48 protein-coding genes, 1 tRNA gene and 1 pseudogene (1 of these 50 cut by a window edge) are annotated in these 56,620 nt (G+C 69.7%); 25 read left to right on the top strand and 25 right to left on the bottom strand.

Features of this window, described 5'->3' with window-relative positions; translation table 11 throughout:
• On the top strand, positions 1-417 hold the 3' portion of the coding sequence (locus ABD932_RS34295) for a LacI family DNA-binding transcriptional regulator (protein WP_345018947.1). Its footprint begins 639 nt before the window's first position; 417 of the gene's 1,056 nt are visible here — the last part of the coding sequence; the start codon falls outside the window, past its left edge; it ends in the stop codon at positions 415-417.
• Between the two features lie 58 nt (positions 418-475).
• On the opposite strand, the pseudogene ABD932_RS34290 reads toward ABD932_RS34295, so the two are convergent.
• A pseudogene (locus ABD932_RS34290) lies at positions 476-1,205 on the bottom strand (alpha/beta fold hydrolase); the annotation flags it as partial.
• Positions 1,206-1,333: 128 nt separating this feature from the next.
• Between ABD932_RS34290 and ABD932_RS34285 the strand changes: the two are divergent.
• Entirely contained in the window at positions 1,334-2,368 is a 1,035-nt protein-coding gene (locus ABD932_RS34285; protein WP_345018944.1) for a sulfotransferase family protein, read from the top strand.
• Positions 2,369-2,553: 185 nt separating this feature from the next.
• Here ABD932_RS34285 and ABD932_RS34280 read toward each other — a convergent pair whose 3' ends face one another.
• Together ABD932_RS34280 and ABD932_RS34275 are read right to left on the bottom strand one after the other, a co-directional pair.
• A complete protein-coding gene (locus ABD932_RS34280) occupies positions 2,554-3,120 on the bottom strand; it encodes a GPR1/FUN34/YaaH family transporter (protein ID WP_126392420.1) in 567 nt (188 codons plus the stop codon).
• Between the two features lie 162 nt (positions 3,121-3,282).
• Positions 3,283-3,810, bottom strand: coding sequence for a universal stress protein (locus ABD932_RS34275; RefSeq protein ID WP_093908257.1), 528 nt, complete (start codon positions 3,808-3,810; stop codon positions 3,283-3,285).
• A gap of 340 nt (positions 3,811-4,150) precedes the next feature.
• Here ABD932_RS34275 and ABD932_RS34270 point away from each other — a divergent pair, with 340 nt between their 5' ends.
• The 4 genes from ABD932_RS34270 to ABD932_RS34255 all read left to right on the top strand — a co-directional run bounded on the left by ABD932_RS34270 (position 4,151) and on the right by ABD932_RS34255 (position 7,055).
• Complete coding sequence (locus ABD932_RS34270) at positions 4,151-4,486, top strand: hypothetical protein (protein WP_126392419.1); 336 nt, start codon at positions 4,151-4,153, stop codon at positions 4,484-4,486.
• Positions 4,487-4,863: 377 nt separating this feature from the next.
• Positions 4,864-6,108, top strand: coding sequence for a helix-turn-helix domain-containing protein (locus tag ABD932_RS34265; protein ID WP_345018937.1), 1,245 nt, complete (start codon positions 4,864-4,866; stop codon positions 6,106-6,108).
• Between the two features lie 155 nt (positions 6,109-6,263).
• The gene (gene orn / locus ABD932_RS34260) at positions 6,264-6,866 is read left to right on the top strand and encodes an oligoribonuclease (RefSeq protein ID WP_345018934.1); all 603 of its coding nucleotides are present in this window, start codon (positions 6,264-6,266) and stop codon (positions 6,864-6,866) included.
• A gap of 116 nt (positions 6,867-6,982) precedes the next feature.
• Positions 6,983-7,055: transfer RNA gene (locus tag ABD932_RS34255), tRNA-His, on the top strand.
• A gap of 241 nt (positions 7,056-7,296) precedes the next feature.
• Here the strand turns inward: ABD932_RS34255 and glmS are convergent.
• Entirely contained in the window at positions 7,297-9,114 is a 1,818-nt protein-coding gene (glmS, locus tag ABD932_RS34250) for a glutamine--fructose-6-phosphate transaminase (isomerizing) (protein ID WP_345018931.1), read from the bottom strand.
• A 13-nt stretch (positions 9,115-9,127) separates the two neighbouring features.
• A complete protein-coding gene (locus ABD932_RS34245; RefSeq protein WP_126392415.1) occupies positions 9,128-9,385 on the bottom strand; it encodes a hypothetical protein in 258 nt (85 codons plus the stop codon).
• A 175-nt stretch (positions 9,386-9,560) separates the two neighbouring features.
• Between ABD932_RS34245 and ABD932_RS34240 the strand changes: the two genes are divergently transcribed.
• Complete coding sequence (locus ABD932_RS34240; RefSeq protein WP_345018927.1) at positions 9,561-11,126, top strand: purple acid phosphatase family protein; 1,566 nt, start codon at positions 9,561-9,563, stop codon at positions 11,124-11,126.
• 31 nt (positions 11,127-11,157) lie between these two features.
• Here the strand turns inward: ABD932_RS34240 and ABD932_RS34235 are convergent, their stop codons facing one another.
• The gene (locus ABD932_RS34235; protein WP_345018925.1) at positions 11,158-12,042 is read right to left on the bottom strand and encodes a DUF4429 domain-containing protein; all 885 of its coding nucleotides are present in this window, start codon (positions 12,040-12,042) and stop codon (positions 11,158-11,160) included.
• A gap of 149 nt (positions 12,043-12,191) precedes the next feature.
• Here ABD932_RS34235 and ABD932_RS34230 point away from each other — a divergent pair, with 149 nt between their 5' ends.
• The gene (locus ABD932_RS34230; protein ID WP_345018922.1) at positions 12,192-13,712 is read left to right on the top strand and encodes a beta-N-acetylhexosaminidase; all 1,521 of its coding nucleotides are present in this window, start codon (positions 12,192-12,194) and stop codon (positions 13,710-13,712) included.
• Positions 13,713-13,855: 143 nt separating this feature from the next.
• On the opposite strand, the gene ABD932_RS34225 is transcribed toward ABD932_RS34230, so the two are convergent.
• The 10 genes from ABD932_RS34225 to ABD932_RS34180 form a co-directional block, all read right to left on the bottom strand.
• Positions 13,856-15,628, bottom strand: coding sequence for an IucA/IucC family protein (locus ABD932_RS34225; protein WP_345018920.1), 1,773 nt, complete (start codon positions 15,626-15,628; stop codon positions 13,856-13,858).
• Entirely contained in the window at positions 15,625-16,170 is a 546-nt protein-coding gene (locus tag ABD932_RS34220) for a GNAT family N-acetyltransferase (RefSeq protein ID WP_345018916.1), read from the bottom strand. The genes ABD932_RS34225 and ABD932_RS34220 overlap by 4 nt, the downstream gene beginning before the upstream one ends.
• Entirely contained in the window at positions 16,167-17,450 is a 1,284-nt protein-coding gene (locus tag ABD932_RS34215) for a lysine N(6)-hydroxylase/L-ornithine N(5)-oxygenase family protein (RefSeq protein ID WP_345018915.1), read from the bottom strand. The genes ABD932_RS34220 and ABD932_RS34215 overlap by 4 nt, the downstream gene beginning before the upstream one ends.
• Positions 17,434-18,876 carry a lysine decarboxylase DesA gene (gene desA, locus ABD932_RS34210; protein WP_345018913.1) on the bottom strand — a complete coding sequence of 481 codons (1,443 nt, stop codon included), beginning with the start codon at positions 18,874-18,876 and terminating at the stop codon, positions 17,434-17,436. Before desA ends, ABD932_RS34215 begins: the two co-directional genes overlap by 17 nt.
• 167 nt (positions 18,877-19,043) lie before the next feature.
• Positions 19,044-19,853 carry a siderophore-interacting protein gene (locus ABD932_RS34205; RefSeq protein WP_345018911.1) on the bottom strand — a complete coding sequence of 270 codons (810 nt, stop codon included), beginning with the start codon at positions 19,851-19,853 and terminating at the stop codon, positions 19,044-19,046.
• Between the two features lie 124 nt (positions 19,854-19,977).
• The gene (locus ABD932_RS34200) at positions 19,978-21,024 is read right to left on the bottom strand and encodes an ABC transporter substrate-binding protein (RefSeq protein ID WP_345018908.1); all 1,047 of its coding nucleotides are present in this window, start codon (positions 21,022-21,024) and stop codon (positions 19,978-19,980) included.
• A 199-nt stretch (positions 21,025-21,223) separates the two neighbouring features.
• On the bottom strand, positions 21,224-22,384 hold the full coding sequence (locus tag ABD932_RS34195) for an acyl-CoA dehydrogenase family protein (RefSeq protein ID WP_345018906.1): 1,161 nt from the start codon (positions 22,382-22,384) through the stop codon (positions 21,224-21,226).
• Positions 22,385-22,390: 6 nt separating this feature from the next.
• A complete protein-coding gene (locus ABD932_RS34190; protein ID WP_345018903.1) occupies positions 22,391-23,323 on the bottom strand; it encodes a hydroxymethylglutaryl-CoA lyase in 933 nt (310 codons plus the stop codon).
• Positions 23,320-25,272 carry an acetyl/propionyl/methylcrotonyl-CoA carboxylase subunit alpha gene (locus ABD932_RS34185; protein ID WP_345018901.1) on the bottom strand — a complete coding sequence of 651 codons (1,953 nt, stop codon included), beginning with the start codon at positions 25,270-25,272 and terminating at the stop codon, positions 23,320-23,322. Before ABD932_RS34185 ends, ABD932_RS34190 begins: the two co-directional genes overlap by 4 nt.
• 14 nt (positions 25,273-25,286) lie before the next feature.
• The gene (locus tag ABD932_RS34180) at positions 25,287-26,903 is read right to left on the bottom strand and encodes a carboxyl transferase domain-containing protein (protein ID WP_345018898.1); all 1,617 of its coding nucleotides are present in this window, start codon (positions 26,901-26,903) and stop codon (positions 25,287-25,289) included.
• Positions 26,904-26,999: 96 nt separating this feature from the next.
• Between ABD932_RS34180 and ABD932_RS34175 the strand changes: the two genes are divergently transcribed.
• The 3 genes from ABD932_RS34175 (at position 27,000) to ABD932_RS34165 (ending at position 30,001) form a co-directional block, all read left to right on the top strand.
• Entirely contained in the window at positions 27,000-27,605 is a 606-nt protein-coding gene (locus ABD932_RS34175) for an SACE_7040 family transcriptional regulator (RefSeq protein WP_345018895.1), read from the top strand.
• Positions 27,606-27,941: 336 nt separating this feature from the next.
• Complete coding sequence (locus ABD932_RS34170; protein ID WP_345018893.1) at positions 27,942-29,099, top strand: acyl-CoA dehydrogenase family protein; 1,158 nt, start codon at positions 27,942-27,944, stop codon at positions 29,097-29,099.
• A 35-nt stretch (positions 29,100-29,134) separates the two neighbouring features.
• Positions 29,135-30,001 carry an acyl-CoA thioesterase gene (locus ABD932_RS34165; RefSeq protein WP_345018889.1) on the top strand — a complete coding sequence of 289 codons (867 nt, stop codon included), beginning with the start codon at positions 29,135-29,137 and terminating at the stop codon, positions 29,999-30,001.
• Positions 30,002-30,005: 4 nt separating this feature from the next.
• On the opposite strand, the gene ABD932_RS34160 is transcribed toward ABD932_RS34165, so the two are convergent.
• The 3 genes from ABD932_RS34160 to ABD932_RS34150 all read right to left on the bottom strand — a co-directional run bounded on the left by ABD932_RS34160 (position 30,006) and on the right by ABD932_RS34150 (position 33,363).
• Positions 30,006-30,674: a DedA family protein gene (locus tag ABD932_RS34160; RefSeq protein ID WP_425587560.1), complete on the bottom strand. Its 669-nt coding sequence runs from the start codon at positions 30,672-30,674 to the stop codon at positions 30,006-30,008.
• 90 nt (positions 30,675-30,764) lie between these two features.
• Positions 30,765-31,553: a phosphatase gene (locus ABD932_RS34155; protein WP_345018884.1), complete on the bottom strand. Its 789-nt coding sequence runs from the start codon at positions 31,551-31,553 to the stop codon at positions 30,765-30,767.
• Between the two features lie 199 nt (positions 31,554-31,752).
• Positions 31,753-33,363 carry a PucR family transcriptional regulator ligand-binding domain-containing protein gene (locus ABD932_RS34150; RefSeq protein ID WP_345018881.1) on the bottom strand — a complete coding sequence of 537 codons (1,611 nt, stop codon included), beginning with the start codon at positions 33,361-33,363 and terminating at the stop codon, positions 31,753-31,755.
• Positions 33,364-33,556: 193 nt separating this feature from the next.
• Here ABD932_RS34150 and ABD932_RS34145 point away from each other — a divergent pair, with 193 nt between their 5' ends.
• The 3 genes from ABD932_RS34145 to ABD932_RS34135 are packed head-to-tail and all read left to right on the top strand — an operon-like array spanning position 33,557 to position 37,794.
• Positions 33,557-35,071: a sodium:solute symporter family protein gene (locus ABD932_RS34145; RefSeq protein ID WP_345018879.1), complete on the top strand. Its 1,515-nt coding sequence runs from the start codon at positions 33,557-33,559 to the stop codon at positions 35,069-35,071.
• 57 nt (positions 35,072-35,128) lie between these two features.
• Positions 35,129-36,109, top strand: a complete 981-nt coding sequence (speB, locus tag ABD932_RS34140) for an agmatinase (RefSeq protein ID WP_345018877.1) — start codon at positions 35,129-35,131, stop codon at positions 36,107-36,109.
• Positions 36,106-37,794: a thiamine pyrophosphate-binding protein gene (locus ABD932_RS34135; RefSeq protein ID WP_345018875.1), complete on the top strand. Its 1,689-nt coding sequence runs from the start codon at positions 36,106-36,108 to the stop codon at positions 37,792-37,794. The genes speB and ABD932_RS34135 overlap by 4 nt, the downstream gene beginning before the upstream one ends.
• Positions 37,795-37,798: 4 nt before the next feature.
• Here ABD932_RS34135 and ABD932_RS34130 read toward each other — a convergent pair whose 3' ends face one another.
• The 3 genes from ABD932_RS34130 to ABD932_RS34120 all read right to left on the bottom strand — a co-directional run bounded on the left by ABD932_RS34130 (position 37,799) and on the right by ABD932_RS34120 (position 41,552).
• Positions 37,799-38,032 carry a hypothetical protein gene (locus ABD932_RS34130; protein WP_345018871.1) on the bottom strand — a complete coding sequence of 78 codons (234 nt, stop codon included), beginning with the start codon at positions 38,030-38,032 and terminating at the stop codon, positions 37,799-37,801.
• A 157-nt stretch (positions 38,033-38,189) separates the two neighbouring features.
• Positions 38,190-38,999 carry an endonuclease I family protein gene (locus ABD932_RS34125; RefSeq protein WP_126392392.1) on the bottom strand — a complete coding sequence of 270 codons (810 nt, stop codon included), beginning with the start codon at positions 38,997-38,999 and terminating at the stop codon, positions 38,190-38,192.
• 228 nt (positions 39,000-39,227) lie between these two features.
• The gene (locus tag ABD932_RS34120; protein WP_345018869.1) at positions 39,228-41,552 is read right to left on the bottom strand and encodes an ArnT family glycosyltransferase; all 2,325 of its coding nucleotides are present in this window, start codon (positions 41,550-41,552) and stop codon (positions 39,228-39,230) included.
• A gap of 177 nt (positions 41,553-41,729) precedes the next feature.
• Here ABD932_RS34120 and ABD932_RS34115 point away from each other — a divergent pair, with 177 nt between their 5' ends.
• The 6 genes from ABD932_RS34115 to ABD932_RS34090 are packed head-to-tail and all read left to right on the top strand — an operon-like array spanning position 41,730 to position 44,913.
• Positions 41,730-42,746, top strand: coding sequence for a hypothetical protein (locus tag ABD932_RS34115; RefSeq protein WP_345018867.1), 1,017 nt, complete (start codon positions 41,730-41,732; stop codon positions 42,744-42,746).
• A complete protein-coding gene (locus ABD932_RS34110; protein ID WP_345018865.1) occupies positions 42,712-43,245 on the top strand; it encodes an Imm50 family immunity protein in 534 nt (177 codons plus the stop codon). The genes ABD932_RS34115 and ABD932_RS34110 overlap by 35 nt, the downstream gene beginning before the upstream one ends.
• Positions 43,157-43,642, top strand: a complete 486-nt coding sequence (locus ABD932_RS34105) for an Imm50 family immunity protein (RefSeq protein ID WP_345018863.1) — start codon at positions 43,157-43,159, stop codon at positions 43,640-43,642. The genes ABD932_RS34110 and ABD932_RS34105 overlap by 89 nt, the downstream gene beginning before the upstream one ends.
• Positions 43,643-43,653: 11 nt before the next feature.
• Positions 43,654-44,130, top strand: a complete 477-nt coding sequence (locus ABD932_RS34100; RefSeq protein ID WP_345018861.1) for an SUKH-3 domain-containing protein — start codon at positions 43,654-43,656, stop codon at positions 44,128-44,130.
• Positions 44,131-44,472, top strand: coding sequence for a hypothetical protein (locus ABD932_RS34095; RefSeq protein WP_345018859.1), 342 nt, complete (start codon positions 44,131-44,133; stop codon positions 44,470-44,472).
• Between the two features lie 6 nt (positions 44,473-44,478).
• The gene (locus ABD932_RS34090; RefSeq protein ID WP_345018857.1) at positions 44,479-44,913 is read left to right on the top strand and encodes an SMI1/KNR4 family protein; all 435 of its coding nucleotides are present in this window, start codon (positions 44,479-44,481) and stop codon (positions 44,911-44,913) included.
• 325 nt (positions 44,914-45,238) lie between these two features.
• Here ABD932_RS34090 and ABD932_RS34085 read toward each other — a convergent pair whose 3' ends face one another.
• On the bottom strand, positions 45,239-45,664 hold the full coding sequence (locus ABD932_RS34085) for a nucleotidyltransferase domain-containing protein (protein ID WP_345018855.1): 426 nt from the start codon (positions 45,662-45,664) through the stop codon (positions 45,239-45,241).
• A gap of 60 nt (positions 45,665-45,724) precedes the next feature.
• On the opposite strand from ABD932_RS34085, the gene ABD932_RS34080 reads away from it, so the two are divergent.
• From ABD932_RS34080 to ABD932_RS34060, 5 genes are all read left to right on the top strand, one after another.
• Entirely contained in the window at positions 45,725-46,627 is a 903-nt protein-coding gene (locus ABD932_RS34080) for a serine hydrolase (protein ID WP_345018853.1), read from the top strand.
• A 53-nt stretch (positions 46,628-46,680) separates the two neighbouring features.
• On the top strand, positions 46,681-47,718 hold the full coding sequence (locus ABD932_RS34075) for an esterase-like activity of phytase family protein (protein WP_345018851.1): 1,038 nt from the start codon (positions 46,681-46,683) through the stop codon (positions 47,716-47,718).
• 88 nt (positions 47,719-47,806) lie between these two features.
• The gene (locus ABD932_RS34070) at positions 47,807-51,541 is read left to right on the top strand and encodes an ABC transporter ATP-binding protein (protein ID WP_345018849.1); all 3,735 of its coding nucleotides are present in this window, start codon (positions 47,807-47,809) and stop codon (positions 51,539-51,541) included.
• 117 nt (positions 51,542-51,658) lie between these two features.
• Positions 51,659-52,051 carry a cupredoxin domain-containing protein gene (locus ABD932_RS34065; protein ID WP_250085815.1) on the top strand — a complete coding sequence of 131 codons (393 nt, stop codon included), beginning with the start codon at positions 51,659-51,661 and terminating at the stop codon, positions 52,049-52,051.
• Positions 52,052-52,136: 85 nt separating this feature from the next.
• Complete coding sequence (locus tag ABD932_RS34060; RefSeq protein WP_345018845.1) at positions 52,137-53,567, top strand: S28 family serine protease; 1,431 nt, start codon at positions 52,137-52,139, stop codon at positions 53,565-53,567.
• Positions 53,568-53,589: 22 nt separating this feature from the next.
• Here ABD932_RS34060 and ABD932_RS34055 read toward each other — a convergent pair whose 3' ends face one another.
• Both ABD932_RS34055 and ABD932_RS34050 read right to left on the bottom strand, forming a co-directional pair.
• Complete coding sequence (locus ABD932_RS34055; RefSeq protein WP_345018843.1) at positions 53,590-54,258, bottom strand: hypothetical protein; 669 nt, start codon at positions 54,256-54,258, stop codon at positions 53,590-53,592.
• Between the two features lie 162 nt (positions 54,259-54,420).
• Complete coding sequence (locus ABD932_RS34050; protein ID WP_345018841.1) at positions 54,421-56,310, bottom strand: glycoside hydrolase family 3 protein; 1,890 nt, start codon at positions 56,308-56,310, stop codon at positions 54,421-54,423.
• Positions 56,311-56,620: the final 310 nt, after the last annotated feature.

Below are 56,620 nucleotides of genomic sequence, written 5' to 3'. Positions count from 1 at the left end.
TACCGCGACGCCCTGCGTGACGCCGGGCACGGGGTGGACGAGCGGCTGATCGAGCCCGGCGACTTCACCGAGGAGGGCGGCGCCCGCGCGATGCAGGCCCTCCTCTCGCGCTGCCCCGACCTGGACGCGGTCTTCGCGGCGTCGGACGTGACGGCGGCGGGCGCCCGCCAGGTGCTGCGCGAGGCGGGCCGCCGTATCCCCGACGACGTGGCGCTCGTCGGCTACGACGACTCCGCCATCGCCCGCCACATGGAGCCGCCCCTCACCAGCGTCCGCCAGCCCATCGAGGAGATGGGCCGCCGGATGCTGGACCTCCTCCTCACCGAGATCGCGGACCGTCGGCCGGCGGTGTCGCGGGGGCTGGAGAGACCGCAGATGGTGCTGCCGACGGAGCTGGTGATGAGGACTTCGTCCTGAGGGCAGGACTGTTGTCGGCGATGCATGCCATTCACCGACGTCACCAACAGGGCGACTGGCCGGTGCCGGGGATGCTCATGGCCACGGTGGCGGGGCGCCGGCCGAGCATCTCGTCGGCCTCCTGAGCGGGGACGAAGCCGGACTGGGCCTAGCACGACCAGCGTGGGGCACGTGATCTGCCCCCACTCGTGCCAGAAGGAACGCCGGGCGTTCTCCGCCGGCGCGCGGACCATCACGTCCCGGTCGAAGCGAGGCCACCAACCGCCCTCGCGTTCCTCCAGCCCGGCCGCCCAGCCCGCGCCGACCGGACCGCCGCCGAGGAACACGGCCGCCGCCTCGCGCGAGGGGAAGGGCGTCGGCCACGAGTCGAGCCATGCGCCGATGTCCGCGGGACCGTCGGGGTGCGGACCGCCGGGGCCGGCCTCGACGAGCACGAGCGCGCTGACCAGTGCGGGGTGCGCGGCGGCGGTGAGCATGGCCGTGTGCCCGCCCAGCGACTGGCCGACGAGGACCGGCCGCCGTAGGGCCAGCCGGTCGGCAACGGCGACGACGTCGGCGACGTGAGCGGCGCGGGAGACGTCCCGCGGGCGGCGCTCACTGGCGCCGTGCCCGCGCTGGTCGACCGCGACGACCTGGTACCGGGGACTCAAGTGCCGTGCCAGGGCGTCCCATTCACCCGCGTGCCCGGCCAGGCCGTGCAGCAGCACGAGGGGTTGCCCCGGCCCGCCCCGGTCCCGGCAGACGAGCCGGACACCGTCTCGCACGACGACGTGCTCGGACCATGTCACGCCGTTCCTCCCATGGGATGTGCCGGCCTCGATCATGCCCTGGCAGCCCGGGGACCGGGCAGAGTAGGACTGCACGCGGGGCGAACGGCCCCACGGACGGGGACCGGCGCGGAAAGCGGAGGGTGACCATGCGTTCCTTGACCTTCGTCATCGGTACGGGACGCAGTGGCTCGACAGCCCTGTCCCGCATCCTCAACGCCCACCCGGACGTACTGAGCCTCAACGAGTTCATGGCCTCTGTGGGCGACGCCGCCTTCCCCGAAGGGACGGTGACCGGTGAGGAGTTCTGGCAGGCGCTGTACCGCCCCGCCCCGCACTTCGAGCGGATGATCCGCAGCGGACTCCCGCTCCCGGAGTTTCTCTACACCCGTCGCCCCGGCAGGTACACGGCCCGGACCACCGGCATCCCCGCGCTCTCCCTGATGGTGCTGCCCCACCTCACCGACGACCCGGACGGGCTGCTCGACGAACTCGCGGCAGCGGTGGTCCGATGGCCCGAGCGCACCGCCCCCGAACACCACCGAGCGCTGTTCGGCCACCTCTGCGGACGGTTCGGACGGACCGCCGTCGTGGAGCGGTCCGGTTACTCGACCGGCTGGGCACCAGGGCTACGGGAGGCCTTCCCGGACGCGAGGTTCGTGCACATGTTCAGGGACGGACCGGACTGCGCCCTGTCCATGAGCCGCCATCCCGGGTACCGCACGATCCTGCTGCTGCGCGAGATCAAGGAGCACGCCGGCATCGACAGTTTCGCCGACCTGACCCCCGAGCACGTCCGCGCGCTCCCCGCGGACCTCTCCCCGCTGCTCGACGACCGCTTCGACCCCGCCCTCGTACGCGATCGGGACCTCCCCCTGCGGAGGTTCGGCGCCCTGTGGTCCGAACTGGTCACCGACGGCACGGAGTTCCTCACCCGACTCCCCGCCGACCAGCGCACCACACTCGCCTACGAGGATCTCCTCGACAAGCCGGCCGAAGAACTGACCCGCCTGGCCGAGTTCATCGGCGTCGATCCCCGGCCGCAGTGGCTGCACGCCGCCGCCGCGCAGCTCGACCACAGTCGACGCGGCTCCGCACGGAGGCTGCCGCCCGCCGAACTCGCCGAACTCACCGAGAGCTGCGCACCGGGCACCCGTGCCCTGCTCGCCTCGCAAAGTCGGTGACGAGGTACCAGAAAATCCCCCGACTGCCGAAGCGACAATGGAGCAACCCCCGCGGCGAGCAACCACATCCGCGAGAGCGGCGCCGGCTTAGGCGCAAAAAGGGGACGGACCCCCACGTGATGCCACCTGTCACGGGGGGTCCGTTCGGAGCGCCGGGGAGCCGCCCAACTCCCCAGCCTGCGCAGCTAGCCGGTGGCCGTCACCCCCCGGCCGGCCGCGCGTCGCGGAAGGGCGGTCGGCCAGTGGGCCAACGCGGCGGTCGCGGCGTACCAGGCCACCGCACCCGCGGCAACGGCGAACCAGCCACCCACCTTGGTGAGCCCGTCGTTGTCGGCGAATACGGCGATGGCCATGAGCAGCAGCCCGACGAAGAACAGCCCGTACGCACCCTGACCGAGCTGGTCGCCACCGGCGAGGGTGAGGGAGAGCGCCACCAGGGCGAAGAGCAGCAGGAACAGCCCTGCCGCGTTGGCGGAGACGGCCGCGTCGGCCGAGACGGCCCACGTGAACCAGAGCGCACCGAGCGCCACGAACGCGGTCCCGTTCGCGCTGTCACGGTCTCGCAGGGCCATCAGGCCGGCGACGAAGAGGGCTATACCGCCCACGTACTGGGCGATTGATACGGCGTCAGCAGCTGACACACCGTCGATCACTCCGGTGTACCCCAGCCCGAAGGCCAACAGGGTGATTCCGAGGGCGAGTCGGCCGACCACGGTGGTGATTCCGTTTCCCGCAGAGACGTCGTTGTCCACGGCGGGCTCCCTTCATGCATGTGCAGTTGTGCGGTGACCGGTATATGCCCTTCACAAAGGCACAAACACCTCTACGCGCGAGTAAATTCACGAGCGAAGTCACGCATCGCAGGAAGGGGAGCGACGTCCCGAACGGCTCATCTCACCTGGGACAACGGCGAGTTACGGAATGACAACGACGGGACGCTTGGCCCGCTTGGCGAGCCGCCCGGCGACGGAGCCGAAGATCCGCCCGACGATGCCGTGCGTGGAGCCGACGACGATCGCGTCCGCCTCGTACTCCCGCCCGACCTCTTCGAGTTCGTGGCAGATGTCGCCGCCGCGCTCGACGAGGATCCAGGGCACCTCGGCGAGGTAGTCGGCGCAGGCGAGTTCGAGGCCGAGCACCTCGGTGCGGTGGTCCGGCACGTCGACGAAGACCGGCGGCTCGCAGCCGGCCCACACCGTGGTGGGCAGCCGGTTGGCGACGTGGACGATGATCAGGCCCGACCCGGAGCGATGGGCCATACCGATGGAGTACGCGAGGGCGCGCTCACTGGATGTGGAGCCGTCGAAGCCGACCACGACGCCGTGCTTGAAGGCGGGGTCGCAGGAATGGCGTGGCTCTTCCGCCGCCAGGGGCTCGGCCGCCGTGGGGTCGGCGACGGGCCGCTTGCGGTCCGCGGGTTCGAAGAATTCGTGACCGGCCATGGCTGTCTCGGCGTATTGATCCTTTATGGGTGGGCCCGCGAGCGGAGCTCGTTGACGGATGCAGCAGGTGCGGCGGAGCTGTGTCCGGGAATGGTCTTCCCAACCCCATACCCCAAGGGTACGGCGGCACGCCTCCTTAGCCCAGATACCCGCTCACGGTCGGTGCGGGTTCCAGGGAGCATGCACGAGGGGACGCCCGTAACGCAATGGTTGCTGCGGTGTACAGGCGGTTTGCACAGGGTTCAACTTGCCCGGGATGGTCCCGGACCAGTGACCGAGCGCTCCAGCAGGCGTTGATCACCGTGATCCGCCCCCCAGGGAGCCCAGGGAGCACGCACCCATGACCGGACCCCGCACCCCCTCCGAGGACAGCGCCACCGTGGTCCGGTGGGCGGTCTTCAGCTGTGTCCTGGTCCCCGTGGTCCTCCTCTGGTACGGCACCTCCCTGGCCGGCGCCACCGGCACGGCCCTCGGCCTCGCGGCCGTGACGGCGGTCTGCCGCGTGCTGCTGCGTGAATCGGAACGCGGCGCGGCCCGCATGAAGGACGACGCGGCACGGCTGAAGGACGAGGAGCGCAGCGGCAAGTCGCCCTCGCGTCGCGGACGTCACCACAGGACCGGAACCGGGGCCCATAGAGGCGGACGTCACACTGGGGGAAATACACCGGTCGGCTGACCGGTTTCCGCGCACAGGGACGTTGCTTTTCAGCCAACTTCTGGCGTGCATGCATCCCCCGCCCAGAACACCCCCCAACCCCCGTTCCACCTGCACGGAAAGGGCCTCAGGGGGTCTGCGCACCCTACGTGGATTGGCCACTGCGACAAGGCGCACTTCCCTGCACGGCCCGCGAGTGCAACGCTTCGTGATCGAATGCTTCACGCCAAGTTGCCAAGTCGACAATGTGCCGAGTGCCGAACCGGCCACTGCGGCGCGACGCGACACAGTAGATTCGATCTTGACTGTCTACGGCGGGGGACTCGTGCAGGACCGAGGGGAAACGTGCAGGAGCGACACAACCGAGGAGCCGCGACCACCGAGGGGGGCTTAGCAGTATGAGCCACGACTCCACTGCCGCGCCGGAAGCTGCGGCCCGGAAACTGTCCGGGCGACGCCGCAAGGAGATCGTCGCGGTGCTGCTGTTCAGCGGCGGCCCCATCTTCGAGAGTTCCATACCGCTGTCGGTGTTCGGGATCGACCGCCAGGACGCCGGCGTGCCGCGCTACCGACTGCTGGTGTGCGGCGGTGAGGAAGGCCCACTGCGGACCACAGGGGGCCTGGAACTCTCCGCACCACATGGCCTGGAGGCGATCTCGCGGGCGGGCACGGTCGTCGTGCCGGCCTGGCGCTCGATCACCTCGCCGCCACCCGAGGACGCGCTCGACGCACTGCGCCGGGCGCATGAGGAAGGTGCCCGCATAGTCGGGCTGTGCACCGGCGCCTTCGTCCTCGCCGCGGCGGGCCTGCTGGACGGCCGCCCCGCGACGACGCACTGGATGTACGCACCGACGCTGGCCAAGCGCTACCCGTCGGTGCACGTGGATCCACGAGAACTCTTCGTGGACGACGGAGACGTCCTGACGTCGGCGGGCACGGCGGCCGGAATCGATCTCTGTCTCCACATCGTGCGGACGGACCACGGCAACGAGGCGGCCGGGGCACTGGCCCGCCGTCTGGTGGTGCCTCCGCGCCGGTCCGGCGGTCAGGAGCGCTACCTCGATCGATCTTTACCGGAGGAGATCGGCGCCGACCCGCTGGCCGAGGTCGTCGCCTGGGCGCTGGAGCACCTCCACGAGCAGTTCGACGTCGAGACGCTGGCGGCGAGGGCGTACATGTCCCGCCGTACCTTCGACCGCCGCTTCCGCTCGCTGACCGGCAGTGCCCCGCTGCAGTGGCTGATCACGCAGCGGGTGCTGCAGGCGCAGCGGCTGCTGGAGACGTCGGACTACTCGGTGGACGAGGTCGCGGGCCGCTGCGGCTTCCGCTCGCCGGTGGCGCTGCGCGGCCACTTCCGCCGCCAGCTCGGCTCGTCGCCGGCCGCGTACCGGGCGGCGTACCGGGCCCGGCGCCCCCAGGCCGAAAGGCCGACGGACCCGGAGCCCACGGTCGGCCCACCTCCGCCACCGGGCCCGCCGCCGTCGCCCTACGCGGAGGGCGGCCCGGTCCCGCTCCAGACCCGCCGCACACCGGCACCGCACGCGCTCGGGACGTCCGCGTCGCTGTCGGCGCCGTCGGAGAACGGCCGTGAGGCCTACGCGGCCGGCCGGGCGAGCCTGCCGGGGCAGCGCAGCGGCACGTGACCTCGTAGCGCCGGGCGGGCTGTGTCCCAGCCCGCCCGGCGTTCGAGGACGAGGCCCTTTCGGGGCCGCAGCGAGGTCCGGGGGCGGCGGCCCCCGGGCAGGTCGGCTGCAACGCCGGGCATCCCAAACGGCGACGCCAGCTTTAGGGTGGTCGCATGAACGATCGCATGGTGTGGATCGACTGCGAGATGACCGGCCTCTCGCTGTCCGACGACGCGCTCATCGAGGTTGCCGCCCTCGTCACCGACTCCGAGCTGAACATCCTCGGCGACGGTGTGGACATCGTCATCCGCCCGCCGGACTCGGCGCTGGAGACGATGCCGGAGGTGGTGCGTCAGATGCACACCGCGTCCGGACTGCTCGACGAGCTCGCCGGTGGCACGACGCTGGCGGACGCCGAGGCGCAGGTCCTGGCGTACGTACGCGAACACGTCAAGGAACCCGGCAAGGCCCCGCTGTGCGGCAACTCCGTCGGCACCGACCGCGGCTTCCTGCTGCGCGACATGCCGACGCTGGAGGACTACCTCCACTACCGCATCGTCGACGTCTCCTCGATCAAGGAGCTGGCGCGCCGCTGGTACCCGCGCGCGTACTTCAACAGCCCCGAGAAGAACGGCAACCACCGCGCACTCGCCGACATCCGCGAGTCCATCGCCGAACTCCGCTACTACCGCGAGGCCGTCTTCGTGCCCCAGCCCGGCCCGGACTCGGACACCGCGAAGTCGATCGCCGCGAAGCACGTCCTGCCTGCTCAGTAGGTGTGCGAGGGGGGCTCGCAAGGCCGCCGTAAAAGCTGTGCGCGAGCACCCCTTCGGACCCTGTACACTTTTTCTCGGCCGGTCGGAGAAACCACAGATCTCAACCGCCGGTCATGGTGGGTGTAGCTCAGCTGGTAGAGCACCTGGTTGTGGTCCAGGATGTCGCGGGTTCGAGTCCCGTCACTCACCCTCGGTGTTCAGCCGGTGGCTTCGGAAACGAAGCCACCGGCTGAAACTGTTTCTGGGGCCGTCGGGCCGGCACAGGATGTCCCCGTCAGGGCGTCGTACTCCTGATGCTGGATCAGCAGGGTGCGCTCCTGGCACCACGAACCGTGGGTGTGGGTCGATCTCACCTGCAACTGAACAGAGCCCTGTCGGAGGCCTCACAGGGCCTCCGACAGGGCTCGGCGCCGTGCCCTCTGAAGGGGCGTTACTCGACCGTCACCGACTTCGCGAGGTTGCGCGGCTTGTCGATGTCCCGGCCCAGGGCCAACGCCGTGTGGTAGGCGAGGAGTTGGAGCGGGATGCCCATGAGGATCGGGTCCAGTTCGTCCTCGTTCTTCGGGACGACGATCGTCTGGTCGGCCTTCTCCTGGTGCTGGTGGGCCACCGCGAGGATCTTGCCGCTGCGGGCCTTGATCTCCTCCAGGGCGGCGCGGTTCTTCTCCAGGAGGTCGTCGTCGGGGACGATCGCGACCGTGGGGAGGGCGGGCTCGATCAGGGCCAGCGGGCCGTGCTTGAGCTCGGAGGCGGGGTAGGCCTCGGCGTGGATGTAGGAGACCTCCTTGAGCTTGAGGGAGGCCTCGCGGGCGACCGGGTAGCCCCGGACGCGGCCGATGAAGAGCATCGAGCGGGCCTCGGCGTACTGCTGGGCCAGCTTCTCGATCTCCGCCTCCTGCTCCATGATCTCGGCGATCTGCGCGGGCAGCTTGCGCAGGCCCTCGATGATGCGCTTGCCGTCGCGGACGGAGAGGTCGCGGGTGCGGCCCAGGTGCAGGGCCAGCAGGGCGAAGGCGACCGTCGTGTTGGTGAAGCACTTCGTGGAGACCACGCAGACCTCGGGGCCCGCGTGCACGTAGATGCCGCCGTCCGCCTCGCGGGCGATCGCGGAGCCGACGACGTTCACCACGCCCAGGACCCGCGCGCCCTTGCGCTTCAGTTCCTGGACGGCCGCCAGGACGTCGTACGTCTCGCCCGACTGGGAGACCGCGATGTACAGGGTGTCGGGGTCCACCACCGCGTTGCGGTAGCGGAACTCCGAGGCCGGCTCGGCGTCCGCGGGGATGCGGGCCAGCTCCTCGATCATCTGGGCGCCGATCATGCCCGCGTGGTACGAGGTGCCGCAGCCGAGGATCTTCACGCGGCGGATCTGGCGGGCCTCGCGGGCGTCCAGGTTGAGGCCGCCGAGGTGCACGGTGGAGAAGCGGTCGTCGATGCGGCCGCGCAGCACGCGGTCCACGGCGTCGGCCTGCTCGTGGATCTCCTTGTGCATGTACGTGTCGTGGCCGCCCATGTCGTAGGACGCCGCTTCCCACTCGACCGTGGTGGGCTCCGCCGTCGTGCGGGTGCCCTCCGTCGTGTACGTGCGGAAGTCGTCGGCCTTGAGGGTGGCCATCTCGCCGTCGTCCAGCGTCACTATCTGGCGCGTGTGGGCCACCAGCGCGGCGATGTCCGAGGCGACGAACATCTCCTTCTCGCCGATGCCCAGGACGACCGGGGAGCCGTTGCGGGCGACGACGATGCGGTCCGGGAAGTCGGCGTGCAGGACCGCGATGCCGTACGTGCCCTCGATGACGCGCAGCGTCTCGCGGACCTTGTCCTCCAGCTTCTCCGCCTGCGAGCGGGAGATGAGGTGGACGAGGACCTCTGTGTCGGTCTCGGAGAGGAACTCGACGCCGTCCGCCTCCAGCTTGCGGCGCAGGTCGGAGGCGTTGTCGATGATGCCGTTGTGGACGACGGCGACCTTGCCCTCGGCGTCCAGGTGCGGGTGGGCGTTCACGTCGGAGGGGGCGCCGTGCGTGGCCCAGCGGGTGTGGGCGATGCCGGTCGTGCCCTTGAAGCGCGCCGGGACCTTGGCCTCCAGGTCGCGGACCCGGCCCTTGGCCTTGACCGTCTTCAGGCCCGCCGCCTTCGGGGAGGTGACGGCGATGCCCGCCGAGTCGTAGCCGCGGTACTCCAGGCGCTGGAGGCCCTCCAGCAGGAGCGGGGCGACGTCACGCTTCCCGATGTATCCGACAATTCCGCACATACAGATATGTCCCTCAGCCGTAGACGATGCGGCGCAGCTGCCTGAGCGTAAGCTCGGGCGGTGCCACCGCTCGGTATTTCAGGTCCGCCTCGATCCGTTCGAAGATCGTCGCGTTGACCAGGCCCTGAGCCTGCAACTCGCGGTGGCGGCGACGGACGTAGTCCTCGGTCGTCTCGTCGAAGTAGGCGAGCACGTCCTGGATCACCCGCGATGCCTCGCCCCGGCTCAGGGGCGTGGACCGCGTCAGGTGATCAACAAGTTCGTCGTGCACCCGGTAGATCCTGGAGTACGAGCCGCTCTTTCGCAAGAATCCTGCCCGGTTTCGGGCAAGAGGGTGTCAGTGGGCTTTGGGAGAGTTATGGAAAGCCCATGGGTGTTCGTTGGTCGGTTGTTCCGCGGGGGGATGTTTGCAGCGACCAACTTGTGGCGCCATGGACATTCCTCGCATGGGAGTACCCCAGCAGCTCGCCGAGCGCATGAGCATGGCCGAGCAGCACGAGTACCTCCGCGCCAAGTTCTCGCGGCGCAACATGATCAGAGGCGGCGCCGTCACGCTCGGCGCCGTCGCGGGTGGCGCGTTCGTGCCGGGCGTCACCGCACAGGCCGCCGTACCGACGCAGCGCACCGCCCCGGCCGCGGAGACCGTCGACGGGGCCCTCGTGGCCCCCTTCGGCCGCCACCTCGCCTACGGCACCGACGCGCGCACCGAGATGACCGTCTCGTGGCAGGTCCCGGTCGCCGTGAAGAAGCCGTTCGTCCGCATCGGCGCCCACCCCTGGGACCTCTCCCGCAAGATCGAGGCCGAGGTCCGCACCCTCTACACCCCGGCCGGCGTCGGGGCCAGTGCGGACCACACGCAGTACTACGTCCACGCCGAGCTGACCCACCTCAAGCCCGGCCGGACGTACTACTACGGCGTAGGCCACCAGGGCTTCGACCCCGCCGCGCCGCACCTCCTGGGCACCCTGGGCACCTTCACCACCGCCCCCGCCGACAAGGCGCCCTTCACCTTCACGGCCTTCGGCGACGAGGGCGTCGGCTACCACGGCCTCGCCAACAACAGCCTGCTGCTCGGCCAGAACCCGGCCTTCCATCTGCACGCCGGCGACATCGCCTACGCCGACCCGGCCGGCGCGGGCAAGACCGCCGACACCGGGTTCGACTCACGGGTGTGGGACCAGTTCCTCGCCCAGACCGAGTCCGTCGCCAAGTCCGTGCCGTGGATGCCCGCCTACGGCAACCACGACATGGAGGCCTGGTACTCGCCCAACGGCTACGGCGGCGAGAAGGCCCGCTGGAACCTCCCGGACAACGGCCCCGACGCCAGGAACCTCCCAGGCGTCTACTCCTTCGTCCACGGCAACACCGCGGTCATCGCGCTGGACGCCAACGACATCTCCTTCGAGATCCCGGCCAACCTAGGCATCTCGGGCGGCACCCAGACCAAGTGGCTCGAAGGACAGCTGAAGAAGTTCCGCGCGTCCGAGGACGTCGACTTCATCGTGATCTTCTTCCACCACTGCGCCTACTGCACCTCCACCTCGCACGCCTCGGAAGGCGGCGTGCGCCAGGAGTGGGTGCCGCTGTTCGAGAAGTACACCGTGGACCTGGTCATCAACGGCCACAACCACCAGTACGAGCGCACCGACGTCATCAAGGGCGACAAGGTGGCCAAGAAGCTGCCGATCGGCGAGACCGCCTACCCCGAGACCGAGGGCGTCGTCTACGTGACCGCGGGCGCGGCGGGCCGTAGCCTGTACTCGTTCACCGCGCCGGACTCCTACGAGGGGCATGTGAAGGACGTCGAGTCCGTGGCCTCCTTCGTCAATGGCAAGGACGGCAAGGTCGACGAGACCGTCGCCTGGTCCCGGGTGCGCTACCTCGACTACTCGTTCCTGCGGGTGGACGTCGAGCCCGCGGCGCGGGGGCACTACGCCCGGCTGAGGGTGTCGGGAATCGCCGAGACCGGTGACCGCATCGACCACTTCACGGTGGCGCGCCGGGCCAAATAGGCCCGCATGCGCGCTCCATCCGCCACATCGGCTACATCCGTTTGAGAACCGCCTGCTTGGCCATCGTGAACTCCTCGTCCGTCAGCACGCCCGTGCGGTGGAGTTCGCCGAGTTCGCGCAGGCGGCGCAGGAGGGCGTCGTGGTCGTCCTCGGCGGGCGCGACCCGAGGGGAAGGCAGCTCCGGTCGCGCGTCCTGTACGTCCGCGACGCCCGGCCCGGCCGGGTGCGGCAGACGGGCCTGGACCGCCGCCGCGACCAGGGCCATCAGCGGGTCCTTCTTGAAGCCCCACAGTTCGACCGCGTTGGGGTCGTACTTGGGCGGGGCCTTGGTGGGCGCGTTCCTGACGGTGAAGCGGAGGTGGCCGTTCTCCAGGCCCGCCGCCGGATGCCACTCCACCGCCGCGATGTCGGTGAGCGTGAGGGAGCGGCTGCCGCCGGCGGCCTTGGCGTCCTCCGTCTTCCAGTTCCACTCCAGACGGATGTGCTCACCGTCGAAGCTGGCGGTGCCGTCCCCGGCGGAGACCGACAGGGGCACGGAGGGGCCCGGCAGCAGGTACGTGTCGACCGGGTCGCCGGGGACCTGGTCCAGCAGCAGGGCGTTGCGGACCTCGTCCACGAAGTACTCGGCGACGCCGTAGCGGTCGGACTCGACGATCAGCTGGTACGGGTCGTTGGGCTCGGTGAGCCGGCCGCCGGTGGCGTGCAGCAGCGGGTCGGCGCCGTCACGCAGGCGCAGGCGCAGCCGCCCGGCCTTCTTGCCCTGCTCGAAGGAGACTCCCGCCAACGCCCCCAGGGGGACGAGCAGTTCACCCAGCGTCTTACGGAACAGACTGACGTTCTTGTCGCGTCCGGGGGTCAGCCGCAGGGCGTCGCCGTCGAAGACCCACGTGCCGTCCTTCTGGATGATTTCCGCCATGGGGTGGATTGTTCCACCAGTCTCACGAGAGAGTGGTCCAGACCTCTTGGAGCTCAACGGCTCATGGAAGGGACACGTTTGTGAGAGATGGCCGTGTCAGACAGCACCACAGAACGCTTCGCCTTCTCGGTTCCCTGCTGCTGGTCGCGATGGGCGTCTCCGTGACAGGGGCCGCTCCCGTGCAGGCGGCGTCGCCCACCCCGCTCGACCGCGTGGTCCCCGCGCCCGCGTCGGTCACCCCGAGCGGATCCCCCTACCGGATCACCCGCGACACGCACATACGCGTCGACGACTCCCGTGAGACCCGCCGCGTCGGAGAGTACCTCGCGACCGTCCTGCGCCCCTCCACCGGCTACCGCGTCCCCGTCACCGCCCACGGTGGCGCCGGCATCCAACTGCGCCTCGCCAAGGGCCCGTACGGCGCCGAGGGCTACCGCCTCGACAGCGGCCGCAAGGGCGTCACCATCACCGCCGCGGGGGCCGCCGGCCTGTTCCACGGGGTGCAGACCCTGCGCCAACTGCTCCCGGCGGCCGTCGAGAAGGACTCCGTCCAGCCCGGCCCCTGGCTGGTCGCGGGCGGCACCATCAAGGACACCCCGCGCTACGGCTGGCGCGGCGCGATGCTCGACGTCTCCCGGCACTTCTTCACCGTCGACCAGGTCAAGCGCTACATCGACCAGCTCGCCCTGTACAAGATCAACAAGCTGCATCTGCACCTCAGCGACGACCAGGGCTGGCGCATCGCCGTCGACTCCTGGCCGCGCCTGGCGACCTACGGCGGCTCGACGCAGGTCGGCGGCGGTCCCGGTGGTTACTACACCAAGGCCGACTACAAGGAGATCGTCCGGTACGCCTCCTCCCGCTATCTGGAGGTCGTCCCCGAGATCGACATGCCCGGCCACACCAACGCCGCCCTCGCCTCGTACGCCGAGCTGAACTGCGACGGCGTCGCGCCGCCGCTGTACACCGGCACCGAGGTCGGCTTCAGCTCGCTGTGCGTCGGCAAGGACATCACGTACGACTTCGTGGACGACGTGATCCGTGAGCTGGCCGCGCTCACGCCGGGCAAGTACCTGCACATCGGCGGCGACGAGGCGCACTCGACCAGCCACGAGGACTATGTGAAGTTCATGGACCGGGTGCAGCCCCTCGTCGCCAAGTACGGCAAGACGGTCGTCGGATGGCACCAACTGACCGGCGCTACTCCGGCGAAGGGCGCGCTCGCGCAGTACTGGGGGCTGGACGGTACGAGTGCCGAGGAGAAGGCGCAGGTCGCCAAGGCCGCGCAGAACGGGACGGGGGTTGTTCTGTCCCCGGCCGACCGGATCTACCTCGACATGAAGTACACGGCCGACACTCCGCTGGGGCTGGACTGGGCCGGGCTGGTGGAGGTGAAGCGGTCGTACGACTGGGATCCGGGCGACTATCTGCCGGGGGTGCCTTCTTCTGCGATCCGGGGCGTGGAGGCTCCGCTGTGGACGGAGACGATCAGCAAGTCGGCCGACATCGAGTACATGGCGTTCCCGAGGCTGGCGGGTGTGGCCGAGCTCGGGTGGTCGCCGGCCGCCACGCATGACTGGGATGCCTACAAGGTGCGGCTGGCTTCCCAGGGGCCGCGGTGGGAGGCGTTGGGGATCAACTTCTATCGGTCGCCGCAGGTTCCTTGGTGATTCGTCGTCTGCGGGCCGGTGGGGGCTGGTCGCGTAGTTCCCCGCGCCCCTAAAAGAAAGGGGCGTGCGCGCCCCGGACGTAGAGACGTGCACCCCCGGAGGACCGTACTCCGGGGGTGCGCGCCTGTCTCATGGGGCCGTGGCTAAAGCCCCGCGATCGGGTTCTTCAGGTTGCCGACCAGCTGCAGTGCGCCGGCCGGGTCCGCGAGGTCCACCATCTGCTTGTTGTTGCGCAGCTGGAGGCGGTTGAGGCAGGACAGCGCGAACTCGGGGGCGAACATGTCGTACTGCTTGAACTTGTCGGCGAGTTCGGGCACCGAGTGCTGGTAGTCCCGGGTGACCTCGGCGACCGTGCGCCAGAAGTCGTCCTCCTCCAGGATCCCCTCGGCCGCGAGGTTCGCGGCGAGGAAGCGGAAGAAGCAGTCGAAGACGTCCGTGAAGACGGACAGGAGCTTCTTCTCCTCCGGGACGTCCACGCGCAGCCGCTCGACCGTGGGCGGCAGCACCGCGTCCACGTCCATGACGGCGATCTCCTCGGCGATGTCCTTGTAGATCGCGCGCTGGACCACGCCGTCCTTCAGGGCCAGGATGACGTTCTCGCCGTGCGGCATGTACACCAGGTCGTAGGCGTAGAAGCTGTGCAGCAGCGGCGTGAAGTACGCCTTCAGGTAGCGGCGCAGCCACTCCGTCGGCGTCAGCCCCGACTGCTGGATCAGCGCGCCCGCGAAGGACGCGCCCTCGTGGTCGACGTGGACGAGCGAGGCCATGGTGGCCAGCGTCTCGCCGTCCTGGAGGGACGCGACCGGGCTCTCCCGCCACAGCGCCGCCAGCATCTTGCGGTACGGCGAGTAGCGGTCGGTCGCCTTCTCGTACTCCAGGTGCCGGTAGCCGACGGCGGCGCGCTCGCGGATGATCGACAGGCCGGTCGACTTCAGGATCGGGTCGTTGTCGATGAGCTGGGCCAGCCAGTCGTTGATGGCCGGGGTCGCCTCCATGTACGCCGCCGAAAGGCCGCGCATGAAGCCCATGTTGAGGACGGACAGGGCCGTCTTCACGTAGTGCTTCTCGGGGCTGGAGCTGTTGAAGAAGGTCCGGATGGACTGCTGGGCGAGGTACTCGTCGTCGCCCTCGCCCAGGCAGACCAGGTGCTTCTGGGCGACCTCGGCGGCGAAGGTGACGGTGAGCTTGTTCCACCACTGCCAGGGGTGGACCGGGATGAAGAGGTAGTCGGCGGGGTCCAGGTCCTGTTCGCGCAGGACGCCGTGGAAGCGCTCGACGGTCTCCTCGCCCAGCTCGTCCCGTACGAAGGCCTCGTACTCGATGCCCACGCCTGCCGTGAACGCGGCGCGCGAGCGGTGCGCCGCGAGCCAGACCAGCCGGACCGGGCTCCCGGTCTCGGGGGCGTACGACAGGTACTCGTGGACGCCGAAGCCGAGCCGCCCGTTGTTGGCGACGAAGCAGGGGTGGCCCTCGGTCATGCCGGTCTCGATGGCCTGGAAGCCGGCGCCGACCAGCTCGGCGACCGGGACCTGCGGCTTGGTGAGCTTGTAGCAGGTGCCGGAGAGGGTGGAGGAGATCTCCTCCAGGTAGACCGGCAGGACCTCGTCGCTCAGCCCCAGGGACTTCTGCAGCTCGATGAAGAAGTCCAGTGCGGCGAGCGGGAGTTCGGCGCCGTCCCGGTGGCGGGTGATCGAGTCCGCGTCGACCTGCCAGTGGTCGAGGGCACGGATCACGGCCTTGAAGGTGTACCGGGTCAGGCCGTCGTCGCTGCGGACGACGTATTCGCCGGCACCGGCGGCCTCCGGCGTGATGAGGCGCTCGTGCGCGAACTCGGCGAGCGCCTTGCGGATCAGGAGGCGGTTGGCCCGCGCCCAGCGGTGGGGGGACAGATGCGCTACGGCGTCGGACAGGGTCATACGGCTACTCCTCGGGCGGCCAGACTGTGCCTGTTAAAGAACTGTTCGCGGGTGCAGAAGCTCAGCAGCGCCTTTTTCTCCGGCTTCTGGATCTCGCGCTCGGGCACGAAACCCACGGCTTCGTTCAGGGCGTGGACGGCCTTGTTGGAGACGTCCGGCTCCACGACGACGCGCTGGACCGCCGGGTCCTCGAAGAGGTGCGCCATGACGGCGGTGATGACGGACCTCGTGAAACCGTGCACGGGCGTGTCGGTCGCGGGGGTGAGGAAGTGCATGCCGACATCGCCGGGCTGCGGCTCGTACAGGCCGACCAGCTCCCGGTGAGCGGGGTCGTACTTCTCCATCAGGAAGGCGGGGACGCCGTCCCGCAGACCGAGCAGGGCGTGGTGGTGCTCGTCGGCCGCGATCTCCATGTAGGCGCGCTCGACGTCCTCCAGTTTCGCGTCCTGCATCATCCAGAAGGCGGCCTTGGGGTGGGTGACCCAGGCGTGCAGGAGCTCGGCGTCCTGCAGGGGGTCGAGAGGGCGGAACGTGAACGTCATACGGAGAACTCCTGGAACGCGATCGTCTTCTCGACCGGGTAGTACTCGGTGCCGAGCAGCTCGCGGATGATGTACGCGTTCCGGTACGGGCCCATCCCGAGGTCGGGGCTGGTGATGCTGTGCGTGTGGACGCCGGCGTTCTGCAGGAAGACCCCGCGGCCGGTGACGTCGACGGCGTAGTTGCGGGCGACGTCGAAGTTGCCCTGGGAGTCGTAGACCAGGCGGTCCTTGACGGGCGTGAGGAACTCCGGCTCGGCGTACTTGTAGCCGGTGGCCAGGACCAGGCCCTGCGAGTCGAGGTGGAAGTCCTTCTGCTGCTCCTCCTGGCGGAAGGACAGCGTGTACGTGCCGTTCTCGTACGTCGCGCCGTTCAGCGAGGAGTTGGTGAGCAGACGGGTCGGGACCGGGCCGCCGAGGTTCTTCTGGTAGAGCAGGTCGAAGATCTCGTTGATCAGGTCGCCGTCGATGCCCTTGAACAGGCCCTTCTGCTCGGCGGTGAGGCGGTAGCGGGTCGCCTCCGGCAGCTCGCGGAAGTAGTCGACGTACTCCGGCGACGTCATCTCCAGCGTGAGCTTGGTGTACTCCAGCGGGAAGAAGCGCGGGGAACGGGTGACCCAGTTCAGCCGGTAGCCGTGGACGTCGATCTCGCTGAGCAGGTCGTAGTAGATCTCCGCTGCGGACTGGCCCGAGCCGACCAGGGTGATCGACTCCTTCTTCTGCAGCTCCTGCTTGTGCTGCAGATAGCGGGAGTTGTGAATGAAGTCGCCGCCCAGGCCCTGGCAGGCCTCGGGTATGTAGGGCGGGGTGCCGGTGCCCAGGACCAGGTGGCGGGCGCGGTAGGTGTCACCGGCGGCGGTGTGCACGACGTAGGCCTCGGCCCCTTCGTCGTACGTCACCTCCGTCACCGTCGTGTTGAAGCGGATGCTGCTCAGCTTGTTCGCGGCCCAGCGGCAGTAGTCGTCGTACTCGACCCGCAGCGGGTAGAAGTTCTCGCGGATGTAGAACGAGTACAGCCGCCCCTTCTCCTTCAGGTAGTTCAGGAAGGAGTACGGCGAGGTCGGGTCGGCCAGGGTGACCAGGTCCGACATGAACGGCGTCTGGAGGTGGGCGCCGTCCAGGAACATGCCCGCGTGCCACTCGAAGTCCGGCTTCGACTCCAGGAAGACGCCGTCGAGCTCGTCGATCGGCTCGGTCAGGCAGGCGAGGCCGAGGTTGAACGGGCCGAGCCCGATCCCCACGAAATCATGGGTTTTGGTCGGGTTTTCAGGACGCGCGGTCAAGGGACTCTCCCAGGTACTGCTCGGCGTGGCCGGCGATCAGGTCGAGGACGGCGGCGATGTCCTCGGCCGTCGTCTCGGGGTTGAGCAGGGTGAACTTCAGGTAGTGGCGGCCGCCCACCTTCGTGCCCGCGACCACCGCGTCGCCGGAGGCGAACAGGGCCTTGCGGGCGTACAGGTTGGCGCGGTCGATCTCGGCGGGGTCGGTGACGGCGGCCGGGATGTAGCGGAAGACGAGGGTGGAGAGCGTGGGCTCCACGACCACGTCGAAGCGCGGGTCGGCGGCGAGCAGCTGCCAGCCCTCCACGGCCAGGTCGCAGACCTCGTCGAAGAGCTGCCCGATGCCGTCGGCGCCCATCACGCGCAGGGTCACCCACAGCTTGAGGGCGTCGAAGCGGCGGGTGGTCTGCAGGGACTTGTCGACCTGGTTGGGGATGCGCTCGGTGACCATGCGCTTCGGGTTGAGGTACTCGGCGTGGTAGGTCGCGTGGCGCAGCGTCGAGGCGTCCCGGACCAGCACGGCCGAGGAACTCACCGGCTGGAAGAAGGACTTGTGGTAGTCCACGGTGACCGAGTCGGCGCGCTCGATGCCGTCGATACGGCCCCGGTACTTCACGGAGGCGAGCAGACCGCAGCCGTACGCGGCGTCGACGTGCATCCAGGTGTTGAACTGCTCGCACAGCTCGGCGATCTCGGGCAGCGGGTCGATGGAGCCGAAGTCGGTGGTGCCTGCGGTGGCGACGACGGCCATGGGGACCAGGCCGTCCTTCTTGCAGCGCTCCAGCTCGTGGGCGAGCGCGACGGTCTGCATCCGCTTGTCGTGGTCGACGGGTATGGAGACCACCGCGTCCTGGCCGAGGCCCAGCAGTTTCGCGGACTTCTTCACGCTGAAGTGGCTGACCTCGGAGGCGAAGATGCGCAGTTTGGCGAAGGAGTCGGTCTTCGCCTCCTCACGGGCCAGCAGCAGCGCCTGGAGGTTGGACTGCGTGCCGCCCGAGGTGAAGACACCGTCGGCGTTCTCGCCCAGGCCTATTCGGGCCGTCGTCCAGTCGATGAGCTTGCGCTCGATCAGGGTGCCGCCGGCCGACTGGTCCCAGGTGTCCAGGGAGGAGTTGACCGCGGAGAGGATCGCCTCGCCGAGCACGGCCGGGATGACGACCGGGCAGTTGAGGTGGGCGAGGTAGCGCGGGTGGTGGAAGTAGATCGCGTCCCGGAGGTAGACGTCCTCCAGCTCGTCGAGGACCGCGGCGGTGTCGAGCAGCGGCTTGTCGAGGTCGATCGCGTCGATGGTCGGGGCGAGGGCGTCGACGGTGACACCGGTGAACGGACGGTCGGTGGCGGCGAGTTTGGCGGCCACCCGCTCGATTCCTTCGGTCACGGAGCGGCGGTACTGCTCCGCGGTCGTGTCATTGAGCAGGTGCGAGCGCATGGGGAGGTCCTCCGGTGGGGACGGGCCGTGAAGTGCGGGGCGGCATGCGTGATGGCGTGCAACTTAGGTTAGCCTAACCTAAGTTCCTTTGAATCACGGCGGCATCAAGGGTGACTACGATCACTTGGGTCGCAGTGGCCGCCCGATCGCCTTGCATTCAGGGGCTGTTACTCCTGCGCGCGCAGCTGTTCCTCCGTCAGGCCCTGCCTCCAGTACCCCACGAAGGTGACCCGGCGACGGTCGACGCCGCGCTCCTGGACGAAGTGCCGGCGCAGCGCCTTCACGGAGCCGGCCTCGCCCGCGATCCAGACGTACGGGTGGTTGGCGGGCGGGAGTTGAGCGGCGCGGATGGCGCCGACGGCCTCCTCCTGGACCAGCCAGGTGATCTCGGCGTCGGCGTCGGTCTCCAGGTCCTGGATGTCCCCGGCGTCATGCACCTCCAGCCACACCCGGGCGCGGGTGCCGGCCGGGAGGGATTCGAGGATGGCGGAGACGGCGGGTACGGCGGTCTCGTCGCCCCAGATCACCACGAGGTCGGTGTCGTCGGCCGGCCGGAACCGGATCGCCCGGTTGTCGGCGATCGCCGGGCCGAGCAGCAGGACGCGATCGCCGGCGGCGGCACGGGAGGCCCAGTGGGAGGCGGGGCCGGCCGGGGTGTGCAGGACGAAGTCGATGTCGATCTCGTCGGGGTTCCGGCGGAGCGCCCGCAGCGTGTACGACCGCATCACGGCCCGTACGTCGTCCGGCAGTTCACGCCATCCCTGCCACCAGCCGTCACCGAGCTCAAGGGGGACCTGCGGCTCGCTCTGCCCCGGATGCGGCAGGAACAGCGACAGGGACTGGTCACGCCCGTCGGAGAAGAAGTACTCCAGATCCTCCCCGCCGAAGGTGACTCGGACCATGGACGGACCGAGCCGCCTCGTCCGTACGACCTGGAGGGAGAAGAAACGGAACGGGGCGGCTACGGCGGTAGTCATATGTGCTCCTGAGGTGACGCGCCCCAAAGGGGCACGGGGAACTGCGCGACCAGCCACGGCGGACGCGCAGTTCACCACGGTGCGGTGGACCTACGGCGCTGAACCGGCTCTCCCAGCGGAGCGCCTACGCGACCTTCTTGGCCTTCTCGATGGCCTCGGCAAGGCTGGTCAGCAGCGGCGTGCACTTGGCGTACGACAGAATCGGCTCGGGCGAACGCGCGATGACCTGCCCGGCCTTCACCGCGGGCAGCTTCTTCCAGGTCGCCTCGGTGATGTCAGCGGGCTGGATCGTCGAGGAGCGGTCGTCCATCATGATGATGTCGGCCGGGTACTTGTCGACGTTCTCCCAGCTCAGCGACTCGAACCAGCCGCCGCCCTCCTTCTTGGCGCTCTCCGGCGGCTCGACGAAGTTCACGCCGAGGGCCTTGAAGTACTCCAGGTCGATGGAGAGGTTGGTGCCGGAGACGTAGAAGATGTCCTGGCTGGCGGAACCGGCCATCACCTTGATCTCGGGGCGCGCCTTGGCGGCCTTGCGCAGCCGCTCGGCGGCCGCCTCGAAGTCCTTCTTGGACTGGGCGACCTTGTCGGCCTTCAGGTCCGCGCCGAGGGACTCGGCCAGCTCCCACACCCGCTCCAGCGGCTGGGTCAGCTGACGGTCGTAGACGGAGATCGCGGCGCTCGGGGCGAGCTTGGCGATCTTGTCCTTGGAGGCCTCGGGGACGTACCAGAGGGTGCCGGCGCTGTCGAAGGTCGTGGAGATGAGGACCTCGGGGGCGAACGCGGCGTACTTCTCGACGTTGAACTGGTCCCAGACGTTGCCGAAGACCGTCAGCTTGCTGACGTCCATGTCGCCGGCCTGCACGTCGGCCTTGCCGTCCTGCGTCTTGGTCGGGCCGAAGACGCCCTTGACCTCGATGCCGTAGTCGTACAGCGCGGCCGCGACACCGACGAAGGCGACGATCTTCGTCGGGACCTTGTCGAGCTCCACGGTGGTACCGCGGTCGTCCTTGAACGTCCAGGGGCCGGACTTGGCAGCGGTCGTGGCCTCGTCCGAACCACCGTTTTTCGCGTCGTCGTCCCCGCAGGCTGCGAGCACGGCCCCGAGGCCGAGGGCGCCGCCCGCGGCGAGGATGCCGCGGCGGGTGAGGTGGGTGGCTCTGGCGTTGGGCATGGCTACGCTGCTTTCGAACAGGGCGGATCACCCGCCGGACAATTCGAAGGTAGGTTAGCCTAACCTGATCTGATGTCCAGGGGTGGGGGCCCTTGTGATCGAAGTTGTGCGCACGCTGTGAAGCGGCCACGTACGACCGGCGAGGCCCAACGCCCTTGAAATCAAGGGTTGTTGAGCCTCGCTCCGGCGGACGCCGGGCTCAGCCCACGAGCCCCAGTTCACGCGCGATCAGCATGCGCTGCACCTCGCTCGTGCCCTCGCCGATCTCCAGGATCTTGGAGTCCCGCCACATACGGGCCACCGGGTACTCGTTCATGAAGCCGTAGCCGCCGTGGATCTGCGTCGCGTCGCGGGCGTTGTCCACCGCGATCGTCGACGAGTAGAGCTTCGCCAGCGCCGCCTCCTTCTTGAAGGGCTCCCCGGACACCAGCCGGGAGGCCGCGTCGCGCCAGGCGAGGCGGGCCGTGTGGGCCTTCATCTCCATGTCAGCGATCTTGAACTGGATGGCCTGGTTGGCGCCGATCGGCCGGCCGAACGCGTGGCGTTCCTTGGCGTACTTCACCGACTCGTCCACACAGCCCTGCGCCAGACCCGTCGCCAGCGCCGCGATGGCGATGCGGCCCTCGTCCAGGATGCGCAGGAACTGGGCGTAGCCGCGGCCCTCTTCGCCCAGGAGGTTGGCCGCCGGGACCCGGACGTCCGCGAAGGACAGCTCCCGGGTGTCGGAGGCGTTCCAGCCGACCTTGGAGTAGGGGGCCGCGACCGTGAAGCCGGGGGTGCCGGACGGGACGATGATCGACGAGATCAGCGGGCTGCCGTCGGGCTTGCGGCCGGTGACCGCCGTGACCGTGACCAGGCCCGTGACGTCCGTACCGGAGTTGGTGATGAAGCACTTGGTGCCGTTGATCACCCATTCGCCGGTCTCCGCGTCGAGACGGGCCGTCGTACGCGTCGCGCCCGCGTCCGAGCCGCCGTCCGGCTCGGTGAGGCCGAAGGCGCCCAGGATCTCGCCGGAGCACAGCCGCGGCAGCCACTGCTGCTTCTGCTCCTCGGTGCCGAAGAGATGGATCGGCATCGCGCCGAGCGAGACGCCCGCCTCGAGGGTGATGGCGACCGACGAGTCCACGCGGGCCAGTTCCTCGAGGACCACGCCGAGCGCCAGATAGTCGCCGCCCATACCGCCGTACTCCTCCGGGAACGGCAGCCCGAACAGGCCCATACGGCCCATCTCGCGGACGATCTCGTACGGGAACTCGTGGTGCTCGTAGTACTCGCCGATCTTGGGCGCTACGACGTCGTGCGCGAACTGCTCCACCGTACGGCGGAGTTCTTCGAGTTCGGGGGAGAGTCGGTGGTCCATCGCGGGTCACTGCTCCTTGTGGGACAGGGCTCGTACGGTGCGGGACGGGCTGGGTCGGCCCAGTTGTTCGGCCATCCACGCGCTCGTGGCGACGAGGCGGTCGAGATCTACTCCGGTGTCGATGCCGAGGCCCCGCAGCATCCACACGAGGTCTTCGGTGGCGAGATTGCCGGTGGCGGACTTGGCGTAGGGGCAGCCGCCCAGGCCGCCGGCGGAGGCGTCGACGGTGGTGACGCCGTGTTCGAGGGCGGCGTACGTGTTGGCCAGTGCCTGGCCGTAGGTGTCGTGGAAGTGGACGCCCAGGGCTGCCACGGGGGTGCCCTGTTCGGTGAGTTCGGTGAGCAGCGCCCGTACGTGCCCTGGCGTCGCCACCCCGATCGTGTCGCCCAGGCTCAGCTCGTCGCAGCCCATGTCCAGCAGCGCTTTGCAGACCTTCACCACCTGCGGGACCGGGACCGCGCCCTCCCACGGGTCGCCGAAGCACATCGACAGATAGCCGCGGACATGGACGTCGGAGGCCTTCGCCCGGGCCACGACCGGCTCGAACATGGCCAGCGCCTCGTCGACCGTGCGGTTGAGGTTGGCCTTGGCGAAGGACTCGGTGGCGCTGGCGAACACGGCGACGCGCCGGGCGCCGAGGGCGAGGGCGCGGTCCAGTCCGCGTTCGTTCGGCACGAGCACCGGGAGCGCCACCGGGAGGTCGCCGACGAGCGGGAACAGCTCTTCCGCGTCGGCCAACTGGGGCACCCACTTGGGGTGTACGAAGCTGGTGGCCTCGATCGTCGTCAGGCCCGCGTCGGCGAGGCGGCGCACGAACTCCGCCTTGACCTCCGTGGGGACCGTGCCCTTCTCGTTCTGCAGGCCGTCGCGTGCGCCGACCTCGTGGATCCGGACGCGGGCCGGCAGCCCGGGGGCCGGCACCGTCATGGGCAGCGTCATCGCTCCTCCTCCACGGATGCCTCCGCCGGCGCGATGACCGCCAGGACCTGGTCCATGGCGACCGTCGTGCCCGGCGTGACGTCCAGCTCGGTGACCGTGCCGGCGTGCGGGGCGGAGATGACGTGCTCCATCTTCATCGCCTCGACGACCAGCAGGCTCTGGCCCGCCGCCACTTCGTCCCCGACGGCGACCTTCACCACCGTCACCGTCCCCGGCATGGGCGCGGTCAGCGAGTCGGCGCCGGAGTGCGCGGCGCCGGTGAGGGACGCCGTGACCGGGTCGTGGTCGCGCACGTGCCAGGCGTCGCCGTCGCGGCCCAGCCAGCTGCCGTCCGGCAGGGCAGCGAGGCGGAAGGTGTGGCGGACGCCGTCAAGGGTGACGGACACCTGGTCGTCGGTGACGGTGTGGGTGCCGCGCGGGACGTATTCCACCGGGTCCTGCACCCGGAGGTGGAACCCCGCGGGCTTCGCGAGGCCCCCGAGCCGCCAGCCGCTCGGCACGGAGAAGGGGTCGATCCAGCCCTCGCCCCGAGGCCGCAACGCCGCCAGCCGTGCGGCGGCCGCCGCCTCGTACACCTCTTCCGGTACGTCGACGAGGACCAGCTCGTCCACGACGCGCTCCACCAGCCCCGTGTCCAACTCGCCCGCCACGACCGCCGGATGCGCGAGCAGCCGCCGCAGGAACCCGGCGTTCGTCTGCACGCCCAGCGTGACCGTCCCGGCGAGGGCGGACCGGAGCTTCCTGATCGCCGTCTCCCGGTCCGGCCCGTACGCGATCACCTTGGACAGCATCGGGTCGTACAGGCTCCCGACCTCCGTGCCCTCGCTGAGTCCGGAGTCGGTGCGGATGCCGTCGCCCTGGGGCTCGTGCAGCCGCAGCACCGTGCCGCCGGAGGGAAGGAACCCGCGCGCGGGGTCCTCGGCGCAGATGCGGGCCTCGATCGCATGGCCGGTCAGCCGTACGTCCTCCTGCCCGAAGGCCAGCCGCTCGCCCGCCGCCACCCGCAGCTGCCACTCCACCAGGTCGAGGCCGGTGATGAGTTCGGTGACCGGGTGCTCCACCTGGAGGCGGGTGTTCATCTCCATGAAGTAGTACGACGAGGGGTCGCCGCCCGGCACGATGAACTCCACCGTGCCCGCGCCCCGGTACCCGCAGGAGCGGGCCGCCTGCACGGCCGCCTCGCCCATCGCAGCCCGGGTCTCCTCATCGAGCAGCACACTCGGCGCTTCCTCGATGATCTTCTGGTGCCGGCGCTGGAGGGAGCACTCGCGCTCCCCGAGATGCACCACGTTGCCGTGGCCGTCGGCCAGGACCTGGATCTCGATGTGCCGGGGGCGGTCGATCCACCGCTCGACGAGGAGCGTGTCGTCGCCGAAGGAGGCGCGGGCCTCACGGCGGGCGGCGGCGATCTCCTCCGCCAGCTTCCGCGCGTCCCGCACCAGCCGCATGCCCTTGCCGCCACCGCCGGCCGACGGCTTCAGCAGGACCGGCGTGCCGATCTCGCGGGCGGCGTCGGCGAGTTGCCCGTCGCTGAGCCCGCTGCCGGACGACCCGGGGACCACCGGCACCCCGGCGGCCTTCACCGTCTCCTTGGCGCGGATCTTGTCGCCCATCAGCGCGATGGCGTCCGCGGACGGACCGATGAAGACCATCCCGGCGTCGGCACACGCGCGCGCGAAGGCGGCGTTCTCGGCGAGGAAGCCGTAGCCGGGGTGGACCGCCTGGGCGCCGGAGCGGGCGGCCGCATCGAGCAGCCGCTCCACGGACAGATAGCTCTCGGCGGCCGGCGCCGGACCGATCCGTACCGCCGTGTCGGCCTCCCGGACGTGCCGTGCGTCGGCGTCCGCGTCGGAGAAGACGGCCACCGAGCGCACGCCCATCGCGCGCAGCGTCCGAATGACGCGGACGGCGATCTCGCCCCGGTTGGCCACAAGTACCGTGTCGAACATCGTTGTTATGCCCTTCACATCCGGAAGACGCCGAACTGGGGGTCGCCCAGGGGCGCGTTCGCACAGGCGGTCAGAGCCAGCCCCAGCACCTGACGGGTCTCCAGGGGGTCGATGACCCCGTCGTCCCACAGCCGGGCCGTCGCGTAGTAAGCGTTCCCCTGGCGCTCGTACTGCGCACGGATCGGGTCCTTGAAGGCCTCTTCCTCCGCCGCGGGCCAGCTCTCGCCGCGCGCCTCCGACTGGTCCCGCTTGACCGTCGCGAGGACCGAGGCGGCCTGTTCGCCGCCCATGACGGAGATCTTGGCGCCCGGCCACATCCACAGGAAGCGGGGCGAGTACGCCCGGCCGCACATCGAGTAGTTGCCCGCGCCGTACGACCCGCCGACCACGACCGTCAGCTTCGGCACGCGCGTGCAGGCCACCGCCGTGACCATCTTGGCGCCGTGCTTGGCGATGCCGCCCGCCTCGTAGTCCTTGCCGACCATGAACCCGGAGATGTTCTGCAGGAAGACCAGCGGGATGCCGCGCTGGTCGCACAGCTCGATGAAGTGGGCGCCCTTCTGGGCGGACTCGGAGAAGAGGATGCCGTTGTTGGCGACGATGCCGACCGGGTGCCCGTGGACGCGGGCGAAGCCGGTGATCAGGGTCTGCCCGAACTCCGCCTTGAACTCGGCGAAACGGGAGCCGTCGACCACGCGCGCGATGATCTCGCGTACGTCATAAGGGGTGCGGGAGTCGACCGGCACGGCGCCGTAGAGCCCGTACGGGTCCACCTTCGGGTCGACCGAGGGCTCCACGGACCAGGGCAGGGGCCCGCGCGCGGGGAGCGTGGCGACGATGTTCCGCACGATCCGCAGCGCGTGCGCGTCGTCCTCGGCGAGGTGGTCGGTGACGCCGGAGATCCTGGAGTGCACCTCGCCGCCGCCCAGCTCCTCGGCGGTGACGACCTCGCCGGTGGCCGCCTTCACCAGCGGGGGGCCGCCGAGGAAGATCGTGCCCTGGTTCCGGACGATGACGGCCTCGTCGCTCATGGCGGGGACGTAGGCGCCGCCGGCGGTGCACGAGCCGAGCACGGCCGCGATCTGCGGGATACCGGCGCCCGACATCCGGGCCTGGTTGTAGAAGATCCGCCCGAAGTGCTCCCGGTCCGGGAACACCTCGTCCTGCATGGGCAGGAAGGCCCCGCCGGAGTCGACCAGATAGAGACACGGCAGCCGGTTCTCCAGGGCCACCTCCTGCGCGCGCAGGTGCTTCTTCACGGTCATCGGGTAGTACGTCCCGCCCTTGACCGTGGCGTCGTTCGCGACGATCACGCACTCGCGCCCGCTGACCCGTCCGATCCCGGCGATGACACCGGCGGCCGGGGCCTGGCCGTCGTACATGCCGTCGGCGGCCAGGGGTGCGAGCTCCAGGAAGGGGGAGCCGGGGTCGAGGAGGGTGTCGACGCGGTCGCGCGGCAGCAGCTTGCCGCGCGCGGTGTGCCGGGCGCGTGCCTTCTCACCGCCACCGAGCCGCACCGCCGCCAGCTTGGCGCGCAGCTCCTCCCCGAGTGCCCGATGGGCCTCCTCGTTGGCCCGCCAGGCTTCCGACGCGGGATCTGCCGCGCTGTGAAGCTCCGGTGCCTCGTGCATCCTGCGGTCCCCTCACCAGTGGTCGACCAGTTAATGAGCGTTAACGCATTTCCATCAGGTTAACGACCGCTAACCTCCCTGTCTAGAATTGCTTCCATGGCCACCAGAACCGACGCCCCCACCCGCCGCGAGCAGATCCTCAAGGAGGCCGCGCGCCTCTTCGCCGAGCGTGGTTTCCACGGCGTCGGTGTCGACGAGATAGGCGCCGCCGTGGGCATCAGCGGCCCCGGTCTCTACCGGCACTTCGCCGGCAAGGACGCGATGCTCGCCGAGCTGCTGGTCGGCATCAGCGGTCAGCTCCTGACGGGCGCGAAGCGGCGCCTCGCGGAGGCCGACGGGGTGCCGGCCGAGGCGGTCCTCGACTCCCTCATCGAGGGCCACATCGACTTCGCCCTCGACGACCGCCCCCTCATCACCCTGCACGACCGCGAGCTGGACCGCCTCCGCGACAGCGACCGCAAGCTCGTACGCCAGCTCCAGCGGCAGTACGTCGAGCTGTGGGTGGAGGTCGTGCGCAAGGTGTACCCGGAGCTCACGGAGCCGACGGCCCGCTCGGCGGTGCACTCGGTGTTCGGCCTGCTGAACTCGACGCCGCATCTGGGGCGGCCGGGGTCGCTGCCGGGGCGGGGGGTCACGGCGGAGTTGCTGCATCGGATGGCGCGGGGGGCGTTCGGCGCGGCGGAATCGCCGGCGGCGGGCTGAGGCGGGCTTTCCTCGCCCCCGCCGCCCCTACCCGTCCCGTCCTTCTGGGGCTCCGCCCCAGACCCCGCTCCTCAAACGCCGGAGGGGCTGGATTTCGCCGGACCAGGCAAAGTCAGCCCGTCCGGCGTTTGAGGACGAGGCCCTTCGGGCCGAAGCGGGGTCTGGGGGCGGCAGCCCCCAGGGACGGGACGGGTAGGGGCGGCGGGGGCGAAATCCGCCAGGGGGGTGCGGTGAGAGTGACGAGCGTTACGGGGGGAGGCCTCTGGACGGCCGTTCGTACTCGCCGGTACCTTGAATGAGCAAGCGCTTAGACATGTACCGGTGGAGGTGGGCGGCGTGCGCCGTACGGTGTTCAACGAGGATCACGAGGCGTTCCGGGAGACCATCCGCGCCTTCATCGAGGCCGAGGTCGTGCCGGTCTACGACGAGTGGTTCGCGGCCGGCCAGGCGCCGCGCGACTTCTACTACAAGCTCGCCGAGCTCGGCGTCTTCGGCATCCGCGTGGACGAGGAGTACGGCGGCGCCGGCATCGACTCGTACAAGTTCGAGGCCGTGCTGTACGAGGAGACCGCCCGCGCGGGCGTCCAGTTCGGCGGCTCCGGCGTGCACGTGCTGCTCGGCCTGCCGTACATCAAGATGCTCGCCACCGACGAGCAGAAGAAGCGGTTCCTGCCGAAGTTCGTCTCCGGTGAGGAGATGTGGGCGCTGGCGATGACCGAGCCCGGCACCGGCTCCGACCTCGCCGGCATGAAGACCACCGCCAAGCTCTCCGAGGACGGCACGCACTACGTCCTCAACGGCGCCAAGACCTTCATCACCGGTGGCGTGCACGCCGACCGCGTGATCGTCTGTGCCCGCACCGACGCGCCCAGCGCCGAGGACCGCCGCCACGGCATCTCCCTGTTCGCCGTGGACACCAAGTCCGAGGGCTACTCCGTCGGCCGCAAGCTCGACAAGCTCGGCCTGAAGACCTCCGACACCGCCGAGCTGGCGTTCGTCGACGTGAAGGTCCCGGTCGAGGACCTCCTCGGCGAGGAGAACAAGGGCTTCTACTACCTCGGCCACAACCTGGCCTCCGAGCGCTGGGGCATCGCCTTCGGCGCCTACGCCCAGGCCAAGGCCGCCGTCCGGTTCGCCAAGCAGTACGTCCAGGAGCGCACCGTCTTCGGCAAGCCGGTCGCCCACTTCCAGAACACCAAGTTCGAGCTGGCCGCCTGCCAGGCCGAGGTCGACGCCGCCGAGGCCGTCGCCGACCGCACCCTGGAGGCCCTGGACGCGGGTGAGCTGACCCCCGCCGAGGCCGCCTCCGCGAAGCTCTTCTGCACCGAGGTCGCGCACCGCGTGATCGACCGCTGCCTGCAGCTGCACGGCGGCTACGGCTTCATGAACGAGTACCCGATCGCCCGCCTGTACGCGGACAACCGGGTCAACCGCATCTACGGCGGGACCAGCGAGATCATGAAGTCGATCATCGCGAAGGACATGGGCCTGTAAGGCTCCTGAAATTTCCTGCCCATAGAAAAGGTGCCATGAACCAGGCACTACAGGGTCTCCTCGATCTGCTCGACCTGGAGCAGATCGAGGAGAACATCTTCCGCGGCCAGTCCCGCTCCGCCGTCGTCCCGCGCGTCTTCGGCGGCCAGGTCGCGGCACAGGCGCTCGTCGCCGCCGGCCGCACGGTCCCCGCGGACCGGCCCGCCCACTCCCTCCACGCGTACTTCCTGCGCATGGGGGACCCGGGCGCGCCCATCGTCTACAACGTCGACCGCATGCGCGACGGCCGCTCCTTCACCACCCGCCGGGTGGTCGCGATCCAGCACGGCAAGCCGATCTTCGCGCTGTCGGCGTCCTTCCAGACGTACGAGGAGGGCATGGACCATCAGGCCCCCATGCCGCCCGCTCCCGACCCGGCGACGCTCCCCACCAGCGGCGAGCGGCTGCGTGGTTACGACCATCTCGACCCGGACGTCGTCGAGCGGTTCCTGGAGGCCCGCCAGGCGGTCGACCTGCGCTACGTCGACGAGCCGCCCTACGGCAAGTTCGGTGAGCCCCGCGAACCGCACTCCCAGGTCTGGTTCCGCACCAACGGCAAGCTGGCCGACGACCCGCTCCTGCACGTCGTACTCGCCACGTACGTCTCCGACATGACCCTGCTGGACTCGGTCCTGCTCGCCCACGGTCGGGGCGGCTGGGCCGTCGGGGACGTGGTCGGGGCCTCGCTGGACCACGCGATGTGGTTCCACCGCCCGTTCCGCGCGGACGAGTGGCTGCTGTACGACCAGGAGTCGCCGTCGGCACACGGCGGACGGGGGCTCGGGCAGGCGCGGATCTACACGCAGGACGGGCGGCTCGCGGTGTCGGTGATCCAGGAGGGCGTCGTCCGGATACCGCGGTGACGGCTCATTCCGCCGCCGCGCCCGAGTGCCTGCGCTGTCCACGCCCCGACCGCAGCAGGCGTACCGCCAGGAATGCGACGACGGCCACGGCCACGACGACCAGGATCGCCTTGGAGTAGAGGCTCACCAGGTCGGTGACCTCGTGCCAGCGCGCGCCGAGGGCGTAGCCGCCCGCGATGAACGCGGTGTTCCAGATGAGGCTGCCCGCCGCGGTGAGGGCGAGGAACACCGGGAGCCGCATGCGTTCGACTCCGGCCGGTATCGAGATCAGGCTGCGGAAGATGGGCACGAAGCGGCCGAAGAACACGGCCTTGGTGCCGTGCCGGAGGAACCACGCCTCGGTCCGCTCCACGTCCGCGACCTTCACCAGCGGCAGCCGGGAGGCCACCGCGATCAGCCGGTCCCGGCCGAGGAGAGCGCCGAGCAGGTACAGGACCAGCGCGCCCACCAGCGAACCCGCCGTCGTCCAGGCGACGGCCGCGAAGACGTCCATCCGCCCCTGGCTCGCCGTGAAGCCCGCCAGCGGCAGGATCACCTCGCTCGGCAGCGGCGGGAACAGGTTCTCCAGCGCGATGGCCAGTCCGGCGCCGGGCCCGCCCAGCTTCTCCATCAGGTCGGCGGCCCACCCGGCGACTCCGCCGACAGGTGCGTCCGCCGCCGCGGCAGCAATGATCATGCCTTCCACTTTACGAAGTCTTGACCTAAAGACCGTATGAGGAAGGCCGCACCATCGGCTGTGGGGTTCCGCACACGCGGCCGCCCGCTATGCCAGCCCCGCCTCCGCCAGCAGATACGCCGTCATCGGGTCGTAGAAGCGGGGGCTGACCACATGGTCGTCCAACGGCACCACCACCTGCACCGTCCCCTCCGACTCCGCGAGGAACAGCGCCGGGTCGTTGCAGTCCGCGTATCCGACGGAGTCGACGCCGTGCTGTCCGGCGTACCCCGCCCAGCCGTGGTCGGCCACGACCAGGTCCGGCAGCGGACGGCCCGCGCGCTCAAGTCCCGTGAGGATGGCCTTCATCGGGTCGCCGGAGTGGGTGTGCCAGAGCGTGGCGCCGTGCTCCAGGACCGCGACGTCCGCGAACTGCATGACGTAACCCTCGTCCGTCTGCAGGCCGTCCGGGATGACGACGATCTCGCAGCCCGTGGCGCGCAGCGCGTCGGCCGTCGCGCGGTGGACGTCCAGCAGGCCGCCCGGGTGGCCGGTCGCGAACAGCACCCGCTGCTGACCGTCCGCCGCCTTGCGCAGCCGGGCCGCCATCCGCTCCAGCGCGGCCACCGTCAGCTCGGGGTCGATGGTGTCCTGCCCGTGACGGTGCTCCGCGTCGTCGCTCACGCCGACGCGCTCCGCCATCACCGCGAGCACGTCCTGCTCGTCGGTCCAGCGGTCGCCGAGCTCCAGGCCGAGCCAGTAGTGGCGGTTGCCGTTCGCCAGCTGGCGGTAGTGGGAGAGGTTGTTCTCGCGGGGCGTCGCGACATCGCCCGCGATGCGGGTTCTGACGAGGTGGTCGACGAGCTCGGCGCGGCTGGGTGTCCCGGGTATCGGCATGGCTCCCATTGTGAGGCAGACAACTGCGGGAACGGCTGCCTCCGGAGCGCGTGCGACGCGCGTCACTGTGCAGATCATCGCGGGATGTGGCGCGCCGTCGTGGGATGGGGTGCGCCGCCGTCGGCCGTGGCGCGCCATCGCTCCTCGTGCGGCGTATCGGCGCTCGCAGTGGCCGCACGTCACCGTTCGCCGTGGCACGTCACCGCTCGATGTGCCGCAGGGCGAACCACAGCTCCATCCGTACGTCCGGATCGTCCAGGTCCGTGCCGAGGAGCGCCGCGCACCGGGCGATCCGCTGGCGGACGGTGTTGCGGTGGACGGACAGGGCCACCGCCGTGCGGTCCCAACTGCCGTGCAGGGAGAGCCAGGTGCGCAGGGTCTCGGTGAGCGGGGTCGTCAGGGGCGCGAGGAGCGTGCGGGCGTGGGCCTGCGCCTCGTCGAGGGAGAGCAGGTCGGTGAGGGCGGGACGGTGGGTGCCGTGCCGGAACAGGGGCGTGCGGGTGGCCCTCGCCCGGGACAGCGCCCGGGCCGCCTGGGTGTCGGCCGCCGGCCAGTCCGGCGCGGACGCCGGGGCGCTGACGCCCAGGGTCCAGCCGGGCTGCGGGGACGGTTCGCGGTCCGCCGGGACGAGGACGCGTACGACGTCCCGCGCCAGGTCGACCAGCGGGGAGCCGAGCGCCGCGCCCAGCGCCGAGGCGGCCACCGGGTCGCAGGGCAGGCTGTCGGGGCCTGCGTGGACCACGAGCCAGTCGCCCGTGCCCAGGAGCGGGGCCACCGCCTGTGGCTCGGCGCCCAGCAGCAGCCGTACCAGCGCCGAGGAGCGGGCCGCTCCCGAGCCGCTCTGGTGCTCGCCGGTGAGGAGGGAGAGGAGCACGGCGGCGACCGAGGCGATGGTGTGATCGCCGGGATCGCGCTGCGGGGCGGCGACCCCGAGGACGAAGCCCTGCCCGGCGCCGAGGGCATAGGCGGCGAGGTGGACGCCGGAGGCGGTGTCGGCGGCGGAGGTGGGTGTCCCCGGGCCCGACGGGCGTACGACCTCGGCGAGCCCGGCGAGCGCCTCGCTCACCGTCTTCTCCAGCGTCCGTTCCGTGGCCCTGCTCGCCGTGCTTTCCGGCGCCCGTCCTGCTGTCCTGCTCGCTGCGCTTTCCGGCGCCCGTCCTGCTGTCCCGCTCCCCGCGCCTTCCGGCGCCCGCCCCGCAACCCCGCTCCCCGCCCCCTCCGGCACCCGCCCCGCAGACGCGACCTCCGCCCCCTCCGGCCCGTACAGCACCGCCCACCCCCCGACCCGCTGCGCCAGCTGTCGCAGCACCGCCCGCACCGGATCCGGGCGTGAGGCGGCTGCCGCCAGGCTCTGCTGGGCCTCCGTCACGCGGCGGAGTTCGGCGAGGCGGGCCCGGGCCATCAGTTGCCAGACCGCGCGGGCCACGCCGGAGAAGGTGGTCTGCGGAGGAACCTCCAGGAGCGGGAGCTCGTATGCCTCGCACGCCGCCACCAGGGCGCGCGGCACCGTGTCGTGGACGGGAGCGAGTCCGAAGCCGAGTGCCGCGCCGCCCGCCGCGACGATCCTCGCCACGTAGTCGTCGAAGTACGTGCCCGATCCCGCCGCCTCCGGGATGTGCACGCCCGCCGTCAGCAGCAGTTCCCCGCCCAGCAGATACGGATACGGGTCGGCCATCTCCGAGGTGTGCGCCCAGTGGATCACCGTGTCCGCGTCCGTCGGGCCGGCGATCTGGCGCAGGGCCAGGTCCTCGCGGGCCAGGAGCGCCGAGAGGGGCACCGGTGGGGTGGGGGGAACGGCGGGTTCCGGCATGGGACGTTTCCTACACTCGCGCAACCTCAGATGGATGAAACGTACACTTCGCAGTCGCTTTCCGGCCACCTACTGTCGTTCCAGACCGGCAGCCGCGGGTACGGGCGGATGTCCCCGCGAGCCGCTGCCGAACCGTCCCCACCCCCCACTTTCACGACACGCCACCGGAATGTGCGCGAAGGAGGCCCCCAATATGGCCGTCGACTACACAGTCATCGTCGTCTATCTGGCCGGCATGCTGGCCATGGGCTGGTGGGGCATGCGCCGCGCCAAGTCCAAGAGCGAGTTCCTGGTCGCCGGCCGTCGGCTCGGGCCGACCATGTACTCCGGCACCATGGCGGCGATCGTCCTCGGCGGCGCGTCCACCATCGGCGGCGTCGGGCTCGGCTACCAGTACGGGCTCTCCGGCGCCTGGATGGTGTTCACCATCGGCCTCGGGCTGCTCGCGCTCTCGGTCTTCTTCTCCGCCCGCATCGCCCGTCTGAAGGTCTACACCGTCTCCGAGATGCTCGACCTGCGCTACGGCGGCCGGGCCGGCGTCATCTCCGGTGTCGTCATGTGGGCGTACACGCTCATGCTCGCGGTCACGTCGACGATCGCGTACGCCACGATCTTCGACGTCCTCTTCGACATGAACCGCAGCGTCGCGATCATCCTCGGCGGCTCGATCGTCGTCGCCTACTCGACGCTCGGCGGCATGTGGTCGATCACCCTGACGGACATGGTCCAGTTCGTGGTGAAGACGATCGGTGTGCTGCTGCTCCTGCTCCCCATCGCCGTCGTCAAGGCGGGCGGGTTCAGCGAGATGAAGGCGCAGCTGCCGACCGAGTACTTCGACCCGCTGGGCATCGGCGGCGAGACGATCTTCACCTACGTCCTGATCTACACCTTCGGCATGCTCATCGGGCAGGACATCTGGCAGCGCGTCTTCACCGCCCGCAGCGACAAGACCGCCAAGTGGGGCGGCACCGTCGCCGGCACCTACTGCCTCGCCTACGCCCTCGCCGGCGCCGTCATCGGCACGGCCGCCAAGGTGCTCTACCCCAAGCTCGGCAGCCCGGACGACGCCTTCGCGACCATCGTCAAGGACGAACTCCCGGTCGGCGTAAGGGGGTTGGTGCTGGCCGCCGCTCTCGCCGCCGTGATGTCCACGTCCTCCGGCGCGCTCATCGCCTGCGCGACCGTCGCGAACAACGACATCTGGTCGCGGCTGCGGGGCGCGGTCCGCCGCACCGAGGTCACCAAGGACGTGCGCAAGTCGCACGAGGCCCCCGACACCCCCGACGCGCTCGACCCGCACGACGAGGTGAAGGGCAACCGCGCCTTCATCCTCCTCATGGGCATCGCCGTGATCGCCACGGCCATCGCGCTCAACAACGTCGTCGAGGCGCTGACCGTCGCCTACAACCTGCTCGTCGGCGGACTGCTCGTGCCGATCCTGGGCGGGCTGCTGTGGCGGCGCGGGACCGTGCAGGGCGCGCTCGCCTCGGTCACCGTCGGTGGCGTCGCGGTGATCGTCCTGATGGCGACCCACGGCATCCTCGCCAACGAGCCCGTCTACTACGGCCTGCTGCTCTCCCTCGGCGCGTACATCGCCGTGTCCTTGATGACGCGGCCGACCGACGCGGCCGTACTCGCCGCCTGGCGTGAGCGCCTCGCCGGGCGGAACCCCGAACTCGCGTCCGAACCGGTGCCGGCTCGCCAGTAGAGTCGTAGGAAGATATCCCGCATACGCGATGAAGCGTAGGAAAGAAGGCATTCCCCCATGAGCAGCAACGAGACGCCCCGCGGCCCCGTCGACTCCTCCCGCATCCCGCGGTACGCCGGACCCGCCACCTTCGCCCGGCTGCCCCGCCTCGACGAGGTCGGCCGCGCCGACGTCGCCGTGGTCGGCGTGCCGTTCGACTCGGGCGTCTCGTACCGGCCGGGCGCCCGCTTCGGCGGCAACGCCATCCGCGAGGCGTCCCGGCTGCTGCGCCCGTACAACCCGGCGCAGGACGCTTCCCCCTTCGCCCTCGCGCAGGTGGCGGACGGTGGCGACATCGCGGTGAACCCCTTCAACATCAACGAGGCCGTGGAGACGGTCGAGGCGGCGGCCGACGAGCTGCTCGGCACCGGCGCCCGCCTGATGACCCTCGGCGGCGACCACACCATCGCGCTCCCGCTGCTGCGCTCGGTGGCGAAGAAGCACGGCCCGGTCGCCCTGCTCCACTTCGACGCCCACCTCGACACCTGGGACACCTACTTCGGCGCGGAGTACACCCACGGCACGCCCTTCCGGCGCGCGGTGGAGGAGGGCATCCTCGACACGGAGGCGCTTTCCCACGTAGGCATCCGCGGTCCGCTGTACGGCAAGCAGGACCTCACCGACGACGAGAAGATGGGCTTCGGCATCGTCACGTCGTCCGATGTCTACCGCCGCGGCGCCGACGAGGTCGCCGACCAGCTGCGCCAGCGCATCGGCGACCGCCCGCTCTACATCTCCATCGACATCGACTGCCTCGACCCGGCGCACGCCCCCGGCACCGGCACCCCCGAGGCGGGCGGCATGACCTCGCGCGAGCTGCTGGAGATCCTGCGGGGCCTGGCGTCCTGCAACCTGGTCTCCGCGGACGTCGTCGAGGTGGCGCCCGCGTACGATCACGCCGAGATCACGTCGGTGGCCGCGTCCCACACGGCGTACGAACTGACCACGATCATGTCCCGCCAGATCGCGGCGGCCCGGAAGGACTCGGAAGCGAAGTGACTCACGACCACGACCTGGTACTCCGCCCGACGGAGGCGCAGATTGCCGCCGCTCTGAATCCTCCCGCCGGCCGCAACGGCGGAGACCTGGTCGTGGAGACGCTGGCCGGGCTCGGCGCGACGACGGTCTTCGGGCTGCCCGGCCAGCACGCGCTGGGCATGTTCGACGCGCTGCGCCGCTCCGACCTCAGGTACATCGGCCTGCGCGTGGAGAACAACGCCGGGTTCGCGGCGGACGCGTACGGCCGGATGACGGGCGAGGCGGCGCCGCTGCTGCTGTCGACGGGCCCCGGCGCGCTGACCTCGCTGGCCGCGCTCCAGGAGGCGGCCGCGGCTTCGGCGCCGGTTCTGGCGATCAGCAGCCAGATTCCGACGGCCGGGCTGGGCGGTGGCAGGCACGGCTACCTCCACGAACTCCCCGACCAGGCGGCGTCGTTCCGGGGCGTGGTGAAGTCGGTCCACACGGTCCGCACCCAGTCCCAGATCCCCTCCGCGATCGAGGCGGCCTGGAAGTCGGCGCTGACCGCCCCGCACGGCCCGGTGTGGGTGGAGATCCCGCAGGACGTGCTGCTGGCCGAGACGTCGATCCCGGTGGTGACGGGCGGCGACGCGTTCCCGGAGGAGCTGCCGCCGCGCCCCGAACTGACGGCGGTGGCGGCCCACTTGCTGTCGCAAGCCGCCCGTCCGGCGATCATCGCGGGTGGGGGAGTGGTGCGGGCGGACGCGTCCGGCAAGCTTCGCAGGCTCGCCGAGACGCTGAAGGCCCCGGTGGTCACGACTCCCGGCGGCAAGGGCGCGTTCCCGTGGAATCACCCGCTGTCGCTCCAGTCCTGGATCGAGGACCGGCACACGACGGACTTCCTGGAGGATGCGGACGTCCTGCTCGTGGTGGGGTCGGGACTGGGCGAACTGTCCTCCAACTACCACACGTTCAAGCCCCGGGGCCGGGTCATCCAGATCGAGGCCGACCTCGGCAAGCTGGAGTCCAACCACCCGGCCCTCGGCATCCACGCGGACGCGCGGCTGGCGTTGCAGGCGCTGCTGGAGACGGTGTCGGAGCGGGAGGACGTGGCGGCGCCGGAGCGGGTGCGTGAGGTGCTGGGGAAGGTGTCGGAGCGGATCGCCGGCCAGGAACTCACCCTGGAACAGGACGTGTTGGCGTCGGTCCGGCGTGCCCTTCCCGCCGACTCCCCGTCCTTCTGGGACATGACCATCCTGGCGTACTGGGCCTGGTCGGCCTTCGACGCCAAGGGCCCCAACCACCTGCACTCCGCCCAGGGCGCCGGCGGCCTCGGCTACGGCTTCCCGGCGGCGCTGGGCGCGGCGGTCGCGGACCCGACGCGTCCGGTGCTCGCGGTGTCCGGCGACGGCGGCGCGCTGTACTCGATCGCCGAGCTGGCGACGGCCCGCCAGTACGACCTGAACGTCACCTGGCTCATCGTCGACGACGGCGGCTACGGCATCCTGCGCGAGTACATGACGGACGCGTTCGGCCAGGCCACGGCCACGGAGCTGACGCGGCCGGACTATGTGGCGCTGGCCGAGTCGTTCGGCGTCCCCGGGGCCCGGACGACCCCGGAGACGCTGGAGGCGGATCTGGCGAAGGCGCTTCAGACCCCCGGCCCGTCGGTGGTCGTCCTCCCGGCGGTGCTGCGGATGTTCGCGCCGACACACCTCACGACGTGATGCCTCACTGGCCGTCGCGCGCGTCGTAGACGTGGTCGCGGTCGGAGCAGGCGTCGTCCACCGCGGGGCCGGTCCCCGGTACGGCCCACGGGACGAGCGAGAGCGCCTGCTTGCAGAGGCCGGCGGTGGAGTAGCCGGCGATGTTGATACGGCCCCGGTCGCCGTCGTCGGCGTGGGCCGGGGTGGCGAGTACGAGGGCTGCCGTGGTGAGCGCGGCGAGCGCGCTGATCTTCTTCATAGCCGGGTCAACGGCATCGGATCGACGCAGGTCATTCCGCTGTACAGGTGGTGATCGAGCGCGTGCCAGGTGGTGACCGAGCACGCCAGGGGCCGACGAGGCCCCTGGCGCGGCTACGGCGACTCGTGTCCGGGGCGACTGAACAGTGCCCGGTCGCCTACCAGATCGACTCGACCCACTCCGGGTGGTCGATGAACGGGTTGCGGTTGCCCTGGTAGCTGTCGTAGATGACCTCGTTGCGGCGCTCCTCGAAGGAGTCCGGCGGGTCCTCGTCGTTCCACTGCTTCAGGACCGAGAGGCGGCCGTGGTAGGGGACGCTGCCGTTGGTGACGGCGTCGTTGGGCTCCAGGTCGGGCCAGCTGTCGTCGCCCTCGTAGCGGACGGCCATGTAGAGGATCATGCGGGCCACGTCGCCCTTGACGGCGTCGCGCGGCTCGAAGGAGTTGGAGTCGGTCAGGCTGCCGCCGGAGTTGGTGAAGCTGCTGCCGCCGTTGTCGAAGTCCTTGTTGCCGCGGATGCTGTTGACCTGGACGTCCTCGGGACGCAGGTGGTGCAGGTCGGTGCCCGGGCCGGCGGAAGTGCCGAAGTCGCCGTGGGACTGGGCCCACACGTGCTCGCGGTTCCAGTTGCCGGTGCTGCCGCCGTTGAGGGACTTGCTGCGGGAGATGCCGCTGTAGAGCAGCTTCACGTTGCTGCTGTTGTTCGGGTCCTGGTCGGTGACCTTCAGGGCGTTCCAGACGGCCGAGTACGAGATCGTCGTCTGGTCGCTGATGATCGTGTGCAGCGAGTCCTTCAGGGCCGTGCCGGACTTGCCGATCGCGTCGGCGTAGTACGTGTCGTCGTACTCCGTCGTCGTCGCGGCGGCCGGGGAGGCGGTGAGCGCCGGCGTGGTGAGGCCGACCAGGACGGCGGCCGTCGTCAGCGCCACTGACTTCCAGCGGCTGCGGCGTATGTGTGTCGCCAGCATGTGGGGTTCCCAATCTACGCGGGGATCTACGCGGGTTGAATGGAGGCGGCAATCGGGAGAGTGGCATGGACATGCGGTCATGTCGAGGGCTTGCACGTGTCCATTGGGTGACGCGAAACGGCAAATCGGGGCATGGGTGCGATAGTTGACGCCGAAACGGCCCCCGGCTGGTGAGTCGGGGGCCGTTGAGTAGGGGCCGTTGAGTGGGGGGGCGGTGGGCCGGTCGGGTCAGCTGACGTCCGACGGGTCCAGTCGGTAGATGGTGGACGACTGGTTGCTCTGCGAGGAGTTGTCCGAGCTGGAGCTGGAGCCCGAGTTTGTGCCGGTGCTGGAGCTCGAGTTCTTGGTCGAGCCGGAAGTCGAGCTGTAGTCGCTCTCCTTCACCGCCGTCCCGTTCTTCTGCACCCACTCCGTGACCTCGGAGCTGACGCTGCTGCCGGCGCCGGGGCCGCCGCCCATGCCACCGCCACCGATCTGGATGTAGTGCAGCTCGCCCTTCTTCACGAACTCCTTGAGCTTGGCCAGCGTCATCGCCTTGTCGGAGCCGGACCAGCCCCACATGGAGATCACGGGCTCACCACTGCTGAGGATGAGCTGCGCGGCGCTCTGCGAACTCGACACCGCCAGGAGCCAGGTGGCGCCGTCCTGGTGCTTCTTGAGGTAGGTGATGAGCTCGCTGCTCGCGCCGCCGCCCATGCCGCCGCCGGGGCCACCGCCCATGCCGCCACCGCCGACCATGCCGCCGGGCTGGCCGCTGTTGCCGGTGCCGGTGTCCGTGCCGCCGAGGGCCGTACCGCCGTTGCCGGTGCCGTTGGGCGGCGTACCGCCCATGTCGCCGGTGCCGCCGGGAGCCTGGCCGCTCTGGCTGTTCTGACCGTCCTGACCGCCGGGCAGTTCGCCGTTCCCGCCGCCCGGCATCATCTGGCCGCCCTGCTGCCGGCCGCCGGGGAAGCCGCCGCCCTCCTGGCCGTTCGGGCCGCCGCCGAAGTCACCCCGGCCGCCGCCACCGGGACCGCCGCCGAAGCCGCTCCCCGTGGAGGGCCCGGCCGTCGGATTCGTACCGCCGCCCATGCCGCCGCCGCCCGACCCGGACGGCACCGACCAGGCGTACGCCGCAGGACCCGCCACGGCCGCGACGACCGCCGCAGCCACGGATGCCGCCAGCAGCCGTACCCGTATGCCCGACGCGGACCGGAAGACGAGCAGCCCCACGATCGCCAGCGCCATGACGACGGCGATGGCCGGCCACAGCCAGGTGTTCCAGCCGGAGGCCCGACGCAGCAGTACGACCGCCCAGACCGCCGTGACGGCCAGGCCCGCCGGCAGCACCCAGGCCCACCGCTTGTCGGCGCGGAAGGCGCGCAGCAGCATCACGCCGCCGCCTCCGCACAGGGCCGCGATGCCGGGGGCGAGCGCGGTCGTGTAGTAGGGGTGCATCGTGCCCTCGGCCATGGCGAAGGTCAGGTAGTGCAGGGCGGTCCAGCCGCCCCACAGCAGCAGCGCGGCGCGGGTGAGGTCGGTGCGCGGGGCGCGTCCGCGCAGCACCAGGCCGCCGACGCACGCGATGGCCGCGAAGGGGATCAGCCAGGAGATCTGGCCGCCGAGGATGTCGTTGAACAGCCGGCCGATCCCGGCGGTCCCGGAGAAGCCGCCGCCTCCGCCACCGCCGCCTCCGCCGTTGCCCTCGCCGCCGAAGATCCGGCCGAGGCCGTTGTAGCCCATGATCAGGTCCCAGGCCGTGCCGTCCGTCGAACCGCCGATGTACGGACGTTCGTCGGCGGGCACGAGGGAGACGGCCGCCGCCCACCAGAAGCTGGAGACGACGAGGGCGACACCGGCGACGAGCAGATTGACGATCCGCTTCACGAGCTTGGGCTTCGCGGCGTAGAGATAGACCGCGAAGACGGCGGGCAGCGCGATGTACCCCTGGAGCATCTTCGTGTTGAACGCGAGCCCGAAGCACACCGCGGAGCCGACGAGCGGCAGCAACTTGCCGTTGTGCACGGCCCGCAGGGCGAGCGCCGCGCCGCCGGCCATGAGGAACACCAGCAGGGTGTCCGGGTTGTTGTCACGGTTGATGGCGACCGTGATCGGCGTCAGGGCCAGCACCAGCGCGGCGACCGTCGCCGCACCGTGACCCCACACCCGCTTCACCGACGCGTGCACGATCCAGATCGTCGCCAGCGCGACCAGGATCATCGGCAGCATCATCTGCCAGGTGCCGTAGCCGAAGACCCGGCACGACAGCCCCATCACCATCAGGGCGAACGGCGGCTTGTCGACGGTCAGGAAGTTCCCCGCGTCCAGCGAGCCGAAGAACCACGCCTTCCAGCTCTGCGTACCGCTCAGCACGGCCGCGCTGTAGAAGCTGTTCAGGCCGGCCCCGGACAGGTTCCAGGAGTACAGCACCGCCGCCAGGATCAGGATCGCGATCAGCGCGGGGAGTGACCAGCGGGGCGCCTTGTCCGGGGGCGCGGCGGGTGGGGCCGGGGTCGGCGGGGGCACGTCGGGGGTCACGGTCGTGTGGGGGTGGGGATCGGTGGCTGATGTCACCCGGGCATCGTGTGGGGCGGGGGTGGGTGGGGGCTGTGGCGTACCTGGCTGTTTGCTGTGGATTCTCAAAGGGGTCTGCAAAGGGGGCGGCAAGGGAGTCCAAGGGAGCGCAGGACGACTTGGTGCAGTTCGAGTGGCTGGCGTCCCACCAGTGAGCGCGAGAGAAAGATTCCTCGAATGGCGGTCTCAGTAATTGCAGCCCAACTCACAGCTACGGAGGAATGCCTGGGCATCGAAGAATCACTCGGCGGACTTGATGGTTGGCAGGTGCGAGACGGCGGGAACTGGCTGATGACGCGCGAAGAATCGCGCATCGTGGCCTACCGTGTCTCTCCTGTTCCCTCACAACTCTTCTCCGAGAGGTGGGAGTGGAACTCGCCAGAGCCAGGAGGGTATGCATCGCCCGCGGGAAGCGGCTTGATATTCAGCGGGCGAGGTGAGATCACACGCCTCGCAGATGACGGCACCGTTCGCTGGGTCTTCCGACACGACGCATGGCCCGAGGGGGGACTTGGGAAGGGGGCGTGCACATTGACGCCCTCGGGCGAGCATGTGATCGCAACGGTTTGCGGGGCTGTTGGCGAGGACGGGTCGTACGAAGGAGACCTCTGCGTAGCTCTCGACAGCAGCTCGGGGGAGCTGGTGGCCAGGTCCGTGCTGCCTGCGTTCTCTGCGCTCTATGAGTTCCAGCAATCGTTGAGCGGATCGGATCACGTCTTCCTGTCAGCAGGACAAGGGCAGGACGAATTTCACTCCATGCTCGTGACGCTCCGGTCTGGTGAACTCTCGGTCCTGCCTGCCGGAGCCATTGACGAACCGTTCACCGGGAACAGTCTTGGTGGCGCTTTCCTCAAGATGGCAAGGGACGGGGCATCTCTCACGCGCTACCAGATGGAGGGGCCCGGCACCTGTCGTTCTGCGGCCGTAGCGTGGACCGAGAGCACGCTGAGCAGCCCAGATCTTCGACTCGTAGGCCGACCGGGCTTTGTGGACGAGGCAACGGTGCTGGCGCCCGTCGCTGAGGACTGGTGGCCAGAGGAGTCCCGTCACCTGCTGCTCAACTCGCGAACTCTGCGGCTGGAGGCAATGGTTGAGTACCCATTCGCTGTCTCCCCGGACCCCATCGCCCTCGGTGACGGCACCTGGTTGACTGTGTCCAATGACCAGGTGTACAGGTGGCGAGCAGCGAAATGACCGGCTGGGCTGGGATGAGTATCTCGCCAACCCCGAGCAGCTCAATGCGTGTTACGACCACGTTCCCGAACTGAGCGGAGTGCGGCTCAGGTCGGTCAACGTGAACTGGCGAGGTCCACAAATCACTCTCCGGATTGACCTTCCCCGCTTCCCCGATCATGTTTCGGAGGAGTGGCGGGCTGAGCAAGTGGATACGTTCCAGTGCCATATCACCTTCCTGGCCGCCGAGGACATCGCACTGACCGATTGGCGACCTCCGGCCACGGTCGATATCGCGCTGGTGCCGAAAGAGTTGCGGCGCGTGCGGGTCAGTGTCTCGGGCCCGGGCGTTGACCTGCGATTCAGTTGCAGCGACTCGCTGCTCGTCGGCCATGTGAGCGCATTCAAGATCGCCCCTGACGGCGCGGACAATGGACGGCATCTCTTCGCGCGAAGGATCGATGCTCGGCTGTACTCCGAACTGCCCGCCACCCATGAGAGGAGGTTCTATGCCGAATGACTGGACCCTCGTGCTGGCGTCCGCGGAGGGGCTGCGTGCCCTCTATGGGATGGCACCGCCAAATCTTACGGAATGCACACTGAGCCACGTGCATATCGACGAACGGGGCCGTTCAGTAACCCTGGGTCTCGAAACCGAGGTCATGCCGTCACCGCTCCCTGACGAATGGCGGGCCAAGGGCTTGAACACTTGCGAGTTCTTCATCGTCTTCGGCGACACGGGCAACGTACACATTCAGGGCTGGGACGCGTCTGTGGCGAATGCCGTGACCATCTCTGAGGCGGGTGATGGGGGCATCTTGGTCTCTGTCGGGACTGAGAGCGCCGGCATGAGTTTCCAGGCTGGTTCGGTGTCGCTGGCCAGGGTGCGGGGGTATCTCGCGAGCAAGTCTGTGTAAGGGGAGTGGGTGTGGAAGCAAATTTCTCGTCGAACGTAGTGGACGTTCTCCGGACATCCGGTTGGGATCCGCGGCGAACGGTGGATCCTGCACAATGGGCGCTCCCGTTCGAGGAGAGAGGTATCCGGGCGCATGAGGCGGTGCAAGAATTTCTCGCAGAGTTCGGTGGCCTCAGTGTCGCCGTCTCGGGTCCCGGCGTTAACTGCGCCCGCGAGCCGTTTGAACTTGATCCGCTCCTCTGCCTGGGAGAGGAGGACCGCTTCTCCGAGTGGGGCGAAGAGTTGGGACTTCATCTGTTCCCGCTCGGGGAGCTGGATCGAGGGCGCTTCTTCCTCGGCATGGACGAGAACGGTTTGGTGTACCTGGTAGCCGACTGGATAGCGCGGTTCGGTCCGTGGCCGCAGGCGATCGATGCCCTGGTACTGGGAGTGGCACCTGAGGAAATTTCTGGCTGCCCTATTCCGCCTATGCCGGAAGTGGAGTGCTGAATGAGTGGATTTGAATCGGTTGCCGCCCTCGTCGAACTGTTCGGCCTCCGAGAAGATCCCAGCTTCCCGTCACACCTGCTGGTCATCCAGTACGACGGCATGGGCGGCTTGATCTCCCTCGATATGTCGGATCGGGACGCGCACGGCGAGGCGCCGGTCGTCAGCTGGGACCCGGGTTCCGATGCCCGTGGCGGGCCGGAACAACTCGCGGAGGATTTCGGCACGTACGTCCTGCGAGAGTGCGCAAGGGCGCTCGGTCGGGCGAGCGTTTCCAACCGCCTTCTTCGGGGCGGTGATGAATGCATCGGTTCCAACACCGTCAGATCAGAGGAGAGGAGCTAGGATCCTATGTGGCGCGAAATCGCATCGGAATTTCAGAATATTGAACTGCAGGGCCCGGCGGACGAAAAATCCTTGAATTTGATCGAGCGGCAACTGGATCAGATTGTTCCGCAGTCTCTGCGCGAACTTCTTCTGGAAACTGATGGCATCGCGGGCAGATACGGAACAGATGTGATCTGGAGCGCGGGCAGGATCCTTGGGGATAATCTGGCATTCCGTAACGATGAACAGTTCCGTAGTCTCTATCAGCCGTTCGACGACCTGATGTTCTTCGGAGACAACGGTGGCGGTGACCAGTTCGCTTTTGTGCGCAGCCGCGAACGGGACGAAATCTTCGTGTGGGACCATGAAACGGATAGCAGAATTTGGGTGTCGGGGTCCCTGGAGCACTATCTCCGCAAGGCGATCGGAAGTGACGGGGAGGATTGGTACCGTGGCTAGCTCGGGCTTGCGCGGTGAATTGATCCCTGAAAGCGAGCGTTCTGCATCCGCGCATTACGGATCAGGTGCGCTCAGGGCTGCGTGCCCTTGCTGGCGGTGACGAAGGCCGACCAGTTGGCGGGCAGAGAAGAGCGGCGACGGGCTGCCGCTTCCGGACCACGGACGGGGAATCGTGCAACCTCGCCGTATGCCGGCCCTCACCGTATGTCGGCGGCGGCGCGGCGAGCCGGGGCGCCCGTCCCCCGTACCTGTCGGTGACGAGTCCGAGTACAACGACGGCCTCGCCGTCCCGTGTCGCAGACCTGACCCTTCCGGCGGCCAGTGATCAGAAGTGCGTGGCAATCCCGAACACGCGCCGCAGCTGAGCCATATCGTGCCGATCGCGGTCGGTCGGCTCGTACCCCTGATGGAAGTAGACCTGCTGCTCCGCGGACAGGCACGGGACCGTCGTACCGCCGATGGTGCCCGTCACGAAGCACGAGGAGGGGTAGATGAAAGGGCGCGACGGTTCGAGTGACGCCTGCTGCGCGCGGACGGGGCGCCAGTCCAGGGTCTCGACAAAGCCCGCCGCCCCGTTCAGGGCCGCCAGCACCGCGTCCTCCTGCTCCCGGCGGTGCATCAGGTCCAGGTCGCGGTGGGTGCGGGTCTGCTCGCCGATGAGGGCGTCGATGCCCCAGCCGCCCCCGATCCAGACCTCGGCCCGCACCTCGTGCAGCAGGGCCAGGACCGTCAGCACGTCGTCAGCGGTCATCGCGCGTACCGGTTTTGACACACGTACAACCTTTCCTTCGGCCTCGTGAGTCAACAGGGCATGACTCACGGGACATCGCAGACATCGCATGAGAAGTCAAAGGGCGAGAAGTCAACGGGCCTTTCCAGGCGTGCCAGAGCGCTCGTCGCCGCAGGCGTCGGTGCCGGCGTGTTCATACCGTCCCTCGCCGCCGCGACCCCTGCCGTCGCGGCCACCCCCACCGTCAGCTGTACGTCCGCCAAGGCCGGCCTCGCCGACAAGCTGAAGAAGGACATCACCGCCGCGCTCGCCAACCGCAAGGGCACCATCGCGGTCGGTCTCTACGACCGGTCCACGAACACCACCTGCAGTCTCCGTGCCTCCACCGCCTTCGACTCCGCCAGCGTCGTCAAGGTCACCGTGCTGGCCACGCTGCTGTGGGACGCGAAGAAGACCAACCGGTACCTCACCGACCGTGAGGTGTCCCTCGCCAAAGCCATGATCACCAAGTCGGACAACGCCGCGACCAGCACGCTCTGGAAGCAGCTCGGGCTGACGAAGATCAAGGGATTCCTCGCCGCCGCCGGCATGACCCAGACCAAGCCCGGCGCGAACGGCTACTGGGGCCTGACCCAGATCACCGTCACCGACGAGCAGAAGCTGCTCAAGCTCGTCACGGCCAAGAACGCGGTGCTCAGCGACAACTCCCGCGCCTACATCCTGAAGCTGATGGGGCAGGTCGTCTCCTCGCAGCGCTGGGGTACGCCGTACGGAGTGCCGTCCGGTGTCTCCGTGGCCGTCAAGAACGGCTGGCTGCAGCGTGCCACCAACGGCTGGCGGGTGCACAGCGTCGGTGCGTTCAAGGGGGGCGGCCATGACTACATGATCACGGTGCTCAGTCATGGCAACAGCACCATGAACTATGGCATTACGACCATTCAGGGCGTCGCCAAGGTCATCCACCGGGACCTGGCGGCAAGCTGACGCTTCACACGGCAGTCTCCCGTCCTTCACCGTGCCGTCCTACGGTGACGGCCATGCGCCTGAGAACCGTACTCGCGACCACCGCCGCGTCCCTGGCGGCGGCCACCTGTCTGTCCGCCGCCGGGCCCGCCAACGCCGTGCAGAGCAACGCCTGTTCGCCCACCGTCTCCATCGACCGCTTCTCCGACGCGCTCGACAAGACGACGTACGAGGGCACCTTCGTCGGCAACTTCTCCGCGCTCGCGGTGGACCGCGACGGTTCGCTCGCGGCCGTCTCCGACCGTTCCGCCCTCTTCAGCCTGGACTCCAGCCCGGACGGGAAGACCCTCGCGCCGAAGGCCGTCGTCCCCCTCGCCGACGAGACCGGCGCCCCCCTCGACTCCGAGGGCCTCGTCGTCGACCGGAACGGCACCCGGCTGATCTCCTCGGAGACCGAGCCCTCCGTACGCCGCTACTCCCGTGACGGCAAGATCCTCGACCGGCTCCCCGTCCCGGACGCCCTCCGCGTCGCCCCGGCCGGCCGCGCCGTCTCCAACGGCACCTTCGAAGGGCTGACCCTGCTCCCCGGCGGCCGCACCCTGCTCGCGTCGATGGAGTACGCGCTGAACGGCGACAGCGCCGGCATCGTCCGCTTCCAGACCTGGCAGCGGTCCCGGGCGACGGGGGGCCACTTCGAGCCGGGCGCCCAGTACGCCTACCGCACCGACACCGGCCTCGGCGTCCCCGAGGTCCAGGCGACCCCCGACGGCCGCCTCCTCGTCCTGGAGCGCGGCTTCACCGCCGGCGTCGGCAACACGGTCCGCCTCTATCTGGCCGACCCGCGCCGCGCCACGGACACCAGCGGCATCGAGAACCTGACGGGGCAGGACGACGTACGCCTGATCAAGAAGACCCTCCTCGCGGACATCGCCGCCTGCCCGTCCCTGGGCGCCACGGCCAAGCAGCCCCAGCCCAATCCCCTCCTCGACAACATCGAGGGCATGGCGATCACGGGGTACTCGAAGGGGCGCCTGAAGGTGCTGCTGGTCAGCGACGACAACCAGAACGCCGTACAGACGACCCGGTTCTACTACCTGCGTGTCCGTATCTGATCGGTCGCCGACTGTTGCAGCGGGATGAAATCCGCTTCCGTTCGCGTTGGTGCCTTCCGGTAGATCAGGACGAACGGAGGGCACCCGCGTGGCAGCGCAGCAGGGGGAGACGAGGGGCTGGGCACGGCGACTGTGGGGCTATGCCTGGCGCTACCGCAAGGACGTGATCCTCGCCCTCGGCTCCTCCCTCGCCGGCATGGCCGTCATGGCCATCGTCCCGCTGATCACCAAGGTGATCATCGACGACGTGATCGGCGACCACAGCCGAGGCATGGCCCTGTGGGCGGGCCTGCTGATAGCCGCCGCCCTCGCCGTCTACGTCCTCACCTACATACGCCGCTACTACGGCGGCCGGCTCGCCCTCGATGTCCAGCACGACCTGCGGACCGAGATGTTCGGGACCATCACCCGGCTCGACGGGCGACGGCAGGACGAGCTGTCCACCGGGCAGGTCGTCGGACGTGCCACCAGCGACCTCCAGCTGATCCAGGGCCTGCTCTTCATGCTCCCGATGACCATCGGGAACTTCATGCTCTTCCTGATCTCCCTGGTCGTCATGGCCTGGCTGTCGGTGCCGCTGACGCTGGTGGCCCTCGCGGTCGCCCCGGCCCTGTGGTGGATCGCCAAGCGCAGCCGGACCAAGCTCCACCCCTCCACCTGGTACGCGCAGGCCCAGGCCGCGGCCGTCGCGGGCGTGGTCGACGGGGCCGTCAGCGGCGTACGCGTGGTGAAGGGATTCGGGCAGGAGGAGCAGGAGACCGGGAAGCTGAGGGACGTCAGCCGGCGGCTCTTCGCGGGGCGGCTGCGGACCATCCGGTTCAATTCCAGGTACACCCCGGCGCTGCAGGCCGTCCCGGCCCTCGGGCAGGTCGCCATGCTCGCGCTCGGCGGCTGGCTGGCCGTGCGCGGGCACATCACCCTCGGTACGTTCGTCGCCTTCTCCACGTATCTAGCCCAGCTTGTCGGTCCGGTCCGGATGCTCGCCCTGGTGCTCACGGTCGGGCAGCAGGCCCGGGCGGGCACCGAGCGGGTCCTGGAGCTGATCGACACCGAGCCGTCGATCAAGGAGGGGAGCAAGAGCCTCCCCGCCGACGCGCCCGCGACCGTCGAGTTCGACGACGTGGCCTTCGGCTACGACGACGCCACCGGCCCCGTCCTCGACGGGCTCAGCTTCGAGATCCAACCCGGCGAGACCCTCGCCGTCGTCGGCTCCTCCGGCTCCGGCAAGTCCACGGTCTCCCTCCTCCTCCCGCGCTTCTACGACGTCACACGCGGCGCCGTCCTCGTCGGCGGCCACGACGTGCGCGAGCTGACCTTCGACTCGCTGCGGGCCGCGATCGGGCTGGTGCCCGAGGATTCGTTCCTCTTCTCGGACACCGTGCGGAGCAATATCGCGTACGGCCGTCCCGACGCGACCGACGAGCAGATCGAGGCCGCCGCGCGCGCCGCCCAGGCGGACCGTTTCATCGCAGAGCTGCCCGAGGGCTACGACACCAAGGTCGGCGAGCACGGCCTCACCCTCTCCGGCGGCCAGCGCCAGCGCGTCGCGCTCGCCCGCGCGATCCTCACCGACCCCCGCCTCCTGGTCCTCGACGACGCGACCTCGGCGGTGGACGCGCGCGTCGAGCACGAGATCCACGAGGCGCTGAAGCAGGTGATGGAGGGACGTACGACCCTCCTCATCGCCCACCGGCGCTCCACCCTGAACCTCGCCGACCGCATCGCCGTCCTCGACGCCGGCCGCCTCGCCGACATCGGCACCCATGAGGAGCTGCAGGAACGCTCCGCCCTGTACCGCCGCCTCCTCACCGACCCCGACGAACTCGGCGGCGTCTCACCCGGCCACGCCCAGCCCGCCTGCCCGCGGGAGGACACCTCCGTACGCGACGAACTGGACGCCGAGTTCGACGCCGAGCGCGGGGTGACGCCGAGGCTGTGGACCGGCGACCGCGAGCCCAAGGACCTCGCCCTCGTGGAGTCACCGGCCACCCCGGAGCTCCTCGCCCAGGTCGAGGCGTTGCCCCCGGCGGCCGACCGGCCCGACATCGACGAGGCCCGTGCGGTGCGGCCGGAGGAGTCGTACGGCCTCAAGCGGCTGCTCCGCGGCTTCGGGCGCCCCCTGCTGATCAGCCTTGGCCTGGTCGCCGTGGACGCCGGCATGGGGCTGTTGCTGCCGGTCCTGATCCGGCACGGCATCGACTCGGGCGTCACCCAGGCCGCCCTGGGCGCGGTCTGGGCTGCTTCGCTGCTCGCCCTGCTCGCCGTGACGGCCCAGTGGGTGGCGCAGATCGGGGAGACGCGGATGACCGGGCGCACCGGCGAACGCGTCCTCTACTCGCTGCGCCTGAAGATCTTCGCCCAGCTCCAGCGGCTCGGACTCGACTACTACGAGCGTGAGTTGACCGGCCGGATCATGACGCGGATGACGACCGACGTTGACGCTTTGTCGACATTCCTGCAGACGGGGCTGGTCACCGCCTTCGTCTCCGTCGTCACCTTCTTCGGCATCATGGGCGCTCTGCTGGTGATCGACCTCCAGCTCGCGCTCCTCGTCTTCGCGACGCTGCCGCCGCTGATCGTCGCCACGTACTTCTTCCGCCGGGCGAGCGTGAAGGCGTACGAACTCGCCCGTGAGCGGGTGTCGCTGGTGAACGCCGACCTCCAGGAGTCGGTGTCCGGGCTACGGATCGTGCAGGCCTTCCGGCGCGAGCGGGACGGCGGCGCGCGGTTCGCGGAGCGCAGCGACAGCTACCGCAAGGCCCGCGTCCGGGGGCAGTGGCTGATCTCCGTCTACTTCCCCTTCGTGCAGTTCCTGTCCTCGGCGGCCGTGGTGGCCGTGCTGATCGTCGGCGGGGGCCGGATCGACGACGCGACGCTGACGGCGGGCGCGCTGGTGGCGTATCTGCTCTACATCGACCTGTTCTTCGCCCCGGTCCAGCAGCTCTCCCAGGTCTTCGACGGCTACCAGCAGGCCACGGTCTCGCTCGGCCGCATCCAGGAGCTGCTCCAGGAGCCGACGTCGACGAAGGCGGCCTCGGAGCCGCTGGAGGTGCTGTCGCTGCGGGGCGAGATCGCCTTCGAGGACGTGCACTTCGCGTACGGCGACGAGGAGGAGGCGCTGGGCGGGATCGACCTGCGCATCCCCGCCGGGCAGACGGTCGCGTTCGTCGGCGAGACCGGCGCCGGCAAGTCGACCCTCGTCAAACTGGTGGCGCGGTTCTACGACCCGACCGGCGGCCGGGTCACTGTCGACGGCACGGATCTGCGCTCGCTGGACATCACGTCGTACCGTCACCGGCTCGGCGTGGTCCCGCAGGAGGCGTACCTCTTCCAGGGCACCGTCCGTGACGCCATCGCCTACGGCCGGCCGGAGGCGACGGACGCCGAGGTCGAGGCGGCGGCCCGCGCGGTGGGCGCCCACGAGATGATCGCCACCCTCGACGGCGGCTACCTCCACGAGGTCGCCGAGCGCGGCCGCAACCTCTCCGCCGGGCAACGCCAGCTCATCGCACTGGCCCGCGCCGAGCTGGTCGACCCCGACGTCCTGCTCCTCGACGAGGCGACGGCCGCCCTGGACCTGGCCACGGAGGCCCAGGTCAACCAGGCGACGGACCGCCTCGCCGGCCGCCGTACGACGCTCGTGGTGGCCCACCGCCTGACGACGGCCGCCCGCGCGGACCGGGTCGTGGTGATGGACCACGGGCGGGTCGCGGAGGACGGCACGCACGAGGAGCTGGTGGCGCGGGGCGGGCGGTACGCCGAGTTGTGGCGGACCTTCCTCGGGCAGAGCGAGCCGGAGGAGCCGGTGGGGGCGGCCCGGTAGGGAATCACGTACTCCGTCCCGCGCGGGTGTGGCCGTGACGGTCGTGCAACCACCCGGCATACGTCGTGCGTCCGTACATCAGTACGCTCAATGCCGGTGTGCGGGGAGGACGACACAGTGGACAGTGGTGCGATACGCCGACGACTGGCGGTCGGCCTGGCGTTGTTGACCGCGTCCGGACTGCTCGCGGTCGCGGCGCCGGCTCAGGCGCATGCCGCCGCCCCGACGAAGTGCGAAGGGCGCAAGGTCAGGACGTACCCGTTCTCCACCGGCACGCTGTACGTCTACAAGAAGGGCGGCTACGTCTGCGCCATCACCAAGCCCAAGGACCCGGGCCGCAAGCAGTGGATGATGGTCAGCGTGCAGGCGCGTCGCGCCAACCCCGTCGTCGACGAGTGGCACTACCGCTACCAGGCCGGGCCGGTGACGGTGCATGCCGGGCAGCGCTGCGTGTGGGTGAAGGGCAAGGTCGGGCGGGGATCGGTGAGCAAGGGATGGATCCTCTGCTGACCTGCCAGTTCTTCATCTCCCCTGGTGCGTAAGGGAGTTGCTCCGATAGCTTCCGCACGCACATCTGTCTCACAGGGGAGGGTGCATGCGCAAGGCGCTCAGATGGCTGCTCGCGCTGACCGTGCTCATAGGCACGCTCAGCACGGCAGGCGCGGCCACCGCCGCCGAGCCGGAGGCCACCGGCACGACCGACATCAAGGAACGACTGCTCTCCATACCGGGGATGAGCCTGATCGAGGAGAAGCCGTACACCGGCTACCGCTTCTTCGTCCTCAACTACACCCAGCCGGTCGACCACCGGCACCCGTCCAAGGGCACGTTCCAGCAGCGGATCACCGTGCTGCACAAGGACGTCAGCCGGCCGACGGTCTTCTACACCAGCGGCTACAGCGTCTCCACGACGCCGAGCCGCCGCGAGCCGGCCCAGATCGTGGACGGCAACCAGATCTCCATGGAGTACCGCTTCTTCACCCCGTCCCGGCCCGACCCGGCCGACTGGACCAAGCTGGACATCTGGCAGGCGGCCAGCGACCAGCACCGCATCTTCAAGGCGCTGAAGAAGATCTACGACAGGAACTGGATCTCCACCGGGGGCTCCAAGGGCGGCATGACCGCCACGTACTACGAGCGCTTCTACCCCAAGGACATGGACGGCGTCGTCGCCTACGTCGCCCCCAACGACGTGGTGAACGACGAGGACTCGGCCTACGACCGCTTCTTCGCGGGCGTCGGCACCAAGGAGTGCCGCGACCGGCTGAACGCCGTGCAGCGGGAGGCGCTGGTGCGCCGGGAGCCGCTGGAGAAGAAGTACGCGGCGTACGCCGCCGAGAACAACTACACCTTCCGCACGATCGGCAGCCTGGACAAGGCGTACGAGGCGGTCGTCCTGGACTACGTCTGGGGCTTCTGGCAGTACAACCAGCTGGAGAACTGCGGTGACGACACGCTGATCCCGCCGGACGCGAAGAACGCGACGGACGACCAGATCTGGGCGTCCATCGACACGGTCGGCGGTTTCGCCTCCTACACGGACCAGGGCCTGGAGCCGTACACGCCGTACTACTACCAGGCGGCGACCCAGCTCGGCGCGCCGACGATCGGCTTCCCGCACATCGAGAAGAAGTACATCCGCTACGGCTACCAGCCCCCGCGGAACTTCGTCCCGAGCGACATCCCGACCCGGTTCCAGCCGTGGGCCATGCGCGACGTGGACACCTGGGTGAAGCACAACGCCCGCCACATGCTCTTCGTCTACGGGCAGAACGACCCCTGGGGTGCCGAACCGTTCCGCCTCGGCAGGGGCGCGCAGGACTCGTACGTCCTGACCGCACCCGGCGCCAACCACGGCGCCCGCGTCGCCGGTCTGGTCGAGGACGAGAAGACCCTCGCCACGGCCCGCATCCTGGAGTGGGCGGGCGTCCCGTCCGCCGCCGTGGAGCGGGCGAAGCCGCTGGCGAAGTACGACGCGAAGCTGGACGTGCGTGACGTGGAGCGGGAGCCCGCCCTGCGTCCGTAGGACCCGGAACGGGCCGCACGCCTCATACCGGCCGTGCGCAGCCCACCGGCTTCTCGCCGCCCAGTTGGACGTACAGGGCCGTCGACAAGGGGCACTTCGCCCGCTTGTCGACGGCCTTCGTCACCTTGTACTGCGGCTTGCGCTCGCCCTTGCCGTCGCAGGAGGTCTCGCGGACCTGGCCGTCGCCGGAGCTGTAGACGCAGTCGCCGACGATGGTGCGGGGGCCGCCTCCGCCGCCGGGGTCGCCGGGGTGGGGTGGGGCGAGGTTGCGCATACAGGCGTAGCCCTGGGGGATCGCGCCGTCGCCGTCCTCGTCGGAGGTCTGGCTCTGTTCGCTGATGTGCAGGACGAAGTCCGTGGTCCCGGGGCACAGCGGCCCGTCGGCCACCGTGCCGTCGTGCCGGGCCACGACCCGCGCCGCCGCCCGCTCACTGGTGCAGGACACCTCGGTGAAGCTGGTCGTGCCGAAGGAACTGCACTCGTCGACGCCGAGGAACACCGCGCCGTATCCGGCGGGCCGGGTAGGCGTCACCTGCCGCCCGCTCGCGGTCGCACTCGCGCTGCCGCTCCCGCTCTCCCCGAGCCGCCCGTCCTCCTCCGCCGCCCCCGACGGACTCTGGCACCCCGTCAACAGCGCGGCGAGCAGCACCAGCAACGCACACGCCACCCCCACCACACTTCTCCCGCGCATCGCACTCCCCCCGGATACCCCCGTCCAGCGTGACCCGCTACGGCGGGCGCACGCCAGACGTGTGGGGTCCTTTGCGTCGGTTGGGGGTGAGTGTGACCGTTGTGCGGCGTACAGGCCCTACGTCCAAAGTGCTACGGGATGGCCAAAGAGTGCGAAGGCGCGCTAGCTGCTTCCGTACGACAGGCCGTGCCCGACCGGATACAGCACCCGCGTCGGATCGTCCGCCCGCTGCACCGGCACCGGCAGCGTCCCGCGCGGGGCCACCCGTCCGGCGATCACCCGTGCGGCGGCGCGCAGTTCGACGTCGGTCCAGGAGTAGGCGGCCAGGTAGGCGCGGACATCGGGCAGGTGGGCCACGTCGTACGGGTTGCGGATCGCGACCGCCACGACCGGCTTCCCCGTCGCGAGGAGCTGCTGGACCAGCGTCTTCTGCGCACTGCTCGCCGTGACGTTGTACGTCCCCACCACCACCGCGTCCGCCTCCGCCGCCGCTGCGACGGCCCGGGCGATCGTGGCGGCCGAGGGCGCCGTACCGGTCGACAGAGCGGTCGCCGTGAAGCCCAGCTCGGTCAGGGCCGTGGCGAGCACGCCGGTCGGCGGGCCCGTCGTGCCGGACGGGGAGGCCGGGTCGGCGCCGACGACCAGGAGCTTGGGGTGGGCGCGGCGGGACAGGGGAAGCAGCCCCCCGTTGTTGACCAGCAGGGTCGTCGTCCGCTCGGCGATGCGGTCGGCCGCCCTGAGGTGGGAGGGGGTGCCGACGTTGCGGTCGACGCCGCCCTGGCTGACGTACGGCTCGTCGAACAGCCGCAGCTTCGCCTTCAGGCGCAGGATCCGCAGGATCGACTCGTCGAGCCGTGCCTCGGTCAACTCGCCGTTCTGGACGGCCTTGAGGACCGCGTTCCACGCGATGTCGAGGGAGGGCGGGTTGAGGAGCTGGTCCACGCCCGCCTTGAGCGCGAGGACGGGGACGCGGTCGTCGCCGTACTTCGTCCGTACGCCCTCCATGCCGAGCGAGTCGGTCACCACCACGCCGTCGTAGCCCAGCTCCTCGCGCAGGATGCCGGTGAGGATCGGGCGGGAGAGGGTGGCGGGGTCGCCGGAGTCGTCGAGGGCCGGGACCATGATGTGCGCGGTCATGATCGAGTCGATGCCGGCGCGGACGGCGGCGCGGAAGGGCGGCGCGTCCAGGGTCTCCCACTGCTCGCGGGTGTGCGTGATGACCGGGAAGCCGTAGTGGCTGTCGACGGCCGTGTCGCCGTGCCCGGGGAAGTGCTTGGCGGTGGCCGCGACTTGCCGGTCGTCGCGCGACCGCTGGTACCCGGACACCTCGGCGGCGACCATGCCGGCCACGGCGTCCGGATCGGCGCCGAAGGAGCGCACGCCGATGACCGGGTTGGCCGGGTTGACGTTCACGTCGGCCACGGGGGAGTAGTTCTGCCGGATGCCGAGCGCCCTGAGTTCCTGTCCGGCGATACGGCCGAGGGTGCGGGCGTCGGCGCGCGAGCCGCCGGCTCCGATGGCCATGGCGCCCGGGAAGAGGGTGGCGGGCTCGCCCACGCGGCAGACGATGCCGTGCTCCTGGTCGGTGGAGACGAGGACGGGCAGGCCGCGGGGCAGGCTGAGGGACGCCCGCTGGATGCCGTTCGACAGGTCGGCGATCTGGTGCGGGTCCCGGGTGTTGTGCGCCCAGGTGAAGTAGATGATGCCGCCCACCCGGTACTCGGCGATCAGCTCGGCGGCTGTCCGGACGCCGATCTCCTTGAGGTTGGCGTCGATGTCGGCCTGGTCGGGGGTGGTCGCGGAGTGGCCGTAGACCCGCATGACGAAGAGCTGGCCGACCTTCTCCGGCAGGGTCATCCGGGCGATGAGGGCGCGCAGTTTCCGGTCGTCGGGGGTGCCTGCGTGTGCCTGGCCGCCGAGGGTCAGGGCGGTGGTGACGCCCGCGGTGGCCGCGAGGACCGTACGTCTTGAGGGGGTTGCGGTGTTTCCCGTGCTGCCTGTGTTTCCTGTGCTGCCTGTGCTTTCTCTGCTTCCCGTGCTGCTGTCGGGCACGTGCGCTCCTTCCGGAGGTGGTGCACTGAAGGAAACTTCCGAGAAGTCACCAATAACCGGGAAGTTTCTGCCAGTCAAGGGAACGAACCGTAACCAACAAGGGGCCGCCATCGGCGCAGTTGGAGGGGGGCGCGCCGATGGCGGCGTGCTGCCGGCCGCGGCACGGCGGAGAGGGTGGTCAGCGATCGCAGCCAGCAGCGAGGGCCGACACCGCGCCACGGTGACTCTCCGGCAGCTTGCGCATTGGACGAGCGGGGGTGGGGCTGGGTTCCCGGGGCGGCGGTGAATTCCGGAAGTTGGTGAGGCGGGG

This window comes from Streptomyces shaanxiensis (assembly GCF_039537145.1).
Classification (GTDB): Bacteria; Actinomycetota; Actinomycetes; order Streptomycetales; family Streptomycetaceae; genus Streptomyces; species Streptomyces shaanxiensis.
Note: the sequence above shows the minus strand (reverse complement) of the source record. Positions and strands in the feature narration are given on the sequence as shown.

What these genes read in the sequence shown, in the direction of transcription:
- ABD932_RS34285 (WP_345018944.1), top strand. Translation starts at nt 1,334, where the DNA reads ATGCGTTCCTTGACCTTCGTCATCGGTACGGGACGCAGTGGCTCGACA.
- ABD932_RS34275 (WP_093908257.1), bottom strand. Translation starts at nt 3,810, where the DNA reads ATGGCCGGTCACGAATTCTTCGAACCCGCGGACCGCAAGCGGCCCGTC.
- ABD932_RS34270 (WP_126392419.1), top strand. Translation starts at nt 4,151, where the DNA reads ATGACCGGACCCCGCACCCCCTCCGAGGACAGCGCCACCGTGGTCCGG.
- ABD932_RS34265 (WP_345018937.1), top strand. Translation starts at nt 4,864, where the DNA reads ATGAGCCACGACTCCACTGCCGCGCCGGAAGCTGCGGCCCGGAAACTG.
- orn (WP_345018934.1), top strand. Translation starts at nt 6,264, where the DNA reads ATGAACGATCGCATGGTGTGGATCGACTGCGAGATGACCGGCCTCTCG.
- glmS (WP_345018931.1), bottom strand. Translation starts at nt 9,114, where the DNA reads ATGTGCGGAATTGTCGGATACATCGGGAAGCGTGACGTCGCCCCGCTC.
- ABD932_RS34240 (WP_345018927.1), top strand. Translation starts at nt 9,561, where the DNA reads ATGGGAGTACCCCAGCAGCTCGCCGAGCGCATGAGCATGGCCGAGCAG.
- ABD932_RS34235 (WP_345018925.1), bottom strand. Translation starts at nt 12,042, where the DNA reads ATGGCGGAAATCATCCAGAAGGACGGCACGTGGGTCTTCGACGGCGAC.
- ABD932_RS34230 (WP_345018922.1), top strand. Translation starts at nt 12,192, where the DNA reads ATGGGCGTCTCCGTGACAGGGGCCGCTCCCGTGCAGGCGGCGTCGCCC.
- ABD932_RS34225 (WP_345018920.1), bottom strand. Translation starts at nt 15,628, where the DNA reads ATGACCCTGTCCGACGCCGTAGCGCATCTGTCCCCCCACCGCTGGGCG.
- ABD932_RS34220 (WP_345018916.1), bottom strand. Translation starts at nt 16,170, where the DNA reads ATGACGTTCACGTTCCGCCCTCTCGACCCCCTGCAGGACGCCGAGCTC.
- desA (WP_345018913.1), bottom strand. Translation starts at nt 18,876, where the DNA reads ATGCGCTCGCACCTGCTCAATGACACGACCGCGGAGCAGTACCGCCGC.
- ABD932_RS34205 (WP_345018911.1), bottom strand. Translation starts at nt 19,853, where the DNA reads ATGACTACCGCCGTAGCCGCCCCGTTCCGTTTCTTCTCCCTCCAGGTC.
- ABD932_RS34200 (WP_345018908.1), bottom strand. Translation starts at nt 21,024, where the DNA reads ATGCCCAACGCCAGAGCCACCCACCTCACCCGCCGCGGCATCCTCGCC.
- ABD932_RS34195 (WP_345018906.1), bottom strand. Translation starts at nt 22,384, where the DNA reads ATGGACCACCGACTCTCCCCCGAACTCGAAGAACTCCGCCGTACGGTG.
- ABD932_RS34190 (WP_345018903.1), bottom strand. Translation starts at nt 23,323, where the DNA reads ATGACGCTGCCCATGACGGTGCCGGCCCCCGGGCTGCCGGCCCGCGTC.
- ABD932_RS34185 (WP_345018901.1), bottom strand. Translation starts at nt 25,272, where the DNA reads ATGTTCGACACGGTACTTGTGGCCAACCGGGGCGAGATCGCCGTCCGC.
- ABD932_RS34180 (WP_345018898.1), bottom strand. Translation starts at nt 26,903, where the DNA reads ATGCACGAGGCACCGGAGCTTCACAGCGCGGCAGATCCCGCGTCGGAA.
- ABD932_RS34175 (WP_345018895.1), top strand. Translation starts at nt 27,000, where the DNA reads ATGGCCACCAGAACCGACGCCCCCACCCGCCGCGAGCAGATCCTCAAG.
- ABD932_RS34165 (WP_345018889.1), top strand. Translation starts at nt 29,135, where the DNA reads ATGAACCAGGCACTACAGGGTCTCCTCGATCTGCTCGACCTGGAGCAG.
- ABD932_RS34155 (WP_345018884.1), bottom strand. Translation starts at nt 31,553, where the DNA reads ATGCCGATACCCGGGACACCCAGCCGCGCCGAGCTCGTCGACCACCTC.
- ABD932_RS34150 (WP_345018881.1), bottom strand. Translation starts at nt 33,363, where the DNA reads ATGCCGGAACCCGCCGTTCCCCCCACCCCACCGGTGCCCCTCTCGGCG.
- ABD932_RS34145 (WP_345018879.1), top strand. Translation starts at nt 33,557, where the DNA reads ATGGCCGTCGACTACACAGTCATCGTCGTCTATCTGGCCGGCATGCTG.
- speB (WP_345018877.1), top strand. Translation starts at nt 35,129, where the DNA reads ATGAGCAGCAACGAGACGCCCCGCGGCCCCGTCGACTCCTCCCGCATC.
- ABD932_RS34130 (WP_345018871.1), bottom strand. Translation starts at nt 38,032, where the DNA reads ATGAAGAAGATCAGCGCGCTCGCCGCGCTCACCACGGCAGCCCTCGTA.
- ABD932_RS34125 (WP_126392392.1), bottom strand. Translation starts at nt 38,999, where the DNA reads ATGCTGGCGACACACATACGCCGCAGCCGCTGGAAGTCAGTGGCGCTG.
- ABD932_RS34115 (WP_345018867.1), top strand. Translation starts at nt 41,730, where the DNA reads ATGGCGGTCTCAGTAATTGCAGCCCAACTCACAGCTACGGAGGAATGC.
- ABD932_RS34110 (WP_345018865.1), top strand. Translation starts at nt 42,712, where the DNA reads ATGACCAGGTGTACAGGTGGCGAGCAGCGAAATGACCGGCTGGGCTGG.
- ABD932_RS34105 (WP_345018863.1), top strand. Translation starts at nt 43,157, where the DNA reads ATGGACGGCATCTCTTCGCGCGAAGGATCGATGCTCGGCTGTACTCCG.
- ABD932_RS34095 (WP_345018859.1), top strand. Translation starts at nt 44,131, where the DNA reads ATGAGTGGATTTGAATCGGTTGCCGCCCTCGTCGAACTGTTCGGCCTC.
- ABD932_RS34090 (WP_345018857.1), top strand. Translation starts at nt 44,479, where the DNA reads ATGTGGCGCGAAATCGCATCGGAATTTCAGAATATTGAACTGCAGGGC.
- ABD932_RS34085 (WP_345018855.1), bottom strand. Translation starts at nt 45,664, where the DNA reads ATGACCGCTGACGACGTGCTGACGGTCCTGGCCCTGCTGCACGAGGTG.
- ABD932_RS34080 (WP_345018853.1), top strand. Translation starts at nt 45,725, where the DNA reads ATGACTCACGGGACATCGCAGACATCGCATGAGAAGTCAAAGGGCGAG.
- ABD932_RS34075 (WP_345018851.1), top strand. Translation starts at nt 46,681, where the DNA reads ATGCGCCTGAGAACCGTACTCGCGACCACCGCCGCGTCCCTGGCGGCG.
- ABD932_RS34060 (WP_345018845.1), top strand. Translation starts at nt 52,137, where the DNA reads ATGCGCAAGGCGCTCAGATGGCTGCTCGCGCTGACCGTGCTCATAGGC.
- ABD932_RS34055 (WP_345018843.1), bottom strand. Translation starts at nt 54,258, where the DNA reads ATGCGCGGGAGAAGTGTGGTGGGGGTGGCGTGTGCGTTGCTGGTGCTG.